Origin of the sequence: Candidatus Amarobacter glycogenicus (assembly GCF_016704105.1) — a bacterium.
In the GTDB taxonomy this organism is placed as follows: Bacteria; Chloroflexota; Dehalococcoidia; order Tepidiformales; family Tepidiformaceae; genus Amarobacter; species Amarobacter glycogenicus.
Genome location: NZ_JADJAT010000001.1, coordinates 451,247 through 508,917, shown reverse-complemented (window position 1 = coordinate 508,917; position 57,671 = coordinate 451,247). Strand labels below are relative to the sequence as shown.

Genomic DNA, 57,671 nt, shown 5'->3' with positions numbered 1-57,671 from the left:
GCTTCTCGGGAGCCACCCAGAACGACGTGTCGGCCATCTCCAGCGGGTCGAAGATGTTCTTCTGCAAGTACTCGTCGAAAGGCATGCCCGAGATCGCTTCGACCAGCCCGCCGCAGACATCGGTCGACAGCGAATAGAGCCAGGCCGTGCCCGGCTCGTAGCGGAGCGGCGTTTGTCCGATGCGCTCCATGAAGGTGCTCAGCGTCTCGTTGCGGTCGCGGTTCACGCCGATTCGGCGATAGACCTTATCGACCGGGTGGTTCGTGGCGCCGTAGGTGAGCCCGCCGCTGTGGCTGAGCACGTGGCGGAACGTCATCGGGCTGTCCGGCGCCTTCAGTTCCATGTTGTCGGCATCGCCCGAGACCCAGACCTTCTGGTCTCGCCAGCCAGGGATGACGCGGGAGACCGGGTCGTTGAGCTGAAAGTGGCCCTGCTCGTACAACTGCATCAGAGCCACCGACGTGATCGGCTTGGACATCGAATAGATGCGGAAGATCGTGTCGTCGCGCATCGGAGTCGAGCGTTCGGCGTCGGCGCAGCCGAGCGATTCGAAGTAGGCGACCTGGCCATGCCGCGCCACGAGCGCCTGGCAGCCGGCGATCTTCCCGGACTGGATGTAGTTGCGGTCCAGGTGCTCGGTGATGCGGTTCAGCCGGGCAGGGTCGAAGCCGGCTTCTTCGGGATTGCGTTCCATCTGGGTCTCGATTCGGATTGGAGTAGGAGCCGCGATCCTACAGCCCAGCGCCGGACGGTTGAAGCGCCCACGCTGTGCGAGACGCCGGACAGCGCTACGATTTCGAGCCTAACCCGCAGGAGGGGCGGCCATGACCCAGGAACTCGACCTCGTCAACTTCGAATCGCTCACACCCGGCGCGATCGCCGAGGCCTGCCAGTCCGCAATGGATGGCTGCGATGCGATCCTCGCCCGGGTGGTAGGCATCACGGGTCCGAGGACGCTGGCGAACACCCTGCTGCCGCTGGAAGAGGCCACCGACCTCGTTGCCGGGGCATCCGGGCAGCACGCCTTCATGGCCTACGTCTCCGCAGACGAAGCGCTGCGCAACGCGGCCCGGGAGTGGGACGAGAAGCTCGATAAGTACATGGTCGCGCTCAGTTTCCGGGAAGACCTCTACGAGGCGATCAAGGCCTTCTCCATCACGGAAGAGGCCAGGGCTCTCACAGGCGAGGATGCGCGCTGGCTGGCCTTCGAACTGCGCGACTACCGCCGTAACGGCTTCGATCTCCCGAAGGAGGACCGCCAGCGGGTGCGGGATCTGTTCGATCGGCTGGTTGAACTCGACGTCCAGTTCCGCAGAAACATCGATGACTTCGAGGACGGGATCCTTGTCACCCGCGAACAGGTCGCGATGATGCCCGATGCCTGGGTCGAGAGCCTCGCGAAGGTCGAAGAAGGCGGCGAGACGAAGTACAGGGTCTCGCTGGATTACCCGGAGATCCAGCCTTTCATGGCCAACTGCCCGGACGGTGAGCTTCGCCGCCAGCTGTTCGAAAAGGACCAGCGCAAGGGTGGCGCCGTCAACGTCGGCATCCTCGAAGACGCGATCGGGGTCCGGAACGAGATCGCGACGATGCTCGGCTATGACTCCTGGGCTGCCTACCGCACCGAGACGCGCATGGCGAAGACCCGCGAGACCGTCACCAGCTTTCTGCGCGACCTGCGCGGGAAGGTGACCCTGAAGGCGGCCGAAGACCTTCAGCAGATGAACGACCTGGCCCGGACGCGCGGTGTCGCGGACCCGATCAACATCTGGGACTGGCGTTACTTCCACAATGAACTGCTCAAGACGAAGTACGCGGTCGATGAATTCGAAGTTGCGAAGTACTTCCCGCTCGATGCGGTGCTGGAAGGGTTGTTCGGCGTGTACCAGCACATCCTGGGCGTGAGGTTCACCGAGGCGCCCGCTGCACCGCGCTGGCACCCGGATGTCTTCGCCTACGATATCTCCGAAGCGAGCGGGGGTGAGCCGTTCGCGCGCTTCTACATGGACCTCTTCCCGCGGCCGAATAAGTACGGCCACGCGGCCGCGTTTACCCTTCGCCGCGGCCGCCGCCTCGCCGGCGGCAGCTACCAGCACCCGGTCAGTTCGATTGTTGCGAACTTCACGAAACCGTCTCCGAAGCAGCCGTCGCTACTCCGTCACGGCGAGGTCGACACGTTCTTCCACGAGTTCGGCCACATCATGCACCAGACGCTGACGCGGGCCGAGCGCGGGCGCTTCAGCGGCACCCAGACTGAACGCGACTTCGTCGAAGCTCCGAGCCAGATGCTCGAACACTGGTGCTGGGAGCCAGCCGTGCTGTCGTCGTTTGCGCGACACTACGAGACGGGCGCACCGCTGCCGCCGGAACTGCTCGCATCCCTCATCGCAGCGAAGCAGCTTGACTCCGGGATCATGGCGTTGCGGCAACTGTTCTTCGCGACTCTCGACCTGGCCTACCACTCGCCCGGCTTCGATGGCGACAGCACCGCGACGCTCGAGGCGCTGCACTCCATCACGGGCTTCCCCTATACGCCGGGGACGCACTTCCAGAGTGGCTTCGGCCACCTGTTCGGCTACGACGCGGGCTACTACGGATATCTCTGGTCGCAGGTGTTCGGCGACGACATGTACACCCGCTTTGAGGCAACGAGCCCAATGGACATCGAGACCGGCCTCCACTACCGCCGCACCATCCTCGAACGTGGCGGCACAGTCGATGGCGACCAGCTCGTGCGCGACTTCCTCGGCCGCGAGCCGAACAACGAGGCATTCCTGCGAGGTTTGGGACTGGCGTTGTGAAGCGTCCCAACGAGTGAGGTTCGAAGACGGCTCCCCCACTCCCGGCACGGTGGTGGGAGAGCCGCGATCTCCGTTAGCCCCGAGGCAGCCCCAGCCCCCGTGTCGCGATGATGTTGCGCTGCACTTCGCTGGTGCCCGCGGCGATGGTGCCCGGGACGGTGCGAAGGTAGGCGCGGCCGAACGAGCCGCCGAGCGGAGCGCCAGGGTCGTTCGCATCGATGCGCTGGGCGCCGAGTCCGATAAGGCGCATGCCGAAGTTGGCGATGCGCTGCCCGAGCTCGCTGCCGAACGCCTTGGACATCGAGGCCTCGTAGTTCGGGATCTTCCCCCGGCTCTGCATCCAGACGACTTGGTAGCTGAGGAGCCTGCTCGCCTCGACCTCAATGCGCAGGTTGGCAAGGCCGTTGCGGATCTCGCGCTGTTCGATGAGGCGCCCGTTCGCTCCGTCCGTCTCGCGTGCGTACTTCGTCAATTCTTCGACCTGGCGGCGGCCCGAAGCTGACCAGTTCACGCCGGAGCGCTCGAAGTCGAGGAGCGTTGTAGCGACGTACCAGCCCCGGTTCTCCTCTCCCATCATGTTTTCGGCGGGCACGCGGACGTCTTCGAAGAAGACCTCGTTGAACTCGTGGTCGCCGAGCATATTGATGAGGGGCCTGACGGTGATGCCGGCGGCCTTCGCGTTCACAAGGAAGTACGAAATGCCCCGGTGCTTCGGTGCGTCCGGTGCTGTCCGCGTCAGGACATGGAACCAGTCGGCATGGTGGGCGCCGGAGGTCCAGATCTTCTGGCCGTTGATGACAAAATCGTCGCCATCGCGGACGGCGCGCGTCTGGAGCGAGGCGAGGTCTGAACCGGAGCCGGGTTCGCTGAACCCCTGGCCCCAGTGGACTTCGCCACTGGCGATCTTGGGCAGGTGTTCGCGCTTCTGCGAGTCGGAACCGTGGACCATCAGGCAGGGGCCAACCATGCTGATCCCCTGGCCACCGCCGCCGGGAGCACCGGCGTAGCCGCTCTCTTCGCGGAAAATGAGCTGTTCCATGTGGCTGGCGGCGAGCCCGCCGTATTCCTTCGGCCAGGCCATGGTGAGCCAGCCGTTGTTGGCGAGCCGCTTCTCGTATTCGCGCTCGGCCTCGTTCGTGACGTTGTCCCCGGGGCGTGCCGTGCGCGGCGGGGGCGTCCAGTTGTCCTTGATAAATGTGCGAACCCGCTCGCGAAACACTTCCTGTTCGGGGCTAAAGACGAACTCCACTGTGGTGAGCCTCCATGATTTGCGTGGGGAGTATGGCAGGGCGGACGGCCGCCGCCCACCTCGTGTTTCGCGCCTGAACCTTGACGATCTGGCGTTTGGCCCGAAATTTATGTACCGTTCAGTCGCTAAGTGGTGGGGACCATTGGCAGGCTTCCATGTTCGGGTTGGCACAACGCGCCTCCGCGCGGCTCTCTCTTCACTCCCACACCATGTTTTCGATCGCGCCGTTGGCCGGGCTTTCCGCAAGCGACAACGGGTTCGACCCGGTCTTGTTCGTCAGCGGCATGGCCGTCCTCAGCGCCGGGCTCGTCGTGTTGCGTGCGGCCCATGGGCAACAGGCGCTTGCCCGTTCGAACTGGGCGGCGGCGCCGGCGGCATCCGCCCGTGTCCAGCCCGGACGGAAATACACGGCCGATGAAGTGTTCGCCGAACGCGAACTCCGTGCCGGCGACCGCGAGGTGTTGCTGAGCGCCCTGTCTGCTGCTGCCGAAACCTTCTATTCCATCGCCGGGCACTTGCCCAGGGACGTCTCGGACCGAGCCCTTGGCAGAGCCGACGACCTCAGGGAGTTGGTCTGGATGAACCGGACTCGGTAGCCGCAGAGACCCAGCCACGGCCGAGCAACCGCGTGACGACGAGGGCCGCGACGACGCTCGCCGTCGAAGCGTAAATCGCCAGTGCGGCCGTCGATGAAGCGTCGGTACCGGCGGTGATGCCGTGGAGGAGTGCCAGCGCGTATGCCGGGAAGCTTAGGAAGTGGAGATTGCGCCAGGTGGCGTAAGGCAGGCGGAAGGACAACGCCGTCGACGAGAGGACCGCGACGGTCATCCACATCGCGAAGGCTCCGAACGCGACCTGCACCGGTCGATACCCGCCGGTCAGCCCGAGGGAGACATCGAGGACCGAAAAGGGCACCGTCGGGTCGACCAGCAACCCGGCGATATGTCCGGCGACAAACGAGAGGCTGAGTGCCGAGCTCATGCGGTGCGCTTCGAGCAGCCAGGTCAGCGCCATTGGCCCGGGCCGGTAGCGCATGTGGACGGCAATTCCACTGCAGAGCCCGAACCAGAGGCAGAGGTAGCCTGCGAAGCCCGCTGCCCGCAGTCCATCCCACGAGGCGGTCCCGGTGTCGGGGTCCTGAGCGATGCGGCCGAGGACGATGCCGAGGACGACGCCCACTGCAACGATCCCGGAGAGCTTCCAGCTCATCACGACCCTCGCGACTTCTTCGGGGTCCGCGTTGCCGAGGCTGTTGGCTTCGGCGGTTCGGCGGATGGCGATGCAGCCGCCTGCGTCGCTGGCGCGGGTGTCGGAGGCACGGGCGTCGGCGTGGGCAGCACCGGCGCCGCTGTTGGGATGGCGCCCTGTGTCGCTGTGGCAGGGAGCAAGGGCGGCCCTGCGCTGCTCGTCGGGATCGCCCCCGCAGTAGCCGTTCGCGTCGGTGTGACTTGAGCGGTCGTTGCGGTGGCTACTGCAGTGGCGGTGGCGGTGGCGGTAGAGGTAGGGCTCGGTGGGACGGGCGTCTCGTCCACCAGCGGTCCGGCTTCGAGACTCTCCCCGGTGGCCGGCTGCGCTGCCGCGAATCCCGCCCAGCCGCCTACGAACCCGGCAGCTGCCACGGTTGAAAACGCCACTTTGAGCCAGGGGTGGCGTTCCCGGCTGAACCCCCGGCGCGGACCGGTCATTCGTACCTGCCTTCACCACGTAATGGACGAAACCTTCCGGAAAGTGCCACGAGCGTAGTATGAGGGCCTGTTAGGAAGAGGTTGGAAAGCCGTCACTCTCTGAAAAGGCCGCAAAATTCCCCAACGCCGCGTCACCTTTTGTGGCGCGGCGTCCATACGATGGATAACGCTCACCCTGGAGCGGCCTGGAGACGTCCATGCAAGAACCTGTGACACCACGTACCCCACTCATGCGGCGGCCCACCACTCGACGGGCGCTGCTCGCCGGCGCGGCAACCGTCGCTGCGGGCGGGACGGCCGCCGCTGTTGTCGGGCTCACCACTCGCACCAGCGCGGACTCCTCGAACGGAAGCTCCCTCGTGGTCCCCGGGCTCGCGGCCGATGCCACGAAGAGCGCGGCCGACGAACTGAAGAAGCCCATTGAAGACCCGAAGGTCCGAGCCGCACACCTGCTGCGCCGGGCTGGCTGGGGCGGTTCGGCTGCGCAGATCGCGGAGTTCGCCGCGCTCGACCGGGAAACGGCCGCCGACCGCCTGCTCAATTTCGAGAGCGTCGACAACGCCGCTCTCGACGCGAAGATCGCCGCGGCCAACTTCAACCTGACGACCCCCGGGCGAGGCCTGGATGGCAAGCGGCCGCCGCTCATCCGCGATATGTCGCGCTGGTGGCTTTACCGGATGTCGTATTCCCAGAAGCCGCTGGAAGAGCGCATGACGTTCATCTGGCACGGCCTCCTCACTACCCAGCAGAGTCAGATCGGCTTCCAGCGATCGAAGCAAATGATCACGCAGAACGAGCTGTTCCGGGCCCATGCCCTCGGCCAGTACGACGTGCTCCTCAAGGCGGTCAGCAAAGACCCGGCAATGATGACCTACCTCAACACGGTAGACAGCACCAAAGAGCACCCGAACGAGAACTATGCCCGCGAACTGATGGAGCTGTACTCCATGGGAGAAGGCAACTACACCGAGAACGACGTGCGCGAGAGTGCGAGGGCGTTCACCGGCTGGCGCCTCACTCCTCCAACCAAGGTGCAGCCGCCCGCCGGCCTGAGCGAAAAAGAACGCGACGAGTACCTCGATCAGCTCTGGGGTGCTTACGAACCGGCCTTCGTCCTGAACACCAAGCTTCACGATTCCGGGTCGAAGACGTTTCTCGGTCAGACCGGCAACTGGGGCGGTGACGACATTGTCGACATCATCATGAAGCAGCCGGCGACTGCCCGGTTCATCACGAAACGATTGTTCAGTGAGTTTGCCTACCGGGACCCTGACCCGGCGACGATCGACCGCCTGGTCGAGGTCTGGAATAGCTCGAACCACAACGTGAAGGCCGTGGTCCGGGCGATCCTGACCAGCGACGAGTTTTATTCGCGGCGCGCCTATCGCGCCCTCGTGCGGAGCCCCCTGGAGTTCATGGTCGGGGCAGTCCGCGGACTCGAAGTCGAAACGGACTGGTTGACCGTCGAGCAAAGCGCGGCAGGAATGGACCAGCGCCTTTACGAACCTCCGAGCGTCGCTGGTTGGCCGGGCGGCGAAGTCTGGCTCTCCTCGGGGACGTTCTTCGGGCGGGTCAACTTCCTGGATGCGACGCTCTTCCCGAAGAACAAGGCCGTCGCCATCCCTTCGCTTAGCAGCCAGGCGACGGCGGAGGCAACAGTAGACGAAGCCCTGCGACGGCTTGTCGATGACGACATCGCCCCCGAGGCGCGCCAGTCGATTTACGCTTACGCACGGACCATCACGAACCCCCAGGAGCGGGCAGCGGCAGTTGCCTACCTGGTCCTCGCCAGCCCGGAATACCAGCTCATTTAAGGAGGAGCGCCATGCTTTCGCGCAGAGACTTCGTGAAGGGCGGTGTCGCCCTCGTCAGTATCGGGACCAGCGCCCAATCGCTGCTCAAGGGCTCGATCGCGTTCGCTGCCCAGAACGGCGCCTACGTGGCCGACCCAAACAATAAGAAGATCCTCATCCTCGTGCAGTGCGCGGGTGGAAACGATGGCCTCAACACCCTCGTGCCCTACGCCGACGCGACCTACCGCTCCAACCGCCCGACACTCGGCATCCCGGAAGCAGATGTCCTCAAGCTCGAACAGGGGTTCGGGCTGCACCCCGCTCTGACCGGGCTGAAGGGTTTCTGGGACTCGGGCAAGCTCGCGGTCGTCCGGGGGGTTGGCTACCCGGAACAGAACTACAGTCACTTCAAGTCGATGGCTATCTGGCAGTCCGGCGATCCGAAGATGCAGCTCGACAACGGCTGGCTTGGCCGGACGCTGGAGAAGCTCGAGAGCCAGGAGCACGACCCGTTCCTTGGCTTCAACATCGGTTCATCCACGCCGGACGAGATGCGCACGCCTGCGGTCTCGGTGCCGTCGGTCCGCAGTCCTGCGGATTACGGCGTGAAAGTCGGTGGCAAGCTCGCCGACACCTCACATGCCCGCACCGCGACGATGCTGAAGCTCTACGACCAGTACCCGTCGTCCTCCCCTTACGGTGTCTTGCTCGAGACCACGGTCGAGACGGCCATCTCCAGTTCGAAGATGCTCCAGGAAGTGGCGAAGACCTATACGCCCGCGGTCGAATACCCGGACTCCTCGTTTGGCTCCGGTCTCTCCGTGCTCGCGGAGGCGATCGTCGGTGACCTGGGAATGCGAGTCGGGCATATCACGCTCGGCGGATTCGACACCCACAACAATGAACTCGACGCCCACTCGGGGCTGATGGAGACCCTGGACGCCGGGCTCACAGCCTTCTACCAGGACCTCCAGGCGCACGGCAAGGCCGACGACGTCCTCGTCATAACCTGGAGTGAGTTCGGCCGCCGGGTGCAGCAAAATGCCAACGGAGGCACGGACCACGGCGCTGGCAGCGTGCTCTTTGCCCTGGGGAACGGCGTCACCAGGGGACTCTACGGCGATCCATCGAACCTTGCGGCCCTCGTCGACAACGGCAATGTGCCGTACACGACGGACTTCCGCAGGGTCTACGCGACCATCATCGATCGCTGGCTGGGAGTGCCCAGCGAAGAGCTCCTCGGCGCCCGCTGGGATCCGCTCGGCTTCGTAGCCTGAGACAACGGCCCGCACGCGGTCCGTCTCCGGGCCTAGCTTCGGGACGGGGCCGCGTTGGGCCTGGTTCGCGTTAGAATCCGGTGCATGGACCTGAAGCGCCTGATCCGGGACGTCCCGGATTTCCCGCAGCCCGGCATCCTCTTCCGAGACATCACGCCGCTGCTAGGCGACGCTGAAGGCCTTCGTGCGGTACTCGATGGGATGGCCTCGATGGCCCGGGACCTGAGCCCCGGCTGCATCGTTGGGATCGAGTCGCGGGGCTTCATCTTCGGCGCCCCCTTGGCCGACCGGTTGGGGCTCCCGTTCGTTCCCGTCCGCAAGCCGGGCAAGCTGCCGGCGGCACGCATGTCGGTCGAGTACTCCCTTGAGTACGGAGAGAGCCGTCTCGACATCCACGAGGACGCGATGTCTCCCGGCGCTCGGGCGCTGATCGTAGACGACCTGCTGGCGACCGGTGGGACGGCGCTCGCTGCGGCAAAGCTGGTCGAACTCATTGGCGGGGTGGTCGCAGGGTTGATCTTCGCCATAGAGCTCGAGGCGCTTGCGGGCCGGCCACGCCTCGCGTCGTACACCGTCCGCAGCCTGGTCGCCTACGCCTGACGCCGAAGCTACTCCGCTCCAGGACACCGAACCCCGTTAGACTCACGGTGTGGAACCGCTTGCCCCCGTCGCTCTTGTGCCTCCAGTGTTGCGCGTGCTCGACCAGACGCTCCTGCCTCACCACGAGCGTTGGCTCGACCTGGGCGAAATCGGGACGATTTGCGAAGCGGTCGCTTCGCTCCGGGTCCGCGGCGCACCTCTCCTGGGGATCGTCGGCGCCGGGGCGATGGCAATCGCGGCTGAGACACTTGGTCCGTCGGATGCTGCGCTGGCCGCCGCTGCCGAGCGCGTCGGCGCCACTCGCCCCACGGCCGTCGAACTGGCGACTGGCGCGCAGAAGGCGGTCGCATCGGTCCGGGACGTACCTCTTCCTGGGCGCCCCGAGGCGCTCTGGGTGTTCGCCCGCGGGTACCTGGCAATGCGCATCGCCCAGGACAGGCTTCTTGGCATGCACGGGTCTGCCCTCGTCCCGGAGGGTTCGGCCGTGCTGACCCACTGCAACACCGGTGCGCTGGCTACCGGTGGGATCGGGACAGCCCTGGGGATCGTGCGGACGGCCTGGGAGCAGGGGCGGCTCTCGCACTGCTACGCGACTGAGACCCGGCCGCTGCTCCAGGGTGCGCGGCTCACTGCCTGGGAACTGAAACGTGCGGGAATACCGGCCAGCCTGCTGCCCGACACGGCTGCAGCCTCCCTCATCGCCTCGGGCCGGGTCGGCGCCGTGATCACCGGGGCCGACCGGATAGCCATGAACGGCGACACCGCCAACAAGATAGGCACGTACGGGCTCGCCGCCGTTGCCACCCGCCACGGGGTGCCCTTCTATATCGCCGCACCCCGCTCGACTTTCGATCCCGCTTGCCCGGATGGCACCCGCATACCCATCGAGTTCCGCGACGCGCTGGAAGTCGGCGGTTTCGGCGACCAGCGCTGGAGCCCGGAAGGCCTTGGCGCTTTTAACCCGGCGTTTGATGTGACCTCGGGAGAGTTGATAACGGCTTTCGTCACGGAGGCCGGCATCGTGCGTCCTCCCTACGCGGTAGCGCTTCGCGCGCACCTGGGAACTGCATAACGCCTCTCCGGCGTACACTGACGCGACATTCTTCCCGCGGGAGCCTCGTGAGCAGCACCATCCCCCTGGCCGTGATCGGTGGTTCGGGCTTCTACGACATGCCCGGCCTCTCCCAGGTCGAAGAGGCGATTATTGAGACGCCCTTCGGCCCAACGAGTGATTCAATCCGCATCGGCACGCTCGAAGGGAACCGCGTCGCCTTCCTCGCGCGCCACGGCCGCGGGCACGTCCTCCTCCCTTCCGAGTTGCCGCAGCGTGCGAACTTCTGGGCACTGAAGAGCCTTGGTGTCGAACGCGTGCTCTCGGTGTCGGCCGTCGGCAGCCTGCGCCAGGATTACCGGCCCGGCCACTTCGTTACCCCCCACCAGCTGATCGACAGGACGCGCGGAGTCCGTGCATCGACGTTCTTTGGGAACGGCGTAGTGGCGCACATCGCCTTCGCCGAACCGTTCTGCCCCGCGATGCGCGTCGCGACCCGCCAGGCTGTCGAAGCTGCCGGTGCGACGGTCCACCGCGACGGTGTGTACGTGGTAATGGAAGGCCCGGCGTTCAGCACGCGCGCCGAGAGCGAACTCCATCGCGAGTGGCGCGCCGACCTCATCGGGATGACGGCGCTGCCGGAGGCAAAGCTCGCCCGCGAAGCGGAGCTCTGCTACGCGACGCTCGCCTCCGTTACCGACTACGACGCCTGGAACGAGGGCCACACCGTCGACGCTACGACGGTCTTCGCCACCCTCGCAAAGAATGTCGCGACCGCCCAGCTGGCCGTCCGCGAGCTGGCGAAGGTGCTGCCCCCCGGCGAGGGCTGCGGGTGCCGAACAGCGCTTGACTCGGCTCTCGTGACGCAACCCTCGTCCATCGGCGCGGAGAACCGCGAACGCCTGCGGCCGATCCTGGCGCGCCGGCTCGGAGAGAACGCATGACGATGCTGGTCACCGGTTGGGTCGCCCTCGATGACATCGAGACGCCCTTTGGGAAGGCCGAGCGCTCCCTGGGCGGATCGGCGACTGCGACCGCCCTCGCAGGAGCGCTCTTCACCGATGTCCGGATCCTGGCCGTCGTCGGCGAAGACTTTCCGGATGCGCACCGCCGCAAGCTCGAACACCCCCACATCGACACGGCCGGGATAAAGACCATCGAGGGCGGGAAGACGAGCGTCTGGGGGGCCCGCTACAGCTACGATATGAACTCGCGGGAGACCTGGTATCCGGAACTGGGCGTGAGCATCGCCCATCTGCCCCCCGTGCTGCCCGAGTGGAGGGACAGCACGGTTGCCTGTCTGGCCGCCGGGCACCCCGCTTACCAGCGGGACCTCATCGCCTCGCTCGACTCGCCGAAGGTCACGCTCGTCGACACGATCAAGATGTTCATCGATGAAAACCCGGCCGAGCTACGGGAGACCATGCGCCTGGCCGATTTCGTCACGCTCAACGAGAGCGAAGCGCGAGAACTCGCGAAACTCCCGAGCATCGCTCGCGCCGGGCGGTCCCTTGTAGGGGATGGTGTGAAGACGGTCATCATCAAGCTGGGCGAATTCGGCGCCGCCCTGATTAGCGATGGGGAGTACTTCGTCGCGCCGGGCTTCCCTCTCGAAGAAGTCATCGATCCGACCGGCGCCGGGGACTCGTTTGCCGGCGCCTTTGTTGGCTACCTCGATTCGGTAAACCAGGTAACACCGGGTGAGATTCGCCGGGCGATGATCTATGGTTCCACCGTGGCGTCGTTCCAGGTCGAGGGATTCGGGCCGTCACGGCTCCTTACACTCACTCGGGAAGAGGTGGAGGCGCGTTACCGCCGCTTCCGAGAACTGACGCACTTCGAGGTCGATGGCTAATGGCCGAACGCGAGGTTCGCTGGCAGGGCGTCTCGCGCCATCGCCTGGACTATGTGGTCCAGCCCGTTAGCGACATCGCGACGATCCGCTCGATTCTCGCGCCACGAGTGGAGTACACCGCCTATGCGCTTGGCCAGCTTGAGCCCGCGCTGTTTCCGCGGACGCGCTGGTTCTACGCCCGTGGCACGACCGGGACCGGACTCGTCCTTCACAGCCGGGGAGGGCTTGGCGATGCCACTTTCGTCCTCGGTGACCCCGATGCGGTCTCCGCGATCCTTTCCATCCACCCCGGACCCGCACAAACGTATGCAACATGCCAGCCGCAGCACCTGGATGTGCTCCGGAAGTACTACCGTCTCGCGAATCAGCAACCAATGATCCGCATGGGCGTGACGCGGGCGGCCTTCGCACCGGTCCACACACACCACACCGCGGTCCTCAGCGGGATCGACATCCGCAAGGTGAATGCCCTTTACGGCAGTGAGGGCGGTCCGAGTTACTACATCCCGGAACACATCGACAGCGGCGTCTACCGGGGGATCGTTGCCGACGGCCGCCTCGTAGCCGTCGCCGGTACGCACGTTGTCTCCCGCCAGGAGGGCGTCGCCGTCGTCGGGAACGTGTTCACCCACCCCGCGGCACGAGGGCAGGGGTTCGCCACTGCAACCACCAGCGCCGTCACTGAAGCCTTGTTGGAGTACTGCGACCACGTCGTGCTGACCGTGGACCCGAACAACACGCCCGCTGTCGCGGCCTACGCCCGCCTCGGGTTTCGCGAGGTCTGCCAGCTCGTCGAAGCGAGCGCGGCTCGCCGCGATCCTTCCGGCATGGGCTCATCGATTCGGCGCATTCGTGCCGCAATTCGTGGTCGCAAGTATGATGGGAGCTTCGTGAGCCTTCACGACTAACCGTTGAACTCCGGCGCTTCGAAGGCACACCTCCGCGCCGTCCCCAGGAGTGTCTGAATGACCGTCCCCAGCGATATCGCCAGCCTCGCGCTCGCACCCGAGGGAGTCCGCCGCATCGAGTGGGCGGCCCGCGAAATGCCCGTGCTCAAGCTCATTCGCGAGCGTTTCCAGCGCGAGAAGCCCCTCCAGGGCATCCGCATGACCGCGTGCCTCCACGTCACCACCGAGACCGCGAACCTGGCGATCACGCTGCGCGACGCAGGGGCCGACCTGCGGGTGTGCGCGAGCAATCCGCTCTCGACCCAGGACGACGTCGCTGCGGCACTCGTGAACGACTACGGTATCCCCGTGTTCGCCATCTGCGGCGAAGACAACGAAACCTACTACCGGCACATCCACCAGGCGCTGGAGCACGGCCCGCAGCTGACCATGGACGACGGCGCCGATGTCGTCGCCGTCCTCCACAAGGACCGGCGCGACCTGCTCCCAGGTGTCGTCGGCGGTACGGAAGAGACCACCACCGGTGTCATCCGCCTGAGGGCCATGGCTGCCGATGGAGCGCTCGGCTACCCCATCGTTGCCATCAACGAAGCGGACACGAAGCACCTCTTCGACAACCGTTACGGCACCGGCCAGAGCACCATCGACGGCATCATCCGCGCCACGAATGTGCTTCTCGCCGGCAAGAACTTCGTCGTCGCCGGATACGGCTGGTGCGGGCGGGGAGTGGCCTCGCGAGCGCGCGGGATGGGCGCCCAGGTCATCGTCACCGAGGTCGATCCGGTGAAGGCGCTCGAAGCCGTGATGGACGGTTTCCGCGTCATGCCGATGGCCGAGGCTTCGAAGGAAGGCGACATCTTCGTCACCCTCACTGGCGACTGCAATGTCATCGACCGCCAGCACCTGGAGTCGATGAAAGACGGCGCCATCATGGCCAACAGCGGCCATTTCGACAGCGAGATCAACCTCAAAGCGCTCGCGGCGCTCAGCGAGGCGAAGAAGCGCGTGCGCGACTCCGTCGAGGAGTTCCACCTCCAGGATGGCCGCAAGCTCTACCTCCTCGGCGAAGGGCGCCTCGTGAACCTCGCCGCTGCCGAAGGCCACCCGGCCGCCGTCATGGACATGTCGTTCGCGAACCAGGCCCTCGGCGCCGAATGGATCGCGTTGAACCATACGAAGCTCGAAAAGACGGTGTACGAGATCCCGCATGATGTGGACCAGGAGATCGCCCGCCTGAAGCTCCATGCCATGGGTGTCGCCATCGACTACCTGACGGAGGAGCAACAGCGCTACCTCACGAGCTGGCAGGAAGGCACCTAGGCCAGCTCGATTCTCGGCCCCGGATGGTTTCCGGGGCTCAGCCCAGGTGCGTAGTTCGCGGCGGCGCACAGCGCGCGGCTTCCGGCCCGTCGCCCCCGGTACACTCGCCCGATGACCACCTACCTTCACCGCCTGATCGACTACAACAACTGGGCGAACCGGGGACTCCTCGAGTTCCTTCGGACCTTGCCCGAAGAGGTGCTCGACCTTCGGGCAGGTGGCGTCTTCGGGAGCATCCGGCAGACCTTCGAGCATCTCCTTTCGAGCGAGTTCAGGTATCACCGCAGCTTACTTTCGCTGCCACAAGTCGACGCGGTTCGTTCGGAGACGCCGAGTCTCGATGACCTGGCAGTCCTCGCGCGTGAGTCCGGCGCGAACCTCAACCGACTGGTCGACTCGTTGCCGGAGCCCGGCACGATGATGCAGCTTCGGGACGGAAGCCGAAGTGCGGCCACGATTCTCACCCAGTTGCTCGTCCACGGAGTGGAACACCGGGCCCACATCGGGACGATCCTGGGGGCCAACGGCATCCGGGGCCTCGAACTCGACGGTTGGGCGCACGGAATCCTCGCGTATGGCGACGCTTGGCCGGCGGACTGGGGTCCCGAGCCGCAGGTGCGGGCGCAGTTTCCCACACCCGAACAGGACTGACCCCCTACAGCTCGGCCTTCACCTTCTCAGCCAGTGCGCTCGTGAACCCGACGGTGCTGGCGATCTCGGCCACGTCTGCCTCCCGGATCTGCTTCACGCTGCCGAACTTTCGCAGCAGCGCCTTTTTCCGCTTCGGTCCGATCCCGGGGATCGTGTCGAGCGCGCTCTGGATGGAACTCTTGCCCCGCACCTGGCGGTGGAACGTGATGGCGAACCGGTGCGCTTCATCGCGCAGCCGTTGGACGAGGTAGAGCGCTTCGCTTCCGCGCGGCAGCACGACCGGTTCGTCCTCGTCAGGCACGAAGAGTTCCTCGAACCGTTTCGCCAGCCCCACCGCAGGGATGTGATGCACCCCAAGCTCGCGCATCACCTGGACCGCTGCGCCGAGCTGTCCCCTGCCACCGTCGATAATCACCAGGTCGGGCGTCTCCCAGCCTTCGGTCCCTCGGTCCGCGACCCGGTCGGGCGCTTCGAGATTCGCCGAATCCCCTTGCTCGCCCTGGTCCGCTGTTTTCGCGTGGTTCTTGAAGCGACGGCGGAGAACTTCGGCCATCGTCGCGAAGTCGTCCGCGCCGACCACCGTCTTCACCTTGAAACGCCGGTACTGGTTCGTAGCTGGCTTGCCGTCGATGAAAACGACCATGCTGGACACCGGGCTGGTGCCCTGGATGTTGGAGTTGTCATAGCACTCGATCCGGTGCGGCATCTCGGGCAGCGACAGCTCCTCCATCAGTTGCTCGAGCGCCTGTTCGGTCTTGTTCGCATCCGCCATCCACTTGACCCGCATGTGCGAGAGCGCCTCTCTGGCATTGTCTCCGGCCAGCTCCACCAGTCGCTTCTTCTCACCTCGCTCCGGCACCCGCACCTCCACCAGCGAGCCTCGTTTTTCGGTCAGCAGCTCTTCGATCGTCTCGCGCTCTTCGGCGTCGGAAGGGATGGCAACAAGTTTCGGGATGTACTGCGCGCCTTCGTAGTACTGCAGGAGGAAGTTGGCGAGGACCGCGCTCTCGGCTTCGTCGCGCACGCCCTCAAGGACGAACGTGTCGCGGCCGATCATCTGCGTCCCCCGGACGAAGAACACCTGGACGCATGCCTGGTCTCCGTCCCGGGCGATGCCGAAAATGTCGACATCCTCTTTTCGCGTTGTAGAGACCATCTGGCGCTCGACCGTGCGTTCGATGCTGCGGAGCTGGTCGCGCACCTGTGCCGCCCGCTCATACTCCATCCGCTCCGCGGCAGCCTCCATCTGGTGGCGCAGCCGCCGGAGGACATCATCGGACTTGCCCTCGAGGAAGAGGATGACATCCTCGATGACCTCGCCATATTCCTCGCTGGTGCAGAAGCTGGTGCAGGGGGCGATGCAGCGCTTGATGTAGTAGTCGAGGCAGGGCCGGGCGTCCTTGCCCGTGATCTCCTTCGTGCAGGAGCGCCAGGGGAAGAGCTTCTTCGTCAGGTCCAGGGTCGCCCGCACCGAACCGGCGCTGGCGTAAGGCCCAAAGTAGCGCGCGCCGTCCTTCTCGATGCGGCGCGTGATGTAGACACGCGGCCAGGGGTTCTGGACGTCGACCTTCAGGTAGGGATAGCGCTTGTCGTCCTTGAGACGGATGTTGAAGAACGGCTGGTGCCGCTTGATCAGCGTGGCTTCGAGGATGAGCGCCTCTCCCGCGTTCCCGACGACGATGTACTCGAAATCTTCGATGTGTTCGCGGAGGGCGCGGGTCTTTGGCTCCATCATGTGGGGCGAGCCGAAGTAGGAGCGGACGCGGTCCTTGAGCTTGGCTGCCTTGCCGACGTAGATCACCTCGCCCTTGGCGTTGCGCATGATGTAGACGCCAGGGCGCGCGGGTAGCGCTGCCAGTTGCTTGCGGATCTTTTCGGAGATGGTGGATGAGGCCACAAATCCAGTGTAGTGGCGACCCACCGTCGTCGCTCGGCCAGTTCTGCCCCTCGCCTTGAGACTGGTGGCAGCGGTGTGTCAGGAGCAGGCCGCACTCATGTAAGAACTGCCCCGGATGCCGGTCTAATCCCCGACATCGACTCGGGAGACCAGACCATGAACATCCACAACCTTCGCCCCGTTCTCGCCGGCGCCCTGCTGGCTATCGCAATCGCTTCCCTTGGTTGCGGTGCCAGGGCGGCCGAGCCGGAGCAGGCGGCCCCGACCGCCCCGCCGGAATGGAACATCCAGGAGGAACTCGACCCCACGCCGCCTGTGCCGCAACCCACACCGGAAGTCGCGCCGCCTGTCACCCCGGCTCCAGCCGACGACCCGGTACCGGCGGCATCGCCGCGGGTGCTCTGGCTGCGCAGCAGCCACGCCGGGCCCGGCGCCGTGACCATCCGTTTCGCCAGCAACGTGCCGGTGACGGCGAAGGTCATGGCAATGACCAACCAGGTTGGCCCCGCTGCCCTCTATACCGAAGAACTCAACGGGTTGGCCACCAGCCACACGACAAGCGTCCCGGCGAGCGCGTTCGGACGCTACAAGGTCCGTATCGAAGACGCCCAGGGCAACGTTGCCTGGGCCGAACTGCGCTACAAGTCCGATCCGCAGGGCGTCGACTGGGGCACCGGCGCGGCTGCGCCGACGCTGAAGGCGCCGACGGCGAAACAACTCGACGTGACCTACGCGTTCCCGGCCGGCAGCGCGACGAAGCTCGGCCTCGATGGCACTGTCCACGTCTTCATGACCGATGCCGGGTGCACCACAGCTGACGCCTGCGTGGGCGATCAGGTGGGCCTCCCGCTCTCCGCGCCGGCGGCAGGCAACGTACTCCTCGAACAGCACGCGGCGACTGCCGGCATCCCTGGCTCGGCGTTCGACTACCAGGTCGTCATCGGTCAGCCGCTCCTGGAAAACGGCGCGACGATGGTCTTCATCCAGCTCGAGATCCGCGGCGACCAGCTCCCGAAGGTCAACTTCCAGACACCGGGCGTCATCAAGAAGTAATCTCGCAACCGCTCATCCCCGAAGCACGGCCCAACCCGGCCGTGCTTCTTTGTGCCAGGTCTCTGGTCTTGTCGCCAATACCGTTCCGTGATCGCCGGAATCCCCCAATTGCTAGGGGGAGTAGACAATAGTCATAACGTGGTGCTACCGTTCTTTCGCCTAAGCAATTGAGCGATTTGGCCGAACACACCCCGAGGTCCCGCCCAACCATGGCCATCATCACACCGTTCGACAACTACCTTGACCTGGTCGAGGCGGCACGCGAACTCGCCATCCACCCACAGAGCCTTCGCCGCCTCATCAAGCAGAAGAAGATCCCGGCGACGTTGTTCGCCGGGAAGTACCTGATCGAGCGCGACAAGCTCGAGATGTTCAAGAGCAACTACGACCCGCGCCCGGGAAGAAAGCCAATCCGGCGGCTGCTCTAAGGCGTCGCAGGGCGGATCGTTCCCCGATCTTGCTGGACCGTTGCCGTGCCCGGACTACGACGCCGGGACAGCAGCAGCATGGCCTCTCTCTCGAGTGCGGTCAGGCAGACCAATGAGCCGGGAGGACGCCCTGCGATCGCAGCGTCCGGTTACTGCCAGATGTCGCCGCGGCTCACGAGTACGACGAGTGTAACCATGACGGCGAGTTCCACGGTGAGCAGGAACCCGGCTACGCCGGTCCAGGCTACCTGGGTGCCGCCACGGGTCGCGAACATCGGGATCGTGAAGATGATCGAAGTCGCGAGGAAAATGAGCATACAGATGACGCCGAGGCTGTTCGCGCTGATGAGAAAAGGCAGATAGGCCAGCATTCCTGCTCCACGGTGCTTCGGGGCCAGCCCCGGATGTTGTTCGTCCCAGAATCATAGCGAAGGTTCGGAAACAGGAAACACCGTCCGGGCGGCAGGTCGGTAGCCTGTTGCAACTGAATCGACCACACTACCGCCCAATCTGATCCTGGAGTACTCCACTTGGCATCTGCCGCTGAAGCGAAGTCCACAATCGAGTCGAATTTCGCCGCTTACCTGGCCGAACTCGAACAGTGCGCATCGGTCTGGGAAGTGAAACCAGCTGGCTCAGCCGACGGCGAGGCCGCCTGGTGCGCTCGCCAGGTCGCTGAACACATCGCCGGCGCCGGCCCGTTCTTCGCAGCCGGGATCGCCAACGCGATTGGTGTGACGCCCCCGGCGCTCTCTCGTCCGGCGTTCCCCGATCTCGCAACCGGCATCGCAGAGACGAAGCGAAGCCAGGCGGCACTCATCGAAGTCGTCTCGCAAGTGCAGGATGCCCAGCTCACGCAGGAAATCGAGAATCCCCGGCTCGGCAAACAGCCCATCGCCGGCATCCTCGGCATCCTTGCCGGGCACCTCGCCGACCATGCGAACCAGCTCAAGACGCTCCGCGGCGCCTGACCCGCTTTCCGTCGAGACGAAGACAGGGCAGCTGTCCCTGTCTGTTCTGGGTTACGGAGTCAGTCTCCGGTTAGTCGATTTCGACGACCGCCAGGACCTGTCCCTCTGAGACCCGGTCGCCCTCTTTTACCGGGATGTCCTTCACGATGCCGTCGGTCGGCGACTTGATCTCGTTTTCCATCTTCATCGCCTCAAGGAGCAGGAGGACATCGCCCTTGGCAACGGTGTCGCCGACCTTGACCTTGATGCTGAGGATGCGCCCGGCGATCTGGGCGGCTACGCCGCCCTTCACGAGGGCAGCGCTGCCGCCACCACCCGAGGCTTCCGAGACTTTCCGTTCGCGCGGCGCCGGGCCCCCGCCGAGGCGACCTTCGTACTCGAAGGTAAACGGCCGGTAGTCGACCTGGACGGCCATCCCGCTGGAGCGCTCGCCGGCGGCGGGAAGCTGCACACGGTAGGGGACGCCGCCTGCGTTCACGGTCGTGGTGCCGGCGTCCTGCTTCACGCTGATGGGGTACTCGTGGCCGTCGACGACCACGGTTTCGCCGCGGACTTCGACTTCGTAACTCCGACCACCGATGGTTACCGTCGCCATGCTCCCTCTCCTTACCGCATCTGCCGCATGCGGCCGTAGTTGCGCCATGCCTGGGTTTCGCCGTTCGCGACGACGACGGGCTGCATCGCGATAGGTGCGGCCTGTGCCTTCTTCTCGCCGATCACCATCGCGCCGACGATTGCGGCGACGAGTTCCCGCTCCGGCCCACCGCCTTCCTTCCGCCACTGGAGGAACTCCCTCGCCGGCTGCGGGAACATCACGTAGCTGAGGACATCGTCGACGTCCTCGGCCAGGTCGCCGATCTGTTCGGTCGCCTCCGCCATCTCCGGCGCGAGGTCATCGGCCGGTCGATGGGTAATCGGCTCTTCGCCGCCGAGCACCTGGTCCAGGATGTCCTTCTCGATGGGCTTGGCTGTCGCGCCGTACGCGCCCTTCGCGAGGTTCCGCGTCTCCTTCGTCACATTCCCGTAGCGCTTCCCCGTGAGGACGTTGAGGACGGCCTGCGTGCCCACGATCTGGGAACTCGGCGTGACCAGCGGTGGGAAGCCGAGGTCCGCACGGACGCGTGCGTTCTCTGCGAGCACTTCCGGCAGCCTGGCCTCTGCGCCCTGTTCGCGCAGCTGGCCGACGAGGTTCGAGATCATGCCGCCGGGCACCTGGTGCGCCAGCACGCCGGCATCGATCCCGAGGAGGCCGCTCTCGAACTTCCAGTACTTACGGCGGACTCCGCGGAAGTACTCGGAGAGCTTCCCGAGCCTTTCGAGGTCCAGGCCGGTCGCGTGTTCTGCGTCCTCCGCGAGTGCGGCCACCAGCGTTTCGGTTGCTGGCTGGCTGGTGCCGCCCGCCAGGCTGCTGAGCGCGCAGTCGATCACATCGGCCCCGGCCTGCACCCCCATCAGGTACGCCATCTCGGAGTACCCCGAGGTGTCGTGGCAGTGCATCTGGACCAGCATCCCAGGGTGGTCGGCCTTGAGCCGGCTGACCAGCGCCTTCGCCATCATCGGGCTAAGGAGGCCGGCCATATCCTTCACACAGAGTGAATCGGCTCCCATTTGCACCATCACGTCGGCCTGCTTCGCGAACGTGTCGACGGTGTGCACCGGGCTGATCGTGTAGCAAATCGTGCCCTGGACGTGGCCCCCCGCGCGCTTCACCGCATCGAAGGCCGTCTCCAGGTTCCGGGTGTCGTTCAGCGCATCGAAGATGCGGAAGATGTCCATGCCGTTCGCCACCGAACGCTCGCAGAACTGCCGGACGACGTCGTCGGCGTAGTGGCGGTAGCCGACCGCGTTCTGCCCCCGGAGGAGCATCTGCGTTGGCGTGTTCTTCAGCCGCTTCTTGATTTCGCGGAGGCGTGCCCAGGGGTCTTCTTTCAGGAACCGCATGCACGTATCGAAGGTCGCGCCGCCCCAGCATTCGATGCTGTGGTAGCCGATGGCGTCCATCTCTTCGAGGGCGGGGATCATGTCCTCCGTGCGCATGCGTGTCGCCAGCAGCGACTGATGGCCATCGCGGATGGCCGTTTCCATGATGCCGACCCTGGTCATGGGCAAAATCCGTGGGGAGAAGATGGGGCGCCGCGCGAAACGGCGGCTGAAGTTCGAGGGTAGCAAAGGCCCCGGTTAGGGGCGAAAACGCGGGGATCTGATGCAGCTACGTTCACCAGCCCGCCCGCTCGCGGGACCCCGTGCTCCCGCGCGGGAGGCTCTCCGTTTCCCGCAGACGCTCGCCCCACACCGCACCCCGTGGAGTCGCGGCGCTCCGTCGCCGCTCGCGCCATGCGCAACCCGGACTTCGCCCCGTCGCCGGCCATGCTCTCAACTCCTGTCTCCCGGGCTTTAGAGAAAGGGGAGACTGTGTCGGATCAGGAGATCCTCACGAGTTTCGGTGTGTTGCATCGCCTGAGATCGTCAGCGAGTGGGTGTCGCGCCCCGCGCGGGGATTTGATGCAGCTACGTTCACCCGCCCGCCCGCTCGCGGAACCCCGTGCTCCCGCGCGGGAGGCTCTCCGTTTCCCGCAGACGCTCGCCCCACACCGCACCCCGTGGAGTCGCGGCGTTCCGTCGCCGCTCGCGCCATGCGCAACCCGGACTTCGCCCGGTCGCCGGCCACGCTCTCAACTCCTGTCTCCCGGGCACCGGTCGATGCCGGCCGGCCCCCCGGAAAACGCGAAGCCCCCGGCGCGGGAGCACGGCCCCCCGCGAGCGGGCGCCCCGTTGACCATCGCCCAAAAAAGGTACTCGCCGTACCCCGTGAACGGCGCTCCCTCTCGCCCGCCAGGAACGAGTCGGGAAAGGCCGCCGGGGACGAGGGCGCTCCCCGCGCCGACCGGCCCTTCCAGCTCCGCCCCTCCCCGCGCAACCTCAACCCCATGGGCCGCATCTCCTTGCACAAACTCGCCGGGCACGCACTCCGTCGCCTTGGCTCCCCCTCTCCCAAGCTTGGGAGAGGGGGTTGGGGGGTGAGGGCGGCCACGCAACAGGTCACCACTCGCGCGGCGCAAGAAGTCGCCCAACAGGTGGCAACTGGTCAGGAAGTAGTCGCACGTCCCGAATCTGAGCGGACTACTTGTGACCACTTGAAGAGGTCGGAAAAAAGAAGTGCGCGCGAAACCCCCGGCGCGGGAGCACCGCTCCCCGCAAGCGCGCCCCCTGTCGGCCACGGCCCCAAAGGTACTCGCCGGATCCCTCTCCGCGGCCCAGGGCTACTTCCGCTTCGTCCGCTCCAGCAACCCCTCGTACATCGCTGGCGTCACCGGCCGGACAACCCGGCCCATCCCCGTCCAGTGCGGCCATTTCCAGTCGCCCGTGGCCCGCGGCTGTTCCGCCGGGAAGAGCAATGGCTTCTCCTTGCTCGCCAGCATCAGGTGGTAGTGCTCCCCCAGCGGGATGGTCTCATTCACGAAGCCGATCCAGTAGTTCATGTCGCCGCCGTCCGGCGAGAAGGTCGTGCCCAGGTAGCGGTACTGGCCATGCATCGGGCGCGAGGCACTGTTCACATAACGCGCTCCGTCGCCGAAGAACCGACGCACCGCGCCGCCGCCGAGGGCGTAGAGACGGTTCGTGCTTAGCGCCTCCTCCAGCGGGACCTCTCCGAGGCCGAGGATGTCGCGCAGGACGAATTCGCTGAACTCGATGGCTACCGGGTCCGGGTCGCCGTCCAGCGCCTCGAGGACTTCGCTCCAGGTGACGGCTGCCCACGGCGCCGGGACGCCTTCCGCGCGCAGGCCGAGCATGAGGAAGGCTGGCTTCTCGCTCCACTGGCGCGCCACCGCTTCGAAGGCGGGCAGCAAGCTCTCGTCGGCGCCGGACTCGATCTGCACCTCGACGAGGACACGGCGGCCGCCTTCGTAGGTGAGGAGGAGGTCGGCGACGCCGGCGTCGGCCATCCGGGGCTGGACTTCGACCAGCACCAGCTCCTCGGTGCCGGCCCCGGCGGCGTGCGAAATGAGCGCCTGCAGCATGCGGTGGCCGCGCTTGAGGAAGTAGGCGAGGCCGGTGGTGCAGTAGTTCTCGAAGGGTGTGGCCGCGGAGCCCTGGCGGAAGGCCGAGAGCATCGTGAACAGGTTATCGGACATCGATTCCAGTATCGCCGCTCGCCGGGCGGGTGTCAGTCCGGGGGCCGCCGCTGGTTCATCCCCGCCCGGCGCCGTCAGGGCGGGCGTCGTCCGAGATCTTCGCCGGCGAAACCGTCTACGCTTTGCAACGGTGACGCGTGAAGAACTCTTCCGCATGACCGAGCTGACCACCTGCGGTGGTTGAGCATCCAAGGCGGGGCCCGAGGCCCTGGCGCAGGTGCTGTCGCCGCTGACCGGTCTGTTCGATGCGGCCAACCACGGAAACGTGCTGGTCGGCCTTGGCGTGCCCGACGATGCCGCCGTCTACCGCATCAACGCCAGCACCGCCGTCGTGGCGACCCTCGACTTCTTCGCGCCCGTGGTCGACGACCCGCACACCTACGGCGCCATCGCGGCCGCTAACGCCATGTCCGATGTGTACGCGATGGGCGGCGAGGTCGTACTCGCACTGAACATCGCGGCCTTTCCGGAGGATCTTCCCACCGAAGTCCAGACCGCCATCCTCCGGGGCGGCGCCGAGAAGGTCCGCGAAGCCGGGGCCGTGATCGCGGGAGGCCACACAGTCTGGGATAACGAACCGAAGTACGGGCTCAGCGTGCTCGGCCTCGTCCACCCCGGGCGGCTCTTCTCGAAGGCCGGGCTGCGGCCGGGGGATTCGCTCTACCTGACGAAACCGATCGGCACCGGGACCATCCTTTCGGCCCAACGCGAGGGCAAAGCCGGCAGGGCATGGGTCGAAGCGGCGACCGGCTCCATGCTGCGGCTCAACCGGCATGCCAGCCACCTGGCACGCGAAGCGCGGGTGCACGCGGCGACGGATATCACGGGCTTCGGGCTGCTGGGCCACTTGTGGGAGATGGTTTCCCGGTCCGAAGTGGCCGTGACGCTGGATTCGAAGGCTCTGCCGTTCCTCCCGGGCGCCCTGGAATGCTCACGGATGGGTGTGCACACCGGCGGTGAGGGCCGGAATCGGGACTGGGCCGGGCCGCATGTCCGTTTTGCCGATGGCGTCGACCCGGATGTGGCTGCGTTACTCTTCGACCCGCAGACGTCGGGTGGGCTGCTCCTCGCCGCGTCGCCGAGGAAGTCAAGAGTGCTCGAAGCGGCCTTCGCCAGGGACGGAGTCCCGCTCTGGCGGATCGGGCGAGTGAAGGCAGCCGGCGACGGCCGGGCCATTTTCGTCGTTTAGCCCGGCTGCCTCTATTCGAGAATCACGAACTGGTGCGGCGCGAGGTCCAGGCGGATAGGGCGGTGCGATCGGGACGGTTGGGATTGTGCCGCGCTGCCCCAATTGCGGACCACGAGCCCTTGCCGCGCTCGGTCCCTGCCCTGTCGAGCGCGCCCGCTCTGACTCCCGCACGGCCTTTCGTCTTCAGGCGTTCGGCTCGATACTGGTCTTGCGACCCGGTGGAGGATGCTGTTTGACCGCCGTTGCTACCAGGTACGAGACCGTCATCGGCCTCGAGGTTCATTGCCAGCTCATTACCAAGAGCAAGATGTTCTGCAGCTGCAGTGCCGATTACGCCCGTGCCGACCCCAACACGCATGTGTGCCCGGTCTGCCTCGGGATGCCCGGCGTGCTTCCGGTGATCAACGAGCAGGCCATTGAATACATCGTCATGACGGGCCTTGCGCTCAATTGCCGCATCGCCGAGTTCTCCAAGTTCGACCGCAAGAACTACCCCTATCCGGACTTGATGAAGGGCTATCAGATCTCTCAGTACGACCTGCCCGTGTGCAGCGACGGCTGGCTGGATATCGCCCCTGAAGGCGCTGGCCCGCGGCGCGTCGGCATTACGCGCGTCCATATGGAAGAGGACACGGCGCGGCTGCTGCACCGGACCGACGCCGTCACGGGAGAGGGCTACAGCCTGATCGACATCAACCGTTCGGGCACGCCGCTCATGGAAATCGTGAGCGAGCCGGATATGCGGACGCCCGCAGAGGCCCGCGACTACCTCGTCCGGTTGCGCCAGATCCTCCGGTACATCGGCGTGAGCGAGGCCAACATGGAGGACGGCAATTTCCGTTGCGACGCCAACGTTTCGCTCCGGCCCGTCGGCGCCGAAGCTTTCGGGACCAAGGTCGAAGTCAAGAACATGAACAGCTTCCGGGCAGTTCACGATGCCATCGCCTTCGAAGAGGTCCGTCAGGCCGGCATGCTGGACCGCGGCGAGCGAATTACGCAGGAGACGCGCGGCTGGGTGGATGACACACGCGAGACCGTCAGCCAGCGCACGAAGGAACATGCGAACGACTACCGCTACTTCCCGGAGCCGGACCTGCCTCCCCTGAAACTCAGCCGGAAGTACGTTGGCGAGATCCAGGCGAGGCTCCCTGAACTTCCCGAAGCCAGAAAGCTGCGATTCATCGGGCTCGGGCTCTCAGAGCATGAGGCCGACGGTCTCACGGAAGATCGAGAGCGGGCTGAATACTTCGAGGCCGTTGCCAGGGCGATCGGTCTCGATCCTTCGCGTTCCGCGAAGCTTGCGGCGAACTGGGTGCTCGGCGAAGTCGGCCGCTGGCTGAACACGGCCGCGAAAGGCATCGAGCAGTTTCCACTTCTGCCGGAACATCTGGCCGGCCTGGTTCGTCTGGTGGATGAGGGCAAAGTGACCTCGAACATCGGCAAGGAAGTCTTCGAGCAGATGATCGCGACGGGCAAGCCGGCTTCAGAGATCATCGAGAACTCCGGGCTCGCCCAGATCAGCGGAGAGGATGAGCTCCTCGGAGCCGTCCGGGCGGCCATAGCCGCGAATCCGAAGGCCGTCGCCGATTTCCACGCCGGCAAGGAGACCGCCATCAAGTTCCTGGTCGGCCAGGTCATGCGCGAAACGCGCGGACGGGCGAACGCCGGTGTCGTCACCGGGCTGCTCGAAAAGGAGCTAAATGTTTAGTCTTCAGAGCGATATCGCGCCGCGGTGGTACACTCCCAACCGATGACGCTCCGCTCCATCCGCGACCACTCAGCCCTGAAGTGGCTGTACCCGGGGATGCACATCAAGCGGTGGCTCGCGCTCCTGCTGTTCGGCGTCTCTCTCATGGGCCTGGGCATCGCCTACGTCCTGAAAGAAGCGTACCTGCAGGCCGAACTGCCCGGCATCTTCTACTACCTCACACTGCAGTTCATGCCCCGGTGGGGCCGCGGGCTTCTCTTCATGTCGCTCTCGTTGAGCACCGTGCTCATCGCAATCTACAAGTTGAACGAGTCGCTGCTCTTCGCGTTCGTGAGGCCCGACCATCGCAGCGAAACACCGGGCCTGGCTGAGACCATCTACAACAAGCGCTTCCTCCAGCGCGGTCCGCGCATTGTCGCGATTGGCGGTGGGACGGGCCTTTCGACACTGCTCCGCGGGCTCAAGGGGCATACCAGCAACCTGACAGCCATCGTCACCGTCGCCGATGATGGCGGCAGCACGGGCCGGCTGCGCCAGGAGTTCGGCGTGGTTGCTCCGGGCGACCTTCGCCAGTGCATCGCGGCGCTCGCCGAAGCCGAGCCGCTTATGTCGAAGCTTTTCCAGTACCGGTTCACGGAGGGCACGGGCCTCGAAGGCCATTCGTTCGGTAACCTTTTCATCGTGGCGATGGCCGAAGTCACCGGGAACTTCGAAACAGCGATCCATGAAGCATCCCGCGTCCTGAATGTCCGCGGCAGCATCCTCCCATCCACCCTGGAGGATGTGACTCTGAGCGCGCGCACGCACGAGGACGAGATGGTCCATGGCGAGCACAACATCACCGAGCACGGCGCCCGCATCCGGGACCTCTACCTGAACCCGGCACATGCGGAGGCGCATCCGGACGCGGTGAAGGCGATCCTCGATGCTGACCTCATCGTCATTGGGCCCGGGAGCCTCTACACGAGCGTGCTTCCGAACCTGCTCGTGAGCGGCATTCAGAAGGCGCTCTTCCAGACCTCAGCGACCAAGGTGTTCATCTGCAATGTCGCCACGCAGCACGGAGAAACCGACAATTTCAGCGTCGGCGACCACATCGAGACGCTGGAGCGGCACACGGGCCGGGGCATCCTGAACGTCGTCCTTGCGAACAACAACATCGCTTCCGAGCTGCCTGAAGCGTGGCACTCGACTGCCGTACCGATAACCAACGATGCGTTGCGTGCTTTCGAAGGACTACGCCTGGTTCAGGCGGACGTTGTGGCGGAGGAGAACCGGTACCGGCACGATCCGGAGAAACTCGCCGCTACCCTTATGCGCCTGTACGATAACCGGGACATCCTCTCTATCGAACAGCGGCGGCCCACTCCAGAAGCCCCGCTCGTCGCTACACGGTAACGCCAGTGCTTCTGAACATCCTTCAAATCGCGATTTCCCTCGTCCTCATCGCCGTCGTCCTGCTCCAGGTGAAGGGATCGGGCTTTGGGGCGGCGCTCGGCGGCATGTCGGGCGGTTCCGTCTACCGCACAAAGCGCGGCCTCGAGCGGACGCTCTTCCAGGCGACGATCCTCCTGGTCCTCGCGTTCATACTCGTGTCCTTTCTGAGCGTTTACTCGCAGAAGTAACACTTTGCCTATGCCCGGCGAACACGCGCACTCGCGCCGAACCGTGATCCTTGCAGCATTCCTGATCGCTGCGGCACTTGCGGCTGCCGGTGCGCTGGCCCTGCGCCTCTCGGGCGGCGATAGCGTCGTCCTCACCAACCAATCGCGCTACACCGAAGGTGTCGCCGGCACGTGGCAACGCGTGAACCCCCTGTTCGCCAACGCGAATGAGGTGGACGCCGACCTCAGCCAGTTGGTTTTCTCCGGCCTCGTGCGGATCGCTGGCGACGGCCAGGTCCTCGGAGATCTTGCCGAGTTGCCCGCGGTGACCGATGAGGGCCGTACCTACACGTTCAAACTGCGGAGCAACCTCCAGTGGCACGACGGCGCCGCTGTCACCTCGCGCGACCTGCTCTTCACCGTCCGGACGCTTACCGATGGCGATTTCACCGGAGACCGCCTCCTGGCGGAAGGCTGGCGCGGCGCCGAGCTGGAAGTCCCGGATGAACGCACCTTCGTTGTCCACCTCCGCCAGGCCTCGGCTCCGTTCCTCGCCCGGAGTGCAACGGTCGGCATCCTGCCCGAGCACCTTCTCGGCGCAATCCCCGTCCGGGAGTTGAGCGACGCGACCTTCAACGCGAACCCGATTGGGACCGGCCCGTACAAAGTCGAGGCCCTGGATTCGCGCGAGGCACGGCTCGTCGCCTACGACCGGTACCACCTGGGGCGCCCGGGGGTCCAGCGTCTCACCCTCCGGTTCTTCAGCGACGATGCCAGCGCAACACGCGCCCTCCAGGGGGGCGACCTCGATGGAGTGTTCGTGCGCACTTCACCGGCCCAAGGCCAGCTGTCTGACCTGAATAGCGTGAAGGACACGGTCACTTCTCAACTGCAGCGCTCCTCGCAACTGTTGCTTTACCTGAACACCGGGAACACGCTGTTTCGGGATCAGCGTGTTCGCCAGGCGATTTCCTTCGGGATCGGCCGTGAGGCGATCGTTCAGAAGAACTTCGTGGGCGCCGCGACTCCGTCGTCCTCTCCAATCGCTCCCGGCACCTGGGCGTATACGGAGGAGTATGACGCCGTCTCCCAGGACATTTCTCGAGCACGGGTGCTGCTGGCCGAAGCCGGTTGGGTGCAATCACCGTCGACCGGGATCCTGACGAAGGAGGGGCAGGAATTTCGTTTCACGATCCGAGTCGACAACGATCCGGTCCGCTTCGCTATCGCAAACGAGCTTTCTGCCCAGCTGAATACACTCGGGATTCGGGCGGCCGTTTCCAGCACCACCTTCACTGTGCTCCACCTGGACTACCTGGTGCCACGTCGCTACGAAGCAGCGCTCGCGGTTTGGGATCAGGGCGCCGATCCGGACCCCTACTTCGGCTGGCACAGCTCGCAGATGGGGACCGCCGGACTCAATCTCGCCAATTTCGAAGACCCTGTCGCCGATGAACTGATCTCGAAGGGGCGCACCACCAACGACCTTGAGACTCGGAAGGACAGCTACCGCCAGTTCCAGGAGATCTGGCAGGACCTGGTGCCGGGCGTCGTCATCGCCTATCCCCACTCGGTCTACGCCTTTCCGGATAACTTGAAGAATGTGATGTCCGGGGTGCTGTTCGCCAGCTCGCTGCGCTTTGCCGACGTCCAGGAGTGGCGTCGATGACAGATCGAGTGTCCCGCATCGTCTTCATGGGGTCTCCACAGTTCGCGGTGCCCAGCCTGCAAGCGCTGGTTGCCGCGGGGCACGAACTGGTGATGGCGGTGACCCAGCCGGACAGGCCGGCCGGCCGCGGCGGGCGGCTCCATCCTCCGCCCGTGAAGGTCGCCGCCGAAGCACTCGGCATCCCGGTCTTTCAACCGGAAACGTTGCGCGACGCGCCCGCTTATGAGCGCCTGCGGGCCGCCGAAGCCGACGTCTTCGTGGTGGCGGCCTATGGCAAGATCCTGCCACAGGCCGTCCTCGGGATCCCGCGGCGCGGCTGCCTGAACGTCCACGCCTCGCTGCTGCCGAAGTGGCGTGGGCCGAGCCCCATCGTCGCATCGATCCTCGCGGGAGAAGACCTGACGGGCGTGAGCATCATGGAACTTGTCCGGAAAATGGATGCTGGGCCGGTGATTTCCAGGATCGAAGTCCCGATTCTCTCGGACGATTCAGCGGCTTCGCTGGAACCCAGACTGGCCGCGCTGGGGGCCGAAGAACTCGTGCGAGTGCTCCCCGGCTGGGTCGCGGGCGAACGAATCCCACGCGCGCAGGACGAAGCCGAGGCAACCTACTGTCACCTGATCGCCAAGCACGATGGATGGCTCCGTGCCGAGATGACCGCTGCCGGAGCGGAACGAGCCGTGAGAGCCTTCAATCCGTGGCCGGGCGCCTTCGTCATGTATGGCGAGCACCGGCTGTCAGTCTGGCAGGCGCGAGTGGCAAGCGGCGAGCCGGCTCCCGCGGGTACGTTGCAGGTGATCGAAAAGGCTCCTGCGATCGCGCTGGCCGAGGGCTGGCTCGTGCTCGAGGAAGTCCAGCGGCCCGGCGGCAAACGGCTGAGCGCCGCGCAGTTTATTGCCGGTGAGCGGGGAAACCTTCTTCCCGAAGCCGGCCTCGGATGACCTCAGTGATACCACCTTCTCTCTACGACCTGCTTCCGGCTGAGATGGACGCGCTCATCGCGGAACTGGGCATGCCGGCCTACCGGTCGAACCAGGTGTTGCAAGCGCTCTACCGGGAGTTCCCGGAGAGCGTGGAAGAGATCCGGCAGTTGCCTGCCGAGGGGCGGGCAGCGATTTCCTCCCGCTACCGACTATCGCCGGCGGCGGAGGTTCGGCGGGTAGCGAGCGCGGATGGGAACACGACCAAGCTCCTGTTGCGGATGGCGGACGGCACACCGATCGAGACAGTCCTCATGCAGTATCCGGATCCCGGCGAGAAGCATCCCCGTTCGACCGTCTGCGTCTCGACTCAGGCAGGTTGTGCGATGGGCTGCGTCTTCTGTGCGACGGGCCAGATGGGCTTCGAACGCAATCTTTCGGCGGGCGAGATCGTGAGCCAGGTGATTCATGTCGCCCGGCTGCTGAAGCAGCGCGGTGAGCACGTCACGAACGTCGTGTTCATGGGCATGGGCGAACCGCTGGCGAACTACGCCGAGACGGTGCGCGCCGTCCGCATCCTCACCGATGGGCGCGCGTTCGGGCTGGGACAGCGCCATATCACGATTTCGACGGTGGGCGTCATCCGGGCCATCGATCGGCTCGCGGCGGAAGGGCTGCAGGTAGGCCTCGCGATCTCGCTGCATTCCCCCATTGAAGAGCTCCGGCAGCGCCTGGTGCCCACCGCCGGCCCCCATTCCGTCCAGGAAATCGTCTCTGCGGCGAAACGCTACTTCAAAGCGACGGGACGCCGGGTGACCTTCGAGTACGCACTCATCGCCGGCCAGAACGATTCCCCGGAGGTCGCGCGGCAACTCGCAGGGCTCCTCCGCGGCACGCCCACGCACGTGAACCTCATCCCCGTAAACCCGACGGCGGGCGGGTTCGGCCGCCCTGTGCGGGCAGCGGTGCTGGAGTTCGAACGGATCCTTGTTGGCGCGGGTATCAACTGCACGACGCGGGTTGAAAAAGGGTCGGAAATCTCGGCGGCGTGTGGACAGCTCCGGACCGATCAGGCAAACACGATCATCCCGGCGGAGGAACTCAGCCTCGCACCCGTCGCACCAATGCACGGCCGGCGGCAAGCAAAGCCTTCCCCATCACCATCCCAAACCCGATAGCCACAGCCGAGCGCATGTCGAGCCACGTGTGCACATCGCCGCGCACCACAGGCGATATCAGGATCCCCGTTCTTACTTCATCCATTGCCACGGAGCGGCCGATGACGACCCCCGCCGAACCCTGCCGGATCGTCCCGTGGTCGAACCGGGCAAACGCGACGGCGCTCTTCGTGATCTCGATTTCATCGGCGCGGATGCTGCGCACGGCGCTCTTGTCGAGCGTCAGCCGGTTCGCGGCCAGCGCTTCGAGGCGCTCGGCGGTGTAGCCGGCTGTCCCGGTGCCGTTTTCGCTCGCCATGTGGCCAACGTAGACCGGTGGTTTCGAAGACGCAATGCTCGGATCCGTGCGCACCGATGACTTTGCCTTCGACCTCCCCCTTGGCCAGGTCGCCCAACAACCGGCCGAGCCGCGCGACTCGGCCCGGCTGATGGTCCTTCGCTTCCGCTCCGGGGTGGTCGAGCACCGGACCGTGCGCGACTTGCCCGCGTTGCTGAAGCCCGGCGACCTGCTTGTGGTGAACGACACCCGCGTGATGGCGGCGCGGCTCTTTGGGAGGCGTCCCGATACCGGCGGGGAAGTCGAAGCGCTTCTCGTGCGGCCGTTCAGCGACCGCCTGTGGGAGGTGCTGTTTAAGCCCACTCGCCAGGCGAGGCCGGGCCGCCGGTTCATCTTCGAAGCCAGCGACGGGCCCCTCGCGGCGACGGTGCGATTCCGGGCGGAAGGCCCGGTGGTGCTCGAATTCGAACGCTCCTTCGACCCCGCCTCCGCCGGGACGATACCGCTGCCGCCGTACATCAAGGACTACACGGGCGACCCGGAACGCTACCAGACGGTCTACTCGCGCGAACCTGCCAGTTCCGCCGCGCCCACGGCTGGCCTCCACTTCACGCAGGAGCTGTTCGAGTCACTCGCTGAAAGGGACATCCAGCGGGTCGAGGTCACGCTCCACGTGGGGCCGGGCACCTTCCGACCAGTGGTTGCCGATGACCCGCGCGACCATGTACTCCATGCCGAACACGTGACGGTGCCAGAAGGTGCGGCCGCGGCCATCGCCCGGGCAAAGGCCCAGGGCCGCCGTGTCGTCGCTGTCGGGACCACGGTCGTCCGGACTCTCGAGCATGTTGCCCGCGAACGCGGAGGAATTGTTCCGTACGACGGTTGGACCAGCCTGCGCATACTCCCGGGCGACGACTTCAGGGTGGTCGACGCGCTCATGACGAATTTCCACCTGCCGAAGTCGACGTTGTTGATGCTCGTGTGCGCGCTCGCCGGGCAAGAATTCGTGCTGGATGCCTACCGCCGGGCGGTGGCCGAGGGCTACCGCTTCTACTCGTTTGGCGATGCGATGTTGCTGCTGCCAGAGTAGTGACCACTTTCCGGCCGTTCCGTCTTTTCAGTCTCGTTTTGCTCCGCTACCATCCACTCTGCCTATACCTGCGATTAAGGAGAGCCTGACATGGGAGACAAGAGCCCGAAGAACACCCAGAAGACCAACAAGCAGAAGGCCGACCACAAAGCGGCCCCGAAGGTCCCGCCGGTGAAGAAGTAACCGCAGCCTTTGCCGCGCGGCCCGATAGCGCCACCCGGCCGGGTGGCGCTATTTTGTCCCGAACAAGCGGCTCACTGGCCGCGGAGGTACTCGTGATTCGGCGCCCCGCCCTGCTCTTCTTCGCCCTCCTGGCCCTCGTTTCGTTCTCCGCGCTCAGCGTCGCCTGCGGTGGCGGCGGCTCAGACGACGATGACGACTCCGAACCGAAGGACCGCGATCGCGACGGCATTCGCGACAGCCGCGACGACTGCGACCGCGACAAGGAAGACGAGGGCATCTGGGGAAGTGATCCCGAAGACGGCTGTCCCGCGACCATCGCCGACCTGGTCGAGCTTGCGCGAGCCGACGTCGATGAGTTCTGGGCCGGCCAGTTCGCGTTCGAGAAGATGACGTACGACCCGCCGATCAAATTCAAAGCCTACGAGACCGAGATTGAAACCGACTGCGGCAAGGCGTTGTTGAACAACGCCTTTTATTGCGGCGCCGACCACTCGATCTACTACGACCTGAACTTCCTCCGCGACGAGCTCGATTCCAACGGCGACTTCGGACCCGTGCTCATCATTGCGCACGAATGGGGCCACCTGGTCCAATCGCTGCTCGGCATCCTCGACGACGATACGCTACTGACCATCCAGACCGAGCTCCAGGCAGACTGCCTGGCCGGCGTCTGGGCGGCCGACGCCGATGCCCGGGGACTCATGGAGAAAGGCGACTTCGAAGAGGGCATTACGGCGCTGTTCCGCGTCGGGGACCCGCGCGATACGCCGTTCTTCGATCCCCAGGCTCACGGCACTCCGGGCCAGCGTATCGACGCCTTCAACGATGGGTGGGAAGCAGGCCTCGATGCCTGCGCGCTGGATTAGGCGATGTACAGGGAACTCGGGCCCGAAGATCACCAGAAAATGCTCGGACTGGGTCCGGACGACTTGCCCGAACTCCTGCTCCTGCTCGGCGTTTTCGATGTGCACCGGGGCGCCGAGCGATTTTCGCGCTACCTCGAGAACGCCACGTTCTCGCGCTCGGAGACGAGTGCCAGTGGAGTCCCGTACTACACCGGCGAGCACAGGGGAACACGGGTCGCACTCTCAGGGTGCTTCGGCGGTCCGATGGCGGCGATGTCCGCCCACGCCTGGTGTGGCGCCGGTGTGAAGACGGTCGTCCAGCTCGGCTGGTATGGAGCCCTCCAATTCGGCACGGACCTCGGCGACGTGGTGGTGCCGAGGCATGCTGAACGGCAGGACGGTGTTTCGGATTGGTACCTGGCGAAGGGGATCCTTGCTGATGCCACGCCACAGCTGGCGAACGCCATCGCAGCACAGCTCGCCGCCCGCGGCATCCCGTTCAACGAGCACGCGATCTACTCCACGCCCGCGCTTCTCGCCGAATCGCGCGACGTGATCGCCGATTGGTCGCGCCACGGCTGGCACGGGGTCGACATGGAGACCGCGGCGACCTTTGCTGTCGCCAAGCACTTTGGCGCCAGGCGCGCCGCGGCACTCCTGCGCGTCGATGACCTCGTCTCGGAGGAACATTCGATCGCGGATGGCCTGCACGGCGACCATCGCAGATTCATGCGTGACCGCGAGCGCGAAGTCATGCACGCCGTGATCGAAGCTGTCGCCGAGACGCCGTAGCCGCGCGGGCCACGCTGAAGTCGCGTTCCTCCTCCCGTCCTTCTAGACTCCCCGCACCACACCATGCGGAGAGTCTCAATGCAGTTCTGCCGGTACGAGAAGAAGGACCATGTTGTCCGCATCACCATCACGCGGCCGGAAGTGATGAACGCGCTCCACGCCCACGCCAGCCGGGAGATGGGCGGAGCCTTCGATGATTTCGCCAATGACGACGACGCCTGGGTGGCCGTCCTCACCGGCGAAGGCGACCGCGCGTTCTCGGCGGGGAATGACCTGAAGTACACCGCCGAGATGTCGCGGCTTTCGCGGGAAGAGCGACCGGACCTTTCGATGCCCGCGGGCGGCTTCGGGGGTATCACGAACAGGTTCGACCTGTTCAAGCCCGTGATCGCGCGGGTCAACGGGTTCGCGCTGGGCGGTGGCCTGGAGATGGCGCTGGCGTGCGACATCATCGTCGCGGCCGACCACGCCGAAGTTGGCCTGCCGGAGCCGCGCCGCGGGTTGATCGCCGGGGCACTCGGCGTGCACCGGCTTCCGCGCCACCTCCCACTGAAACAAGCGATGGGTTACCTGCTCACGGGACGCCATATCCCGGCTCAGCGCGCTTACGAGATGGGTCTCGTGAACGAAGTCGTGCCGCTCGCGAAGCTCGACGACGCGGTCGACGCGTGGGTGGCCGACATCGTGCGCTGCGCGCCGCTATCCGTGCGTGCCACCAAGGAAGCCGCGATGCGCGGCCTGCTCCTGCCGCTACCCGAGGCTGCAACCGCCCGCTATGAATGGGAGATGGCTCGCCGGACGAGTTCGGATGCGGTCGAGGGGCCACGTGCGTTCGCCGAAAAGCGCGCCCCAAACTGGACGGGCAAGTAACCGGGAGTTCTACGCTAGCGCCCAGGTACCGGCGGCGTCGTGGCTGACCAGGCCGTCCTTCTCCAGCGCTGCGAGGTAGATACCCGTGCGCTCGGAATGCAGGCCGGGCAGTATTGCCGCGAGTTCGTCGATGTCCGCCGGGGCTTCCCGGAGGGCGTCGATGATGCGGCCCCGGGCGAAGCGCGCCGTCGTTTCGAACTTCGGCGCCGGCCCGGCGGGAGCCCGGGCTGCTGGGGAGCCGGCGGTCTTCCACGAACAGCGACCCCGGAGCGGGCACGCTTCGCAGTCCGGGTTTCGGGCGCGGCAGACCACTGCGCCGAGGTCCATGAGCGCAAGGTTGTGATCACGCACATCCGTTGCCGGGAGGAGCGCCCCGGCTGCCTCGCCCAGCGATTCCGCGGAGACATCTCTCCGGGTCGCGACGCCGAGGCGGGAACGGGCGATGACGCGGGCGATGTTGGTGTCGGTGACCACCACGCGTTCCGCTCGCGCGAAGCAGCGCACAGCTGAGGCGGTGTAGGAGCCGACGCCCGGGAGGCCGAGCAGAACCACGGGAGCGCGCGGAAGTTCGCCTGCGTGATTCTCGACCACATCGCGTGCCAGACGGTGGAGGTTGAGTGCGCGCCGGTTGTACCCCAGCCCGCGCCAGGCCCGGATGACTTCGGCCGGCAGTACGCCAGCCAGCGCGGCAAAGGTCGGCCAGCGCGCCAACCATGCTTCGTAGTGCGGGATAACCCGTTCGACCTGGGTCTGCTGGAGCATGACTTCGGAAACGAGTACCGCGTAAGGGTCACGAGTCAACCGCCAGGGCAGCCCGTGCCGGCCGTTGGCGCGGTACCAGGCGCCGAGGGCCGCCCGGAACGTCTCTGCTTCAGAGCTGGCGGATGTCGAGGTTCTCGGCATTCATCTTCGACATCAGCTGGTGTGCTTCTTCCGTGGTCATCAGGTCCAGGAACAGCGTGCGTTCGAGCGCGAGGCCTTCCTCCAACGGGGTTTCGACCGAAGCCCGCACCAGGCGCTTGATATATCCGGAAGCGCGCGCCGGCTTCGCCGCCATCTCGTGGGCCATCGTCAACGCCGCCTCGAGGGCGCCTCCCGCGGGCGCCAATTCCTGGACGATGCCGAGGGCCAGGGCTTCGCGCGGAGACACTGTCCGGCCACGCAGTGTCATCTCCAGCGCCCGCGCCATCCCGACCAGCCTCGAGAGCTTCTGGGTGCCACCGGCCCCAGGGAGGATGCCGACCGTGATCTCCGGTAGGCCCATCTGATAGTCGCCTTCCTCGGCGATGCGGATGTCGCAGGCGAGCATGAGCTCGAATCCGCCGCCCATGGCGAGTCCGTTGACCGCCGCGATGACCGGCTTCGGCATGGTCTCCATCCGGCGGAAGACCCGGTCCAGGTCCCGCTCGGGGAGCCGGCTCTCGATATCTACGCTGGTGCCCCGTTCCCGCAGCACAGTGGACATCGCGCCGAGTTCCGCGACTGAGTAGTGGCGGATGAACACTCCCGGCAGCCCGCCCGTGATGACCACCGCCCGCACGGACTCGTCGGCTTCGAGTTCGAGCATCGCGGCGCCAAGTTCGGGAACCGTCCCCGAATCCATATAACCCATTGGCGGGTTCGTGATCGTGACAATTGCGACACGGTCGTCGCGTTCAACCGCAACCTGTGGCATGGCTATTCCTCTTCTTCGTGCTCTTCGCCTTCGTCGCCGTTTTTCGCGGCGGGCACCAGCGCGATGTCGGAACCTTCGCGCTTGTTCTTCCGCGGGGCCGGCACCGCTTTAAGCGTGTCGCTGAGCGCCTTCATGCCCTCGGCCGATGTCCCGGCGGGAGCGGCCACAGCAACAGTCCCGGAGTCTCGCAGGACGCGAAGCTCGCCCACCGATGCGCCCACTTCCACTGTCACGATGAGCCCAGTGGACGCGAACGAGGCGAGCCGGACGAGGCCGAGTTGCTGGCCAAGCGTCATCGCGCCGCCGCCCCGCTCCACGTACAGCCCATCGAGGCCGAGGGGCGCCAGCGCGCGGAGGGTGTTGTCCTCCATCTCCAAGGTGGCAACCACCGCCTGACCGATCTTCTCGGTGTCGACCGCCGCGGAGTCGGTGGTGTCCAGCGGGCTGATGACGAAATCGCACTTTGCATCACGCAGCACGCCGGCATCAGCTTCGCTGAGGCTACCCAGGAGCGCACCGATTGCGAGCTTGTCGCTGGCGATGCCCTGCATCAAAGCAACGGCGCCGGCGGCGTTGCCGGCGTCCACGACGACGGCATCCGCTTCGGCCGCAAGCGCTGCCTGGACCTCGGCGGCATTTCGGGCCGTGGCTATGAGTGCCATCGCTCGTGGCTGCTCGCGGCTGACGCGTCCGAACCCGATGGCAGGCCCGTCGCGCCGCTGCAGTTTCTGGATCCGCTTTTGAAGCTGGCTCATGATTTAGTCCTCGTTTTCGGGGAGGTCCGAGCGCACGATTCGCCCGGCCTGGATTACCGCGCGAATCGCGCGTTGGTTCGTAAGTACACCGATGTTCTCCAGCGGGTCTCCATCCAGCACGACAAGGTCCGCCGCGAGCCCGCCGGAGATGCTTCCGGCTTCTCCTTCGATGCGCAGCAGTCCCGCCGCCCAGGCCGTCGCCGCCATCAGGGCAGCACCGGAACTCATGCCGAGCGCCGTCATCTGGAGCAGCTCCTGGGCGTTCTCTCCAGGCTTGTTCGCCGGGGTGCCCTGGTCGGTTCCCATGGCGATGCGGACGCCCGCCTGGAGAGCGCGCCGGAAGCTATCCTGGTGGGATTCGAGCACCTGCCAGCCCTTGTCGACCATGTAGGAAGGGATCCCGGCTTCGAGCCCGCGGTGGGCGATCTGGTAGGGAGCCGTCAGGGTCGCCACGAGGTAGGTTCCTCGCTCGCGCATCATCTCGATCGCCTCATCGTCCAGCCAGACGCCATGCTCGATCGAATCGACGCCTGCCCGGATCGCGTTCTTAATCCCATCAGTCGCCTGCGCGTGCGCGCCGACCGGGCGGAAGGCTTTGTGAGCTTCTTCCACACCTGCGCGCAGCTCCTCTTCGGTAAAGCTTGGCGAACGTGGGTCGACACCCGGGGTCATCACTCCGCCGCTTGCGAACAGCTTGATCGCGGTCGCACCTGCCCGAAGTTGCTCGCGGACCGCCTTGCGGACGGCGTCAGCTCCGTCGGCTTCGGTCGCCAGGAAGCCGTGACCGTGTCCGCCGGTCATGGTCACGCCCAGGCCCGCAGCCAGTATCCGGGGCCCCTCGATCAACCCGGCCGCAACAGCGTGCGCCATCTCGATGTTTAACCGGTCAGCTGCGCCGAGGTCGCGCACGGTCGTGAATCCGGCATGGAGCGTTGCCCGTGCGTACGCTTCCGCCCTCCACGCGCGTTGGGCGAGTGGCGTTGTGCGGGCCGCGTTCAGTTCCGCCGGATCGCCGCTGCCCGTGAGGTGGACGTGGCAATCGATGAGCCCGGGGATGATGAACTTGCCACTACAATCAATCCTGCGGGCGCCGGGCATGCTGCCCGCGTTCTCAAGCTGGATATGGCCGTCGATAGCCGCGATGTCGGCACGGCGAAAGCTCCGCTCCGAAGAGTCGAAGACCATGGCACCGGAAAAGAGCAGCGGGCTCGCGGCAGTCGGGTTCAGGGTGGCTGTCGTCACGTGCGACCATTGTCAGTGGGGCGCGTGGCCCGCGGCAACCTCGCGTATCATCCGGAAGTGTGATCCCACGGCTCGAGTTCGCAGCCAGCCAACCCGTCCACGACGCTCTCCGTGCAGTTGGGCGGACTGAAGACCTTCGCTTCTCCCCGGACAACCGGCTCCTCGTCCTCGCGGGGTTTCGCCGCCGCCTGTGCCTCGTCCTCGGGGTCAGAATCGAAGGCCCCGCGGAGGACCCCCGAGTTACGGTCCACGACTTTCTTGAACTGGTGTCCCCCGGCATCGGGCTCGTTCATGGGATCGACTTTCTCGATGACCGGACGATCGCTGTCGGTAACAGGGACGGCCAGGTCGCGCTCTTCACGTTGCCCGTGGGCGAACTCGGCGGCCGCCGCTTCCAGGCGGAGCCGATTGCCACGGTCCCGGGCAGCCTGACCCGGTGGGTGCGGTCACCCGGATCGGTCGCCACCTGGCAGGGAGAAGACGGGGTACGGAGACTCCTCGTCTGCAACAACTACATCCACACCGTGACCGGTCACGTGCTGGGCGGGCCGGACGGTTTCAGGCCGGCGCGGGCCGCGTTCTTGCTCCACCGCGGGCTCCGTATCCCCGACGGTATCACCGTCAGCCACGATGGCCGCTGGATCGCCGTGAGCAGCCACGCTACGCACGACGTCAAGCTTTTTGACGGTTCGAGGAATCTCGGCTGGCGGACCAGTCCCGCCGGCGTGCTGCGTGGCGCCGCCTACCCGCACGGCCTCCGGTTCACGGCCGATGACCGCCGGATCCTCGTCGCCGATGCCGGCGAACCCCTGGTGCACGTCTACGAGAGCGACGGAGATTGGAGCGGTGCCCGGGACTCGGTCCGGGCGGTGACAGTCCTCGACTCCGCGACTTTCGAACGTGGAAGGACTGACAAGGCCGGACAAACAAACCGCGAAGAGGGTGGACCGAAAGGCGTGGACATTGACCGCTCCGGGCGGGTCATGGCACTGACCTGCCAGGAGGAGCCACTGGCGTTCTTCTCGATGGCCTCCGTGGCGGGCTGAGGCCCCCCTGGAACGCGCCTACCGGCCAAACCCCTTACGCTGAATTCACAACCTCCCAGGAGACGCCTCCTATGGCCAAGGAATACTCCAGCCCGCCAGCGATGGTTATCGATCCGGCAAAGAACTACACCGCCGTGATTGAGACGTCCGCCGGCTCCATGACCGCCGAGTTCTTCGCCGCCGATGCTCCGAAGACCGTCAACAACTTCGTCTTCCTCGCCAGGGATGGCTACTTTGATGGGATCATCTTCCACCGCTGCATCCCGGGATTCATGATCCAGGGCGGAGACCCGACCGGCACCGGCCGTGGTGGCCCCGGCTACCGCTTCAACGATGAGCCTGTGACCCGCCAGTACCTGCGTGGGACGCTCGCGATGGCGAATGCAGGCCCGAACACCAATGGCAGCCAGTTCTTCGTCATGCATGCGGACTACCCGCTGCCGCCGAACTACACCATCTTCGGGAAGCTGACTTCGGGCGAAGAAGTCGTCGACGCGATCGCGACAGCTCCGACCGGCGCACAGGATCGCCCGGTGAACCCGGTGACGATCGACTCCGTCACCGTCGCCGAAAGCTAGCCGTCCCCGGGATGTCCGAGGCCCGCGGAGCTGCGGGTCTTCCGGCTATCGCCAGACCGCTTCGGCAACGCGCAAGAAGTTGCCGTTGCATATGCGTTCCAGGCGCGCTTCGCTGTAGCCGCGCCGTTTGAGTTCGCGCAGGATGACCGGCAAGCCCTCGGCGTCTCGGATAACATCCGGGATGTCGGTGCCGTCGAAGTCGCTGCCGAACGAGACATGCTCGTCGCCCACCAGCGTCACGATGTGTTCGAAGTGGCTCAGTACGATGTCGAGCGGCGTGTCCCGGTTCGCCTGCATGTCCGGCCGCAGGAAGATGTTGGCGAAGTTGATGCCGATCGTGCCGCCCTTGTTCGCCAGCGCTCGGATCTGGTCGTCGTCCAGGTTGCGGACGTGCGGTGACACCGCCTTGACGCTCGAGTGCGTCGCGACGATCGGGGCGGACGACTCCTCGATCATGTCCCAGAAGCCTGCCGGGTTAATGTGCGAGACATCAAGGATGATGCCGAGCCGGTTGCACTCGTGCACGAGTTCGCGGCCGAGGTCGGTCAGCCCGGTCGCCGGCAGGTTCCCTCCGAAAGCGACACCGTGGGCGAAGATCGTCGAGCGGCTCCATGTGGGCGCCAGGCACCGCAGCCCGGCTTCGTAGAAAACGCGCAGCTCCTTCAGGCTCCACGAAATCGGGTCCGCACCTTCGAACATGAAGACCGATGCGAAAGCGTCCTCGGCCCAGGCCTTACGTACTTCCTGCGCGGTGCGGCAGACCCGGAAGTGCCCGTCGCTGCGGTCGGCGACCCGGAAGACATCGTTCATCTCGTCGATGGCGTAGGCGAGCGCGTTGTACTCGGCTCGTTCGTTCGAAAGGTAGATTGAGGTGAAGCATCCACCGAGGCCCCCCCGCATCGCGCGCGGCAGGTCCACGTGGCCCCGCCGTTCGGCGTCGGAATCCGTGCTCACCGCGCCGTCCGCCAGGAAGTCGCGCCCCCCATTCGGGCCGAAGATGGCGCGTCGCGGCTTGATCGCCGTAATGAAGTCCTCGTGCCCATCGAAGACAGGCGGAAACTCGCGGCTGAGCGGTGGGTACATCGGGACTCCTCGTGGGTCGTGGTTTGGCGCAGGCTACCTGCTCCCGGGGACGGAAGGAACCGTCCGGCTCAGAGGGAGGGCGCCGGCCCGGGCACCTGGGCTTTGCCTCGTCGCATTCCGCCGCCTACGATTCGGCGCGATGACCGAATCGGCTTTGCCTCGTCCCGCCCGGTTCCCATGGCTGTTGCCGGTCGCGATCTTCCTCGTCGTGATGGCGGCGCTCGCGGCGGTGCTGCTCTTTGCCCGCGAAGCCGGGAAGTCCGATGCCCCGCCGCCGCTGGATGCGTTCGTTCCGCCGCCGGGGCTGCCTTACGCGGCCTACAACGTCGAACGTTCCCAGGCGGGCAAACTCACCGTCACCACCGGCACGGCCAAGGACGCGACTGCACTGGACCTGGACCTGCCGTCCGGTACGCGTGTCTGGTTCTTGCGCACCGGGACCCCGGCCGAAATCAAGCCGCCGCTGCTGGTCAACGTCATCGCCGTGCCGAACGAGGTGCGTAACTACACCATCACGATGTTGGCCTTCGGCCAGCCCGCCGGCATCGTCAGCTTCGAAGATGGCCCGCTGGCGCTCGCCGACGGGTTCTACGGCTATGAGACATCCCGTGAAGGCCGCGAGCGGGCTGTGGTGTCCGCCGTGCTCGAGTCCTTCGATGGCCGAAACGGCGTGACCCGGACGGCGAACGGCCCCGGAACGATCTTCGTGGACGAAGGTGCACCGATTCGCTTGCTGGTCGCCGGAGAACCTGCGGCGATCCAGCCGGGTGACCGCATTGCCCTCCATCTCCGTGCCGACGGAACGCCGGACGTGGCACAGGGTGTCCTCGTACTCGTCGCTGGGGCGAGATAGCAAGGTCGGTACCGGCTATTCCGTGCGTAGGGCCGCGGCGTCGCTCGTCCGAGTGATCAGGCGGCCGGCGAAGACCATCGCGGCGATGAAGACCGCCAGCACGATCGCTCCACCGGCGATGACGAGGAGCCAATCCGTCTCGAGCAGGAAGCCCGGCTCTGCCCGGTTCCCCGCGTCGTCCACGTTCAAGAAAGAGAGCATCCGCTCGCCGACGAGCCTGCCCAGGTAAGCCCCGGCGACGAGTCCGAGGATGGCGACAATTGCGTACTCGAAGGCGAGGAGCTGGACGACCTGGCCGCGGGAGAGGCCCATCGCCCGGAGTACCGCGAATTCTCCACGACGGCGCTGGACGGAGACCCAGAGTGACACGAGCAGCGCGGCCGCTACCAGCAACAGCACCGCCCCAAAGGCGATGTAGAGGATTCCGGCGCCACCGGCAGCGATGAGCGGGTTCCGCTCGAGCGACTCGAGCTGGCTCTGCTGGTCGTACATCTCTTCCAGGGAAAACGGCGCTTCGCTGAGTGCGCGCTCCAGGGCCTCGACGTCCGCGCCTGGTTCGAGGGAGAACCAGGCCTCGTTGATCCCCGGCGCCTGGATCACGTCGACGATGCCGATCCACGAGAGGAGGTGGTCGCGGTTGAAGATGACGGCGGGACCCTGGGATGTGTCGAGTGTGGGCATCAACCGGAAGGTCGCGGTGATGGTGATCGGCGTCAGGATGTCTCCAACAACGACGTTTCCGGCGCCGCCGGGAGGGATCCCGGTTGACGCGGAGAACGACTCGCTTGCGATGACCGGCATGGGGACCGTGGACTGGGTGTAGTACAGCCCCCAGAGATCAGTGCTCTGCCCGGCAAGGCGCGTGAGCTTCCCTGCGCTGTTGCCTGTGGCTGCACCGTCGCGCGTGATCTCGAAGACATCCTGCTTTGCCAGTTTGCTCGGCAACGGCGTCCAGCCCGGTGCGGTGCCTTCGAAACCTTCCAGGAGCGTCTCCTGTCCGCCCGCGCCCACGGCGGTGATGTCGTCGATGAGGATCACGAGGTTCTGGGCGTTGAAGCGGTTCGATGGCTCCGTGACCATCAGCGACATAAGGAAGAACGGCTCACCATAGACGCCGTCAGGGTTTTTCTGGAGGTTCACGCTCATTTCGTGCCAGCCGGGGCCTGGCATCGTCCCCAACTCGAGCATCTGGAACGACTGGTCCTTGTCGACAACCCTGGCCCAGAGCGTCTGGACCGCCCGCTGATCACTGCTGCTGACCTTGATCTTGAGGCTCGTGGTTCCCGCGGGAAGCGCCTTGCCCCGGAGTGGCTGGGGCGCACCGAGATTCGCCATCATCTCGCGCAGCGAAAGGTCTGCGAAGTCGTCCCTGAACCACAGCATCTCCGACGCCCGGTCAGGGTCGACACCGAGGACCTGGAACGAACGTGCCGAAACCCCGGCGATGGCTGGCGAACCGGGGATGCGGATGACGGCCGTGGCGTAGTCCACTCCGGGGAGGGCGCTGAGGCGGGCGTCATTCCCTTTGCCGTTCAGTCCCATGCTGCTGGTCAAACCTCCCGCCATGCGCCAGTCCACGCCTGCGGCGTACTTCGCCCGGTCATCGAATGTCGCTTTCGCGGTTGTCGAATAGCTCGCGGCGAACGTCCCGACAGCGACGGCCATGGTGAGCAGGAGCGCAAGCCGCGCGGAGTTTCCCGGGCTGCGCGCCACCTGCCAAAGACCCACGGCGACTGCCGGCGACGCCTTGCGCCCGAACAGGCGTGCTCCCAGGCGAAGCGCAATGGGGTAGAACCGGAGCAGCAGTGCTGCTGCGGCGAGCATGAGGATCGCAGGCGAGGCAAGGAGGAGGGGGTCGGAAGAAACACCGCCCGTCGCAGAGGGCTGGAAGACGGTGCCCTTCTCCTGCAGCTCCCACAGCAACAACCCGGCGACGCCCGCAAGCGCGAGGTCCAGGTAGTAACGCTGCAGGAAGGAAGCCCCCGGCCGTGCCTGTTCGCGGCGCCGGGCCACGGCACTCCGGCGGGCGACGAGGATCGCCGGCACCAGCAGCACGACGACCGATAGGCCGACCCCGATGGCGGCGAAGGCGAACGCGGAAAGCGGGATCGTGGTTGGCAGCAGTTCGCCGCCGTTCACCTTCTCGAAGGTTGGCGTCAGTCCGAGGGCCGAGGTCGAGACGGCGGCGATGAACGGCGCCGCGAGCAGGCACGGGATGCCAAGGATGAGCCCTTCCAGCAGGTACATGGCACCGACCTGGTAGGTCGTCGCCCCGCGGCTTCGCAGGAGGGAAATCTCGTCCGCCTGGCGTTCGACGATGACGAGCGCCATCAGGATTACGTAGAAGAGCGCCACTGCCGCCACCTCCAGCAGGAGGATGGTGAGCGGCGCCTGCTGGTAGCTCGCGCTTTCGCGGTAGACATCGAGGAGGTTGGAAAGGGGACTGAAAGAGGCGCCGCCAAGGGCTTCCACGTCGCCGTGGAGCCCGATGAGGTCTTCGCGTGCGCGCTCGAAATTCGATTTGGAGAGGCGTTCCGGGTCCGCGTACGTGTGCCAGGCGGTCTCGGCCATGTAGCCCGGGTTGTGGGCGGCGAAGTTCCCGAGCAGCGTTTCCTCGGTGGTGAACATGGGGACGACCACGCCGGCCTGGGTGCCGACACTGAACGGCGCGAAATAGATGCTCGTCAGGGTCACCCAGAATGCATCATCCTCCGAAATCGGCTCGATGATGCCCGTCAGCTTCGCAGTAAAGCCAAAGGTAACCCCGGCGACGGGCGTGCAGGGTGGTGGGGGCGGGCGTTCCAGGCTGGGGAGTTCCCTGGCGCAGTCGTCGAAGTCTTCCACCATCCGGAAGGTCTGGCCGACGGCGAGTTTCGCCTGGGCGGCAGCCTGGGGGCCGAGGGCGACCTCGATGGCTTCGCCCGCTGGTGTGCTCTTCGGAAAGTTGCCTTCGAGCAGGCGGACATGCTCTTCGTAGCCAGTTAGCGATTGGAGCTGGCCCTGTGGCGACAGCCACGTGATCTCCGCGCCCTCGCGCCCTGTGAAGAAACGGCCGGTGCGCAGATACCGCGAGCTGGAGGCCTCGAACCATCCGAGCCGCTCTTCGATCCGGGAGGCTACCGCGCGCTTGAGTTCTGTGCCTTCTTCCGTCGCCAATGGGATCGCCGTGAACTGGACGCGGTTTCCCGGGTTGTCGTTCAGGTCTTCCCGGACGAGGAAGGTCAGCCCCAGGTCGGCCATCGTGCGGGCATAGACCGGTGCCGCCGCGAGCAGCGACGCAGCCATGATCATCCCGAGGGCGAGGACTGCGAGCAGCCGCCAGTTGCGTCCACTTCGCCGCGAGAACAGCCGCCAGATCCGGACGATTCCGCGCATCCGGGTCACTCTACACAAGCGCCGCGATTGCCGCCGGGCGCTTTACGGCCGAGGCCGCCTTTTGCGGCTCCGCCATGCGGGCTGCTAGGCTCCCGCCACAGATCAATGCAGACCGTCGCGACCATCCTTCGCATGGTTGTCCGCCGAAGCCTCGCCAACCGCCGCCTGCTCGCGACGGTGATTGTTGGCGTGGTCATGTCGGCTGCCCTCATGTCCAGCGTCATCCTCTACTCCGATGCCATCCGTGACCTCGGCCTGAGTCACGCCTTGAAGAATGCAGACCCGATCAGCCGCAACGTGCGAGTCGTGGTCTCCGGACGGCCCGGACTGCCGGACTACGCCGCCCGGCGCGAAACCACCGACCGTCTGATTCGCCAGCACACCGCCCCGGCTCTCGAGGAACTGGTGCACTACGGCCGGTCGGCCACGTTCTACCCGTCGGAGCCTGGCCTGTCCTTCCCGGTGGGCGAAGACCGTCCCCGCGCACACCTCCAGTTCGTGGACCGCTTCGAGACCGAAGTGGAGCTCGTGGAAGGCCGCCAGCCGAACGCGCCCGTCGGAAGCGCGCCGCCGGTGATCGAAGTCCTCATGGGCAGGGACGCCGCCGCCAAGCTTGGGATCGAACTGGGTGCGCGTTTCGACCTGCACCCCTTCTGGCGCCAGGACCTCGCTCCCGTCCCCGTGACCGTCGTCGGCTTCGTCGAACCCCGCGACTACTCCAGCCCGTTCTGGTTCGGAAAGGTCGACCGGTTCGTGATGGACAGCACCTCGTGGCCAACCTACCCCTTCTGGGTACCCGAAAGCGTGGTCAACGGGACGCTCGCAACGTATCTCCCGGACATGGATAGCAGCGTCGAAACGTATGGATTCATCGACATCGGCAAGATCGATGCGCGCAACGCCCGCCGCATCGAGGACGGGACGCGTGCCCTCGACCCGGCCGTCCGGGAGCAGGTCAACGGGGCAATCGTCGAGACGAAGCTGCCGGACATCATCGGCGAGTACCGCACCAAGTTGTTCTTCACGCGGCTGCCCTTGTTCGCCCTCATGCTGCAGGTCGTCGGCATCTCGCTGTACTACCTGGTCATGGTGGCAACGATGCTGGTCGAGCGTCAGCAGGGGGAAATCGCACTGTTGCGTTCCCGCGGCGCCAGCACGCAGCAGGTGATCGCGATCTATGCGATCGAAGGGCTCGTGCTCTGCGGGACCGCCGCAGTCATCGGGCCCTTCCTCGCGAAGCTGGGCATCGCCGTCCTCGGTTACACTCCGCCGTTCGAATCGCTCAGCGGCAATGCCGCGCTCGAAGTGCCGCTCTCGCGGCTCGCCTTCCTGGCGGCCCTGGGCGGCGCCGCCCTTGCCTTCGCCGCGCTCCTCATCCCAGCGTGGCGGGCTGCCCGCCAGACGACGATCGACTACAAGCACGCGCTCGCTCGGCCCCAGACGCAGCCGCTCTTCCTCCGTTACTACCTGGACCTCGTCCTCGTCGGGATAGGGGCGTTCCTCTTCTACCAACTGCGTGAAAAGGGATCCTTCGTCACGGAACGGCTCTTCGGCGACCTCTCGGCCGACCCGCTTCTGTTGCTTTCGCCGACGCTCTTCATGCTCATGGTGGCGCTCGTCTTTTTGCGCGTGTTCCCGCTCGCCTTGCGGTTCGTCGCCTGGGCGACGCGTCGCCTCGAGAGCCCGACGGTCGCACTCGGGCTGAATCGCATGACCCGCGCGCCGATGCAGTACAGCCGGTTGATCCTTCTTCTCTTGCTCGCGACGGCCGTGGGCATGTTCGCCGCGGGTTACCGGGCGACGCTCGAACGCGGGTACGACGACCGGTCGGCCTTCACCGCCGGCGCCGAATCGCGCCTCGAGGGCATCCGCCAGCCCATGAACCAATCGAACGACGTGGTTCACGATCGCGTGCAGCAGGCTACCGGAGCCGAACAGGTTTCCCTGGCAGTCCGCTCGCCGGGCTCCTACCAGCTCACCCAATACCAGAGCCAGTCGGTGATCATGCTCGGGGTCGTCCCGGGGGAGTTCGAGACCCTGGCTTACTGGCGCGATGACTTCGCCGGTCCCGCGCTCGGGGAACTGTTGGCCCGGACGAAACTGCCGGACGCTGAACGCCCCGAGCCGAAACTCATCCCGGCGGGAGCACGGCAGGTAGGACTTTGGGCCCAGTTTCCGCTGGCGCCGAACGTGGCCACCATCGGCATTCGCACCCGGGGCGAAGATGGCCTCTTCTGGGAGTACACGCTGACTTCTTCCCAGCCGGCGGGACCGGGCTGGAGGTTCTTCGCAGCGGACCTGACCCGCCCGAACCAGTTGCGCTTCAGCCAGGGACTCACCTACTCGACGGCGATGGAGCGCCGCATCGACGCGGTCTACGTACGCGTCACCGCCCAGCCGCCGCAGGTCGCAGAGCGGGTCAACGTCATCGTCGATGACGTTCAGACCACCGAGGCGCCAGCGGCCCAGGTCATCGCCGTGCCCGCCAACGGGTTCGCCGATGCAAGGGTCGTGGAGCCGTTCGATGACATCGCGCGCTACACCCTGATGACGGGCTCGACCCCCGGCGACCCCGGGACGATCTCGTTCGCCGCCACCGGCGGGCGCGAAGGCTCGGGGGCAGCGCGCATTTCGTTCACTCGTGGGCGAGGTGTGGCGCCACTCTTCGGGTTGAGGCTAATCCGGGCACCCGGGCCCCTCCCAATCCTCGCGGAGAAGGAGTTCGCGCAGGTGAGCGGCCGCGAGAACGGCGAGGAGTTCACCCTCTACGTGAACCGGCAATACGTCCAGGTGATGCTGGTCGGCACGTTCAACCTCTTCCCCGGGCACGACCCGGCGAAGAACGAGATGCTCCTGGTCGCTGACCGCGATGCGATGCAGGAACTCGCTTCGGTCGTGCCCGTGCTGGCCGACGGCGCCTATGTGAACGACGCCTGGATGTCCCCGGCGACCCCCGGTGTCATGGAGCGCGAGCAGTTGCTGGCCAAAGGCGTCCAGGCCGATGGCCTCTTCGACCGGCGCGACGTCCGCGCCGCCCAGGAAGCCGACCCGCTGGTTGCTGCCAGCTGGGAGGGGATCCTGTTCCTCTCGTTTGCCGCTGTGCTGCTTCTGACGGGCCTCGGGTTCGCTGTCTACGCGACGCTCGCCGTCCAGTCGCGGTCCCTGGAGTTCGCCATCCTCCGGACGATGGGTTACACCAGCCGGCAGGTGCTTTCGCTCGTGAGCTTCGAGCAGCTCTTCGTCATCGTTGCGGGGGTGGTCGTCGGCACATTCCTGGGCTTCCCGCTCGGCCGGCTCATGATCGGCTACCTCGGTGTTACCGAATCGGGCGCCGACCCCGTGCCCCCGCTCGTATCGCAGGTAAGTTGGAGCGCGGTCTTGACCGTCTACGCATTGCTGGGAATTGTCTTCCTCGGCACAATCGCCTCACTCGCAGCGGTCTACTCCCGCCTCGCCGTCCACAAGGCCCTCCGGATCGGGGAAGTCTGATGCCTGTCATTTCTCGCAACCAACAGCTGCCAACCCGGGGCGTTCATCGTGAGTGACGACTTCTACATTCGCTGCGAAGACCTCTTCAAGATCTACAAGACCGCCAACCTGGAAGTCGTAGCTCTCCGCGGGCTGGACCTGAGGATTGACGCGGGCGAGTTCATGGCTATCGTCGGCGCTTCGGGTTCGGGCAAGAGCACGTTGCTGAACATCCTCGCCGGGCTCGACACACCGTCCGCCGGGCGGTGCTTCGTCGGCGGCGAGGACCTGCTTACCATGTCGTCCGGCGACATGGTGCGTTACCGACGAAAGAAAGTCGGGTTCGTCTGGCAGCAAACGGGCAGGAACCTGGTGCCCTACCTCGATGCGGTCCAGAACGTGGAGGTCCCGCTCGTGCTTGACGGCGTCCCCGCTGCCAGGGCGCGCGAGCGGGCAACCCATTTGCTTGAACTCGTCCTGATGGGCCACCGGCTGAACCACAAGCCCGAACAACTCTCAGGCGGGGAACAGCAGCGTGTTTCTATCGCTGTTGCACTGGCGAACAATCCGCCACTGCTCCTCGCCGATGAGCCGACCGGGGAACTCGATTCGGTCGGAGCGGACACGGTCTACGACGTCTTCCGCAGCCTCAACAAGGACCTGGGCACGACCGTCGTCATCGTCACGCACGACCCGGACATCGCCGCCCGGGTTGACCGGGTTGTCGCCATTCGCGACGGGCGGACAAGCACAGAGATCCACCGGCGTGTGTACTTCGAAGGTGCGAAGACCGAGATCGTCCACGAGGAGTTCGTGCTGATAGACGCCGCGGGGCGTCTCCAGATCCCGCGAGAGTACCTTGAGCGGCTCGATATTCACGAGCGCGCGCGCGTCCTGATGGGCGAGGGCCGCGTGGAAGTCCGTCCCGAGGCTAACCCACGCGGCACGCGGAGGAGCGGCTGATGGCGGGCAGCGCGATCGAGGTCAAAGGCGTCACGCGCCGGTTCAAGGTCGGGAGCGAAGAGGTCTTCGCCGTCCGCGACATTTCCCTCTCCGTGCAGAGCGGCGAGTTCCTCGCCCTCATCGGCCGTTCGGGTTCGGGGAAGACGACACTCCTCAATGTCATGGCAGGTCTCGACCGCCCGACCTCAGGTGAAATCTGGATAGACGGCGAGCGCGTCGACACCATGAGCGAGGGCCAGCTCGACAAGCTGCGGCGCCATAAGCTCGGATTCATATTCCAGTCGTTTGGGCTGTTGCCGTTGCTTTCAGCGCGCGAGAACGTGGAGCTGCCGCTCCGCATCGCCGGCGTCGGCTACAGCGACCGAATGGCCAAAGTGAAGCGGGCACTCGACTTCGTCGGACTGGGCCGGCGGGCGGACCACCGGCCATACGAGCTTTCCGGCGGCGAACAGCAACGCGTCGCCATCGCGCGTGCGTTGGCTTCGGAGCCGTCGCTCATCCTCGCCGATGAACCGACCGGCGAACTCGATTCCGCCACCGCCACCGCTGTCTTTTCGTTGTTGAGAGAGCTGGCGCGCGCCGAGGGCATCACGATCGTTACCTGCACCCACGACCGGCTTGTGATGGAGATGGCCAGCCGCGTGGAGGAACTGGCAGACGGCCGCCTTGTGACCGGGCAGCACCGCGAGGTCTGGGACCGCATTCAACAGCGGGAACGCAGCCCCTTCTCAGCGGCACCCGCGGCGGGAATCGAGGACCAGCCTGCGCTCTCGTCGCTCATTGGAGCCGACCTCTCACAGTTCAAGCCTGCGTCGGAGCGCGTCACGCATGTCGCCGCCGATCCGCACCAGGAAGAAGGGGTGGAGGACCACTCCCCTGCCCACGTCTTCCTGGAGAAGCGCGCCGCTGGAAGCCAGGAACCGGCAGCCGCCGCCCAACCGGTTGAAGCGCCTGAACCGGCCCCGGCGCCGGAAGTCGAAGATGGTTCTCCATGGGCCCGCCCGCGCGATTAGTCCGCCTCCTCGGCCTCCTTCAGGCTCCGGCTGAGCAGTCGTAGCAGCGGGACGCGCTCCTCCTCGATGCCTTCGGCGAGGCGCTGCCCGACGACCAGCGGCATCCACCTCCGGACGAGGCGCTCGTCCACGGTTCCGCCTGCGCGATAGCCTGAGCGATAGGCGGCGAGCATCAGCTTTCGGCCGATTGCGACGAGTGCCAGTTCTTTCCGGCTGGCGCCAGGCGGCAGCGTGCCACTCCCGAGTATCACCAGGGACTTCGCGTGGTCTGCGATCGGATCGCCCGCGCAGGCGCTCGCGAAGTCGATGACGGCATCGCCGCCAGGTGCTTCGATGACATTCCCCGGGTGGAAATCGAAGTGACAGAGGGCGTCGCCCTCCGGGAGCGTTTCGAGAATGGCGAGGAGCCGCGACCTTGCCGCCTCGGGAACCTTCGGCGATTCGAAGGCGTGCCGGAGGATGTCGACCAGCCGCGGCAATTCGGCCGGCGCCTTCACCGCCGCCAGCTCGCGATGGAGCCTCCCGACCCCGCGGCCGATGGCCCAGACGCGCCACGGCCGGCTCTCGACGGCGGTCAGGCAGTCGGAGCCTTGAAGTTCCGACATGACCAGCCCCGGCCGGCCGTCGAGGACTTCGATCCCTCGCACGATGGGCGCCCGGACACCGGCTTCGGTGGCGGCCCGCTGTGATGCCGCTTCGCGTTCGAGGCCGGCTGCCGGGCCAACGTCACGGAGCAGCTTGATTACGTCGGATTCGGCGTAGCGGAACACCTCGGCGTTTCGGCCGGTCCCCACTCGCTCGCCCAGTGCAGCGGTCATGAGCTATCTCACCTCAGTTCTCTTGAGATGTCACCGCGATAGCTCCCCAAACGCGATGCCGGCGACGAAGGACAGGATAGCGCAGCAAGGGGCGCCCAGGCCGCCGCAGGATGGGCTACATTCTTCTCCAACCTTTGGGGGAGGAACGCCAAATGGAAGCACCAGTCCAGATCAAACCAACCAAGCTGGCAGATTACCTTGAGGTGCTCTCGAAGGCGGTCTTCGAAGCCGGCATGAACTGGAAGGTCATCGAGAACAAGTGGCCCGGGTTCCAGGCGGCCTTCGATGGGTTCGATCCGGTGAAGGTGGCCGCCTATTCACCCGTCGATACCGACCGGCTACTGGCGGACTCGCGCATCATCCGGAATGGGCGGAAAGTCGAAGCTACGGTCCACAATGCCGCGGCGATGCTCGCCGCCGAAAAAGAGTTCGGGAGCTTCGCGAAGTACCTTGAAGCGATGCGCCCGTTCGAGTCGCAGCTCTCCGACATCAAGAAACGCTTCAAGCATGTCGGCAACTTCGGCGTGTACTACTTCCTGTATGTCGTGGGCGAAGAAGTCCCCCCTCACGAGGAATACAGCGCGAAGTTGAAGGGCGAGGCAGTGCCGGCGTCACGGCAGCGGCTCAGCCGTTGAGCACTGCCGCTCAGCCGCTCAAGTCGAAGAGCGGCCCCGGTCAGTCCGGCCTACTTCTTCCGTAGCAGGACGATGCCAGCAATCGCGCCAAGCCCCGCGCCGAGCGCCCAGCCAAACCCACCGCTTCCGCGCGCAGCGGGAGCTGCCGGGCGCGCGCGTCGCAAGCTGTGGAGCGTCGCGAGGTCGAGGTCCGTCGAATAGTCCGGAGTTGGGTCAGAATCGATCGGCGCCAGGGCAAACGCCCTTGCCGGTCCGCGGCGTGTCGCGGCGAACCAGGCGAGCACCGTCACGACGGCCATCGCGCCGAGCGCGAGGATGCCGAGGTTGGGGCCGGGACCGCCGCCGCCGATCTGTCCCGTGCCAAGCACCGGCACGGCCGGCGTCTGTGTCCTGGTTGGGGTTGCGGTTGCGGTCGCGAGCGGAGTTACAGGGGTGCTCGTGGGCAGTGGGACAGTTGGTGTGGCCGTGGGGATCGGTGTCGGACGGCTGTTGATGACGGTGAAGTACGTCGCAATCTGGCAGGAGCACTTGAAATCGGTGAAGAACACGGCCAGGTGCCGCCGCCGGGGACGTACGGGATGGTGAACGTGAACTTCGCGTAGCCGTTCGCGTCAGTTGTGCCGGTAGTCAGGATCGGGTCGCCGGGGATCTTGAAGATGACCGTGATGAAGTCGTCGGGTGGGGCATTGAAGAGTTCGGCGGTCACCACCGTCCCCACGATCCCCGAGGTCGGGTTGAGCGTGACGACCTTGTCCGCGGCCGAGGCCTCGCGCTGGCCAAAGCCGAGCCCAAGTGTCCCGATCGCGACCGCCATTGCAAAGAGGATTCCCAGACGAGCAAACATAATGTCATTCCAACTGTGAAGTGGACTTGCACTGTAGTCCTTTCCCTCTGCTGCGTGCAACAGGGAAATCCCCGATCGCGGGTGGCAAGGCCCGCATTACGAACGTTCAGGACGCCGACCGATTACTGCTCCGTGATGATCAGGTGGACAGTCGAAAGAGCGGGGCTGGCCCGGGCCCCAGACACGGAAGCGAACAAATGTTCTACACTTGCCCGAATGGACGCCACCCGGCCTTCCTCCACCTACGTCGAACTCCATGCACACTCCTGCTGGTCCCTGCGCGAAGGCGCCAGCGCCACCGATGAGCTGATCGACCGCGCGTTGCAGTTGGGCTATCCCGCCCTCGCCCTCACCGACCACGACAACCTCTATGGCGCGATGGAGTTCGCAAAGGCTGCGAACGAGCGTGGGCTGAAGCCGATCACGGGAGCGGAAATCACGATTGGATACTCCCCCTCTCCCGCGACCGCAGGAAGTCGGGAGAGCGGTCCGGAGGGTGAGGGCCCAACCTCTCACCTGACCATCCTCGCGATGGATGTCACCGGCTACCGTAACCTCTGCCGTTTGCTCAGCCGCGCCTACCAGGTGCACGGGAAAGACACCCCGCTCGTCGAGCGTGAGTGGCTGTTCGAGCTGAACGAAGGCCTCATCGTCCTTTCTGGCTGCCGAGATTCCGAACTCGTCCGCCTCAGCGACCCCTCCGTTGCGTCGTCATCGCATAGTGCCGCGATGGAGTTGGCCACGGCTTATCGTGCCATCTTCGGCGACCGCTACTACATCGAACTTCAGCACCACGATGTTTTCGGCGATACGGAGCGGGTTGCCGCCCTCGCGAGCCTGGCCGAGCAATTGGGAATCGAGACGGTGGCAACGAACAACGTCCACTACCACGTGCGCACCCGTCACCGCCTGAACGATGTGCTGGTCGCCGTCCGCCATCGGCAGACGCTCGATAGTTCGCACCAGGTGCGAAGGCCCAACTCGGAGTTCTTCCTGAAGCCGGCCGCAGGGATGGCACGCCGTTTCGAGCGTTACCCGCAGGCGATTGAGAACACGCTCGCCATCGCGGAGCGCTGCCGGTTCGATCTCACGCGTGACCTTCCCTATCGCCTGCCGGACTACCCCGTTCCTGAAGGAGCCACGCTCGACAGTCATTTGCGCGGCATTTGCGGACCAGCCTTCCGGCGCAAGTACCCGGCGACCGACCCCTTCCAGAAGGAGGCGCGCGAACGTCTCGAACGCGAACTGACACTGATAGCGAAGCACGGGCTCGCCGGCTTCTTCCTGGTCTACTGGGACATTCTCCTGCTCGTAAATGAGATCGCCGTCGAAGTCCGCGGGCGCGATCCGCGCCTCCAGCCAGACGAACGCCCGGTCGGCCGGGGCCGAGGCTCTTCAGTCAGTTCAATCGTCTGCTACCTCATCGGGCTTTCCCACATCGACCCGGTACGCAACAACCTCTACCTCGAGCGCTTCCTCAACGAGGAGCTCCACTCGCTCCCGGATATCGACCTGGACTTCCCGCGTGACATCCGCGACCAGGTGCTCCAGCGGATCTACGACCGCTACGGAGACGAGCACGCGGCGATTGTCGCCGCCTTCCCGACATACCGCTTTCGCAGCGCGGTACTGGATATTGGGAAGGCCCTCGGCCTGCCGTTGCCGGTCCTGGCGAAACTCAACAAATTCGGCGGCCACTTCGCCAACGCAACCGATATCGCAGAGGAGATGAAACGTGTGCCAGAACTCCGCCAGCTCATCGACGCACCAATCTGGCGCGACATGGTGGAGCTGGCCGGGCAGGCAGCGGGCTTCCCCCGTCACATCGGCCAGCACGTCGGCGGCGTGATCATCTCGGCAGAGACCCTGTCTTCGGTTGTGCCCATCGAGCCGGCGCGCATGGATGGTCGCTTTGTCTGCCAGTGGGATAAGGATTCGGCCGATGATGCACGCTTCGTGAAGATTGACTTCCTCGCACTCGGCATGCTTTCAGCGGTCGATGAGTGTCTCGACATCATCGAAGAGGTGCATGGCATACGAGTCGACCTTGGGCGTATCCCCCATGACAGCCCGGAGATCTACGACTCAATCCGGGAGGGCGACACGATGGGTGTCTTTCAGATCGAGAGCCGGGCACAGGTGCAGACGCTGCCGCGGACACAGCCGCGAAACCTTGATGACCTCGCCGTGCAGGTGGCGATCATCCGTCCGGGGCCAATCATGGCGGGTGCCTTCCGGCCCTACATGCACTACCGCGAGGCCCTCGCCCGCGGTGAACACGTCGAGGTGGACTACGGTCATCCGGAACTGGCTCCAAAGCTCGCCTGGTGCCTGGGCGAAACGCTCGGGCATGTGCTCTACCAGGACCAGGTGCTCCAGATTGCGACGTCAGTCGCAGGATTCACTCCGGGACAGGCCGATAAGCTCCGCCGGGCGATGAGCCGGAAGCGCTCATCCGAGGCGATGCAGGCGCTCGCCGAGGAGTTCTATGCCGGCACCGATCGCCAGGGATTGAGCCGCGCTGCCGCCAAAGTAGCCTTCGACAAGATGGCGGCGTTCGCGGCCTTCGGTTTCCCGAAGAGCCATGCGGTGGCTTTTGCCCTCCTCGCATATGAGTCCACCTGGCTGCGCTACCACTATCCTGCCGCCTACTACTGCTCGCTCTTCAATGCCCAGCCGATGGGCTTCTACTCGGTCGAAGTGCTCACTCAGGATGCGGGCCGGCACGGTATCCAGACGCTGCCGCCTTCGATCAACGCCAGCCGGGCCGGCGCCTGGCCGGAAAACGGGGATATCCGCCTGGGACTGCAGCAGGTGAAAGGCCTCGGCGGCGGTTGGCAGGACATCCGCCAGCATCACCGCGACCCGGCTTACGCTACTACCCCGGACCAGATCGTCGCCGAGCGCGAGGCAAATGGCCCGTACGTCTCGCTGCGCGACCTGCTGGTACGCGCGCATATCTCGCGCGAGCAGGCCGAAACGCTCATCCGCGCAGGCGCCATGGAAGAGTTCGGCCTGCCACGGCGCGAACTCCTCTGGCAGCTGGGGCTTCTCACTGAAGTGCGCGCCGCCCCCTCGCATGTGAGAAGCCGGAAGGGGCTGAAAGAGCAGCTCGCCCTCGCCCTCCCCACCGAGCAGGACATGGTCGAACTGCCGCCACTCACGCCCTGGCTTTCACTCGCATGGGATGTGGAGAAACTCGGCCTCAGCCCCGGTAACCACCCGATGCAACTCGTCCGGCCGCTCCTCCACGAAGGGATGATAACCAGCCGCCACCTTGGCGGGGTCCACAACCCGAACCGCATGCCCCAGGGGATGATGGTCGA

The 57,671-nt window shown here is 65.7% G+C and carries 51 protein-coding genes and 1 pseudogene (2 of these 52 running past the window's edge); 33 read left to right on the top strand and 19 right to left on the bottom strand.

The annotated features are described in order from the left end of the window. Window positions 1-694, bottom strand: partial view of a serine hydrolase domain-containing protein gene (locus tag IPG14_RS02620; RefSeq protein ID WP_343390808.1) — the 5' portion only. Its footprint begins 518 nt before the window's first position; only the first 694 of its 1,212 coding nucleotides appear in the window; the start codon lies at window positions 692-694; the stop codon falls past the left edge of the window. A gap of 130 nt (window positions 695-824) precedes the next feature. Between IPG14_RS02620 and IPG14_RS02615 the strand changes: the two genes are divergently transcribed. Next, window positions 825-2,801, top strand: coding sequence for a M3 family metallopeptidase (locus IPG14_RS02615; RefSeq protein ID WP_343390807.1), 1,977 nt, complete (start codon window positions 825-827; stop codon window positions 2,799-2,801). Between the two features lie 73 nt (window positions 2,802-2,874). On the opposite strand, the gene IPG14_RS02610 is transcribed toward IPG14_RS02615, so the two are convergent. After that, window positions 2,875-4,050, bottom strand: coding sequence for an acyl-CoA dehydrogenase family protein (locus tag IPG14_RS02610; protein WP_343390806.1), 1,176 nt, complete (start codon window positions 4,048-4,050; stop codon window positions 2,875-2,877). A gap of 209 nt (window positions 4,051-4,259) precedes the next feature. Between IPG14_RS02610 and IPG14_RS02605 the strand changes: the two genes are divergently transcribed. Beyond that, window positions 4,260-4,646 (top strand): hypothetical protein, encoded by a 387-nt coding sequence (locus IPG14_RS02605; protein WP_343384957.1) that lies wholly within the window; start codon window positions 4,260-4,262, stop codon window positions 4,644-4,646. Here IPG14_RS02605 and IPG14_RS02600 read toward each other — a convergent pair. Further along, the gene (locus tag IPG14_RS02600; protein WP_343390805.1) at window positions 4,612-5,259 is read right to left on the bottom strand and encodes a hypothetical protein; all 648 of its coding nucleotides are present in this window, start codon (window positions 5,257-5,259) and stop codon (window positions 4,612-4,614) included. The genes IPG14_RS02605 and IPG14_RS02600 overlap by 35 nt on opposite strands. Then, entirely contained in the window at window positions 5,259-5,735 is a 477-nt protein-coding gene (locus IPG14_RS02595) for a hypothetical protein (RefSeq protein ID WP_343390804.1), read from the bottom strand. The genes IPG14_RS02600 and IPG14_RS02595 overlap by 1 nt, the downstream gene beginning before the upstream one ends. 197 nt (window positions 5,736-5,932) lie before the next feature. Here IPG14_RS02595 and IPG14_RS02590 point away from each other — a divergent pair, with 197 nt between their 5' ends. From IPG14_RS02590 to IPG14_RS02550, 9 genes are all read left to right on the top strand, one after another. Further along, window positions 5,933-7,549: a DUF1800 domain-containing protein gene (locus tag IPG14_RS02590; RefSeq protein ID WP_343390803.1), complete on the top strand. Its 1,617-nt coding sequence runs from the start codon at window positions 5,933-5,935 to the stop codon at window positions 7,547-7,549. 11 nt (window positions 7,550-7,560) lie between these two features. Beyond that, window positions 7,561-8,805 carry a DUF1501 domain-containing protein gene (locus tag IPG14_RS02585; RefSeq protein WP_343384954.1) on the top strand — a complete coding sequence of 415 codons (1,245 nt, stop codon included), beginning with the start codon at window positions 7,561-7,563 and terminating at the stop codon, window positions 8,803-8,805. Between the two features lie 84 nt (window positions 8,806-8,889). Continuing rightward, window positions 8,890-9,405, top strand: a complete 516-nt coding sequence (locus tag IPG14_RS02580) for an adenine phosphoribosyltransferase (protein ID WP_343390802.1) — start codon at window positions 8,890-8,892, stop codon at window positions 9,403-9,405. A 49-nt stretch (window positions 9,406-9,454) separates the two neighbouring features. Next, entirely contained in the window at window positions 9,455-10,477 is a 1,023-nt protein-coding gene (gene mtnA, locus IPG14_RS02575; RefSeq protein WP_343390801.1) for an S-methyl-5-thioribose-1-phosphate isomerase, read from the top strand. Between the two features lie 47 nt (window positions 10,478-10,524). Then, complete coding sequence (gene mtnP / locus IPG14_RS02570; protein WP_343387981.1) at window positions 10,525-11,400, top strand: S-methyl-5'-thioadenosine phosphorylase; 876 nt, start codon at window positions 10,525-10,527, stop codon at window positions 11,398-11,400. Beyond that, the gene (locus IPG14_RS02565) at window positions 11,397-12,311 is read left to right on the top strand and encodes a PfkB family carbohydrate kinase (protein ID WP_343390800.1); all 915 of its coding nucleotides are present in this window, start codon (window positions 11,397-11,399) and stop codon (window positions 12,309-12,311) included. Before mtnP ends, IPG14_RS02565 begins: the two co-directional genes overlap by 4 nt. After that, a complete protein-coding gene (locus tag IPG14_RS02560; protein ID WP_343384949.1) occupies window positions 12,311-13,219 on the top strand; it encodes a GNAT family N-acetyltransferase in 909 nt (302 codons plus the stop codon). The genes IPG14_RS02565 and IPG14_RS02560 overlap by 1 nt, the downstream gene beginning before the upstream one ends. Window positions 13,220-13,276: 57 nt before the next feature. Next, window positions 13,277-14,539, top strand: a complete 1,263-nt coding sequence (gene ahcY / locus IPG14_RS02555) for an adenosylhomocysteinase (protein ID WP_343390799.1) — start codon at window positions 13,277-13,279, stop codon at window positions 14,537-14,539. Window positions 14,540-14,650: 111 nt separating this feature from the next. Next, window positions 14,651-15,190 (top strand): DinB family protein, encoded by a 540-nt coding sequence (locus IPG14_RS02550; RefSeq protein WP_343390798.1) that lies wholly within the window; start codon window positions 14,651-14,653, stop codon window positions 15,188-15,190. A gap of 4 nt (window positions 15,191-15,194) precedes the next feature. On the opposite strand, the gene uvrC is transcribed toward IPG14_RS02550, so the two are convergent. Further along, window positions 15,195-17,087: an excinuclease ABC subunit UvrC gene (uvrC, locus tag IPG14_RS02545; RefSeq protein WP_343390797.1), complete on the bottom strand. Its 1,893-nt coding sequence runs from the start codon at window positions 17,085-17,087 to the stop codon at window positions 15,195-15,197. Window positions 17,088-17,243: 156 nt separating this feature from the next. Between uvrC and IPG14_RS02540 the strand changes: the two genes are divergently transcribed. Together IPG14_RS02540 and IPG14_RS02535 are read left to right on the top strand one after the other, a co-directional pair. Then, window positions 17,244-18,140 carry a hypothetical protein gene (locus tag IPG14_RS02540; protein WP_343390796.1) on the top strand — a complete coding sequence of 299 codons (897 nt, stop codon included), beginning with the start codon at window positions 17,244-17,246 and terminating at the stop codon, window positions 18,138-18,140. Window positions 18,141-18,349: 209 nt separating this feature from the next. Continuing rightward, entirely contained in the window at window positions 18,350-18,568 is a 219-nt protein-coding gene (locus IPG14_RS02535) for a helix-turn-helix domain-containing protein (protein WP_343384944.1), read from the top strand. Window positions 18,569-18,717: 149 nt separating this feature from the next. On the opposite strand, the gene IPG14_RS02530 is transcribed toward IPG14_RS02535, so the two are convergent. Then, window positions 18,718-18,939, bottom strand: a complete 222-nt coding sequence (locus IPG14_RS02530; protein WP_343384943.1) for a hypothetical protein — start codon at window positions 18,937-18,939, stop codon at window positions 18,718-18,720. Window positions 18,940-19,098: 159 nt separating this feature from the next. On the opposite strand from IPG14_RS02530, the gene IPG14_RS02525 reads away from it, so the two are divergent. Continuing rightward, window positions 19,099-19,539 (top strand): DinB family protein, encoded by a 441-nt coding sequence (locus tag IPG14_RS02525; RefSeq protein WP_343387974.1) that lies wholly within the window; start codon window positions 19,099-19,101, stop codon window positions 19,537-19,539. 70 nt (window positions 19,540-19,609) lie between these two features. Here the strand turns inward: IPG14_RS02525 and IPG14_RS02520 are convergent, their stop codons facing one another. From IPG14_RS02520 to IPG14_RS02510, 3 genes are all read right to left on the bottom strand, one after another. Beyond that, window positions 19,610-20,134: a biotin/lipoyl-containing protein gene (locus tag IPG14_RS02520; RefSeq protein ID WP_343390795.1), complete on the bottom strand. Its 525-nt coding sequence runs from the start codon at window positions 20,132-20,134 to the stop codon at window positions 19,610-19,612. Between the two features lie 11 nt (window positions 20,135-20,145). After that, window positions 20,146-21,642 (bottom strand): pyruvate carboxylase subunit B, encoded by a 1,497-nt coding sequence (locus IPG14_RS02515; RefSeq protein WP_343390794.1) that lies wholly within the window; start codon window positions 21,640-21,642, stop codon window positions 20,146-20,148. A 1,157-nt stretch (window positions 21,643-22,799) separates the two neighbouring features. Further along, window positions 22,800-23,672, bottom strand: a complete 873-nt coding sequence (locus IPG14_RS02510) for a hypothetical protein (RefSeq protein ID WP_343390793.1) — start codon at window positions 23,670-23,672, stop codon at window positions 22,800-22,802. Between the two features lie 154 nt (window positions 23,673-23,826). On the opposite strand from IPG14_RS02510, the gene selD reads away from it, so the two are divergent. The 7 genes and pseudogenes from selD to rlmN form a co-directional block, all read left to right on the top strand. Continuing rightward, entirely contained in the window at window positions 23,827-24,861 is a 1,035-nt protein-coding gene (selD, locus tag IPG14_RS02505) for a selenide, water dikinase SelD (protein ID WP_343391046.1), read from the top strand. A 232-nt stretch (window positions 24,862-25,093) separates the two neighbouring features. Next, window positions 25,094-26,569 carry an Asp-tRNA(Asn)/Glu-tRNA(Gln) amidotransferase subunit GatB gene (gene gatB / locus IPG14_RS02500; protein WP_343387971.1) on the top strand — a complete coding sequence of 492 codons (1,476 nt, stop codon included), beginning with the start codon at window positions 25,094-25,096 and terminating at the stop codon, window positions 26,567-26,569. 42 nt (window positions 26,570-26,611) lie between these two features. Then, window positions 26,612-27,967 (top strand): gluconeogenesis factor YvcK family protein, encoded by a 1,356-nt coding sequence (locus tag IPG14_RS02495; protein ID WP_343390792.1) that lies wholly within the window; start codon window positions 26,612-26,614, stop codon window positions 27,965-27,967. A gap of 5 nt (window positions 27,968-27,972) precedes the next feature. After that, a complete protein-coding gene (gene secG / locus IPG14_RS02490; protein ID WP_343384936.1) occupies window positions 27,973-28,194 on the top strand; it encodes a preprotein translocase subunit SecG in 222 nt (73 codons plus the stop codon). 10 nt (window positions 28,195-28,204) lie between these two features. Next, the gene (locus IPG14_RS02485; protein WP_343390791.1) at window positions 28,205-29,842 is read left to right on the top strand and encodes an ABC transporter substrate-binding protein; all 1,638 of its coding nucleotides are present in this window, start codon (window positions 28,205-28,207) and stop codon (window positions 29,840-29,842) included. Next, the gene (gene fmt, locus IPG14_RS02480; protein ID WP_343390790.1) at window positions 29,839-30,783 is read left to right on the top strand and encodes a methionyl-tRNA formyltransferase; all 945 of its coding nucleotides are present in this window, start codon (window positions 29,839-29,841) and stop codon (window positions 30,781-30,783) included. Before IPG14_RS02485 ends, fmt begins: the two co-directional genes overlap by 4 nt. 8 nt (window positions 30,784-30,791) lie before the next feature. After that, window positions 30,792-31,832: pseudogene (gene rlmN / locus IPG14_RS02475) on the top strand (23S rRNA (adenine(2503)-C(2))-methyltransferase RlmN); the annotation flags it as partial. Window positions 31,833-31,863: 31 nt separating this feature from the next. Here the strand turns inward: rlmN and IPG14_RS02470 are convergent. Continuing rightward, window positions 31,864-32,238, bottom strand: coding sequence for a hypothetical protein (locus IPG14_RS02470; RefSeq protein ID WP_343387968.1), 375 nt, complete (start codon window positions 32,236-32,238; stop codon window positions 31,864-31,866). Between the two features lie 46 nt (window positions 32,239-32,284). On the opposite strand from IPG14_RS02470, the gene queA reads away from it, so the two are divergent. The 4 genes from queA to IPG14_RS02450 all read left to right on the top strand — a co-directional run bounded on the left by queA (window position 32,285) and on the right by IPG14_RS02450 (window position 35,997). Next, complete coding sequence (gene queA, locus IPG14_RS02465) at window positions 32,285-33,307, top strand: tRNA preQ1(34) S-adenosylmethionine ribosyltransferase-isomerase QueA (RefSeq protein ID WP_343391045.1); 1,023 nt, start codon at window positions 32,285-32,287, stop codon at window positions 33,305-33,307. Between the two features lie 275 nt (window positions 33,308-33,582). Next, the gene (locus IPG14_RS02460) at window positions 33,583-34,356 is read left to right on the top strand and encodes a neutral zinc metallopeptidase (RefSeq protein WP_343390789.1); all 774 of its coding nucleotides are present in this window, start codon (window positions 33,583-33,585) and stop codon (window positions 34,354-34,356) included. Between the two features lie 3 nt (window positions 34,357-34,359). Further along, window positions 34,360-35,127 (top strand): hypothetical protein, encoded by a 768-nt coding sequence (locus tag IPG14_RS02455; RefSeq protein ID WP_343390788.1) that lies wholly within the window; start codon window positions 34,360-34,362, stop codon window positions 35,125-35,127. A gap of 78 nt (window positions 35,128-35,205) precedes the next feature. After that, the gene (locus IPG14_RS02450) at window positions 35,206-35,997 is read left to right on the top strand and encodes an enoyl-CoA hydratase-related protein (RefSeq protein ID WP_343387966.1); all 792 of its coding nucleotides are present in this window, start codon (window positions 35,206-35,208) and stop codon (window positions 35,995-35,997) included. Window positions 35,998-36,006: 9 nt separating this feature from the next. Here IPG14_RS02450 and IPG14_RS02445 read toward each other — a convergent pair whose 3' ends face one another. From IPG14_RS02445 to IPG14_RS02430, 4 genes are read right to left on the bottom strand one after another with little or no spacing between them, the layout of a single operon-like run. Continuing rightward, window positions 36,007-36,900, bottom strand: coding sequence for an A/G-specific adenine glycosylase (locus IPG14_RS02445; RefSeq protein WP_343390787.1), 894 nt, complete (start codon window positions 36,898-36,900; stop codon window positions 36,007-36,009). Beyond that, window positions 36,869-37,672 (bottom strand): enoyl-CoA hydratase/isomerase family protein, encoded by an 804-nt coding sequence (locus IPG14_RS02440; protein ID WP_343390786.1) that lies wholly within the window; start codon window positions 37,670-37,672, stop codon window positions 36,869-36,871. Before IPG14_RS02440 ends, IPG14_RS02445 begins: the two co-directional genes overlap by 32 nt. A 2-nt stretch (window positions 37,673-37,674) precedes the next feature. Then, entirely contained in the window at window positions 37,675-38,427 is a 753-nt protein-coding gene (locus IPG14_RS02435) for a hypothetical protein (RefSeq protein WP_343390785.1), read from the bottom strand. A 3-nt stretch (window positions 38,428-38,430) separates the two neighbouring features. Continuing rightward, window positions 38,431-39,669, bottom strand: a complete 1,239-nt coding sequence (locus IPG14_RS02430; protein WP_343390784.1) for an amidohydrolase family protein — start codon at window positions 39,667-39,669, stop codon at window positions 38,431-38,433. 59 nt (window positions 39,670-39,728) lie between these two features. On the opposite strand from IPG14_RS02430, the gene IPG14_RS02425 reads away from it, so the two are divergent. Then, window positions 39,729-40,715: a hypothetical protein gene (locus IPG14_RS02425; RefSeq protein WP_343390783.1), complete on the top strand. Its 987-nt coding sequence runs from the start codon at window positions 39,729-39,731 to the stop codon at window positions 40,713-40,715. A gap of 71 nt (window positions 40,716-40,786) precedes the next feature. Then, window positions 40,787-41,293, top strand: a complete 507-nt coding sequence (locus IPG14_RS02420; protein WP_343384924.1) for a peptidylprolyl isomerase — start codon at window positions 40,787-40,789, stop codon at window positions 41,291-41,293. Between the two features lie 45 nt (window positions 41,294-41,338). Here IPG14_RS02420 and IPG14_RS02415 read toward each other — a convergent pair whose 3' ends face one another. Then, window positions 41,339-42,376, bottom strand: coding sequence for a dipeptidase (locus IPG14_RS02415; protein ID WP_343390782.1), 1,038 nt, complete (start codon window positions 42,374-42,376; stop codon window positions 41,339-41,341). 139 nt (window positions 42,377-42,515) lie between these two features. Between IPG14_RS02415 and IPG14_RS02410 the strand changes: the two genes are divergently transcribed. Beyond that, a complete protein-coding gene (locus IPG14_RS02410; RefSeq protein ID WP_343390781.1) occupies window positions 42,516-43,229 on the top strand; it encodes a hypothetical protein in 714 nt (237 codons plus the stop codon). A 15-nt stretch (window positions 43,230-43,244) separates the two neighbouring features. Here IPG14_RS02410 and IPG14_RS02405 read toward each other — a convergent pair whose 3' ends face one another. Further along, on the bottom strand, window positions 43,245-46,604 hold the full coding sequence (locus IPG14_RS02405) for an FtsX-like permease family protein (RefSeq protein WP_343390780.1): 3,360 nt from the start codon (window positions 46,602-46,604) through the stop codon (window positions 43,245-43,247). A 105-nt stretch (window positions 46,605-46,709) separates the two neighbouring features. Here IPG14_RS02405 and IPG14_RS02400 point away from each other — a divergent pair, with 105 nt between their 5' ends. From IPG14_RS02400 to IPG14_RS02390, 3 genes are read left to right on the top strand one after another with little or no spacing between them, the layout of a single operon-like run. Continuing rightward, entirely contained in the window at window positions 46,710-50,093 is a 3,384-nt protein-coding gene (locus IPG14_RS02400) for an FtsX-like permease family protein (RefSeq protein ID WP_343390779.1), read from the top strand. 48 nt (window positions 50,094-50,141) lie between these two features. Further along, window positions 50,142-51,035 (top strand): ABC transporter ATP-binding protein, encoded by an 894-nt coding sequence (locus IPG14_RS02395; RefSeq protein WP_343390778.1) that lies wholly within the window; start codon window positions 50,142-50,144, stop codon window positions 51,033-51,035. After that, the gene (locus IPG14_RS02390; protein ID WP_343390777.1) at window positions 51,035-52,048 is read left to right on the top strand and encodes an ABC transporter ATP-binding protein; all 1,014 of its coding nucleotides are present in this window, start codon (window positions 51,035-51,037) and stop codon (window positions 52,046-52,048) included. The genes IPG14_RS02395 and IPG14_RS02390 overlap by 1 nt, the downstream gene beginning before the upstream one ends. Here IPG14_RS02390 and IPG14_RS02385 read toward each other — a convergent pair. Continuing rightward, entirely contained in the window at window positions 52,045-52,866 is an 822-nt protein-coding gene (locus IPG14_RS02385; RefSeq protein ID WP_343390776.1) for a phosphotransferase, read from the bottom strand. The genes IPG14_RS02390 and IPG14_RS02385 overlap by 4 nt on opposite strands. Before the next feature lie 152 nt (window positions 52,867-53,018). Here IPG14_RS02385 and IPG14_RS02380 point away from each other — a divergent pair, with 152 nt between their 5' ends. Next, on the top strand, window positions 53,019-53,501 hold the full coding sequence (locus tag IPG14_RS02380) for a DNA-3-methyladenine glycosylase I (protein WP_343384916.1): 483 nt from the start codon (window positions 53,019-53,021) through the stop codon (window positions 53,499-53,501). Between the two features lie 50 nt (window positions 53,502-53,551). Here IPG14_RS02380 and IPG14_RS02375 read toward each other — a convergent pair whose 3' ends face one another. Both IPG14_RS02375 and IPG14_RS02370 read right to left on the bottom strand, forming a co-directional pair. Next, window positions 53,552-53,875 (bottom strand): hypothetical protein, encoded by a 324-nt coding sequence (locus IPG14_RS02375; RefSeq protein WP_343390775.1) that lies wholly within the window; start codon window positions 53,873-53,875, stop codon window positions 53,552-53,554. A gap of 50 nt (window positions 53,876-53,925) precedes the next feature. Beyond that, entirely contained in the window at window positions 53,926-54,315 is a 390-nt protein-coding gene (locus IPG14_RS02370; RefSeq protein ID WP_343390774.1) for a hypothetical protein, read from the bottom strand. A gap of 246 nt (window positions 54,316-54,561) precedes the next feature. Here IPG14_RS02370 and IPG14_RS02365 point away from each other — a divergent pair, with 246 nt between their 5' ends. Further along, window positions 54,562-57,671 carry the 5' portion of an error-prone DNA polymerase gene (locus IPG14_RS02365; RefSeq protein ID WP_343390773.1) on the top strand. 274 nt of this gene lie beyond the right edge of the window, so the window shows 3,110 of its 3,384 coding nt (coding positions 1-3,110); its start codon is at window positions 54,562-54,564; its stop codon lies beyond the right edge, outside the window.

Coding starts and splice junctions, on each gene's coding strand:
- IPG14_RS02615 (WP_343390807.1), top strand. CDS start 825: ATGACCCAGGAACTCGACCTCGTCAACTTCGAATCGCTCACACCCGGC.
- IPG14_RS02605 (WP_343384957.1), top strand. CDS start 4,260: ATGTTTTCGATCGCGCCGTTGGCCGGGCTTTCCGCAAGCGACAACGGG.
- IPG14_RS02600 (WP_343390805.1), bottom strand. CDS start 5,259: ATGAGCTGGAAGCTCTCCGGGATCGTTGCAGTGGGCGTCGTCCTCGGC.
- IPG14_RS02595 (WP_343390804.1), bottom strand. CDS start 5,735: ATGACCGGTCCGCGCCGGGGGTTCAGCCGGGAACGCCACCCCTGGCTC.
- IPG14_RS02590 (WP_343390803.1), top strand. CDS start 5,933: ATGCAAGAACCTGTGACACCACGTACCCCACTCATGCGGCGGCCCACC.
- IPG14_RS02585 (WP_343384954.1), top strand. CDS start 7,561: ATGCTTTCGCGCAGAGACTTCGTGAAGGGCGGTGTCGCCCTCGTCAGT.
- IPG14_RS02580 (WP_343390802.1), top strand. CDS start 8,890: ATGGACCTGAAGCGCCTGATCCGGGACGTCCCGGATTTCCCGCAGCCC.
- IPG14_RS02565 (WP_343390800.1), top strand. CDS start 11,397: ATGACGATGCTGGTCACCGGTTGGGTCGCCCTCGATGACATCGAGACG.
- IPG14_RS02560 (WP_343384949.1), top strand. CDS start 12,311: ATGGCCGAACGCGAGGTTCGCTGGCAGGGCGTCTCGCGCCATCGCCTG.
- ahcY (WP_343390799.1), top strand. CDS start 13,277: ATGACCGTCCCCAGCGATATCGCCAGCCTCGCGCTCGCACCCGAGGGA.
- IPG14_RS02550 (WP_343390798.1), top strand. CDS start 14,651: ATGACCACCTACCTTCACCGCCTGATCGACTACAACAACTGGGCGAAC.
- IPG14_RS02540 (WP_343390796.1), top strand. CDS start 17,244: ATGAACATCCACAACCTTCGCCCCGTTCTCGCCGGCGCCCTGCTGGCT.
- IPG14_RS02535 (WP_343384944.1), top strand. CDS start 18,350: ATGGCCATCATCACACCGTTCGACAACTACCTTGACCTGGTCGAGGCG.
- IPG14_RS02530 (WP_343384943.1), bottom strand. CDS start 18,939: ATGCTGGCCTATCTGCCTTTTCTCATCAGCGCGAACAGCCTCGGCGTC.
- IPG14_RS02520 (WP_343390795.1), bottom strand. CDS start 20,134: ATGGCGACGGTAACCATCGGTGGTCGGAGTTACGAAGTCGAAGTCCGC.
- IPG14_RS02515 (WP_343390794.1), bottom strand. CDS start 21,642: ATGACCAGGGTCGGCATCATGGAAACGGCCATCCGCGATGGCCATCAG.
- IPG14_RS02510 (WP_343390793.1), bottom strand. CDS start 23,672: ATGTCCGATAACCTGTTCACGATGCTCTCGGCCTTCCGCCAGGGCTCC.
- IPG14_RS02495 (WP_343390792.1), top strand. CDS start 26,612: ATGACGCTCCGCTCCATCCGCGACCACTCAGCCCTGAAGTGGCTGTAC.
- IPG14_RS02485 (WP_343390791.1), top strand. CDS start 28,205: ATGCCCGGCGAACACGCGCACTCGCGCCGAACCGTGATCCTTGCAGCA.
- fmt (WP_343390790.1), top strand. CDS start 29,839: ATGACAGATCGAGTGTCCCGCATCGTCTTCATGGGGTCTCCACAGTTC.
- IPG14_RS02470 (WP_343387968.1), bottom strand. CDS start 32,238: ATGGCGAGCGAAAACGGCACCGGGACAGCCGGCTACACCGCCGAGCGC.
- IPG14_RS02455 (WP_343390788.1), top strand. CDS start 34,360: ATGTACAGGGAACTCGGGCCCGAAGATCACCAGAAAATGCTCGGACTG.
- IPG14_RS02450 (WP_343387966.1), top strand. CDS start 35,206: ATGCAGTTCTGCCGGTACGAGAAGAAGGACCATGTTGTCCGCATCACC.
- IPG14_RS02445 (WP_343390787.1), bottom strand. CDS start 36,900: ATGCCGAGAACCTCGACATCCGCCAGCTCTGAAGCAGAGACGTTCCGG.
- IPG14_RS02440 (WP_343390786.1), bottom strand. CDS start 37,672: ATGCCACAGGTTGCGGTTGAACGCGACGACCGTGTCGCAATTGTCACG.
- IPG14_RS02435 (WP_343390785.1), bottom strand. CDS start 38,427: ATGAGCCAGCTTCAAAAGCGGATCCAGAAACTGCAGCGGCGCGACGGG.
- IPG14_RS02420 (WP_343384924.1), top strand. CDS start 40,787: ATGGCCAAGGAATACTCCAGCCCGCCAGCGATGGTTATCGATCCGGCA.
- IPG14_RS02415 (WP_343390782.1), bottom strand. CDS start 42,376: ATGTACCCACCGCTCAGCCGCGAGTTTCCGCCTGTCTTCGATGGGCAC.
- IPG14_RS02410 (WP_343390781.1), top strand. CDS start 42,516: ATGACCGAATCGGCTTTGCCTCGTCCCGCCCGGTTCCCATGGCTGTTG.
- IPG14_RS02405 (WP_343390780.1), bottom strand. CDS start 46,604: ATGCGCGGAATCGTCCGGATCTGGCGGCTGTTCTCGCGGCGAAGTGGA.
- IPG14_RS02400 (WP_343390779.1), top strand. CDS start 46,710: ATGCAGACCGTCGCGACCATCCTTCGCATGGTTGTCCGCCGAAGCCTC.
- IPG14_RS02390 (WP_343390777.1), top strand. CDS start 51,035: ATGGCGGGCAGCGCGATCGAGGTCAAAGGCGTCACGCGCCGGTTCAAG.
- IPG14_RS02385 (WP_343390776.1), bottom strand. CDS start 52,866: ATGACCGCTGCACTGGGCGAGCGAGTGGGGACCGGCCGAAACGCCGAG.
- IPG14_RS02380 (WP_343384916.1), top strand. CDS start 53,019: ATGGAAGCACCAGTCCAGATCAAACCAACCAAGCTGGCAGATTACCTT.
- IPG14_RS02370 (WP_343390774.1), bottom strand. CDS start 54,315: ATGGCGGTCGCGATCGGGACACTTGGGCTCGGCTTTGGCCAGCGCGAG.